Origin of the sequence: Clostridium sp. YIM B02500 (assembly GCF_022324665.1) — a bacterium.
GTDB classification, from domain to species: domain Bacteria; phylum Bacillota; class Clostridia; order Clostridiales; family Clostridiaceae; genus Clostridium; species Clostridium beijerinckii.
The window spans coordinates 1-57,671 of sequence record NZ_JAKGTE010000012.1 but is presented as its reverse complement, the minus strand read 5'-3'; the positions used below and the strand labels follow the sequence as shown (position 1 = coordinate 57,671).

Annotated in this window: 51 protein-coding genes, 1 pseudogene and 1 riboswitch; of the genes and pseudogenes, 50 read left to right on the top strand and 2 right to left on the bottom strand. The window is 28.9% G+C overall.

Going from position 1 to position 57,671, the window contains the following annotated elements; all coding sequences use genetic code 11:
* Positions 1-64: 64 nt before the first annotated feature.
* The 42 genes and pseudogenes from L1S46_RS11995 to L1S46_RS11790 all read left to right on the top strand — a co-directional run bounded on the left by L1S46_RS11995 (position 65) and on the right by L1S46_RS11790 (position 45,408).
* Positions 65-2,125 carry a glycosyltransferase family 2 protein gene (locus L1S46_RS11995; protein ID WP_238858852.1) on the top strand — a complete coding sequence of 687 codons (2,061 nt, stop codon included), beginning with the start codon at positions 65-67 and terminating at the stop codon, positions 2,123-2,125.
* Positions 2,126-2,141: 16 nt separating this feature from the next.
* Positions 2,142-5,405: a glycosyltransferase gene (locus L1S46_RS11990; protein WP_238900095.1), complete on the top strand. Its 3,264-nt coding sequence runs from the start codon at positions 2,142-2,144 to the stop codon at positions 5,403-5,405.
* 15 nt (positions 5,406-5,420) lie between these two features.
* Positions 5,421-6,383 (top strand): NAD-dependent epimerase/dehydratase family protein, encoded by a 963-nt coding sequence (locus L1S46_RS11985; protein WP_238858850.1) that lies wholly within the window; start codon positions 5,421-5,423, stop codon positions 6,381-6,383.
* Complete coding sequence (locus tag L1S46_RS11980; RefSeq protein ID WP_238900094.1) at positions 6,376-7,479, top strand: DegT/DnrJ/EryC1/StrS family aminotransferase; 1,104 nt, start codon at positions 6,376-6,378, stop codon at positions 7,477-7,479. Before L1S46_RS11985 ends, L1S46_RS11980 begins: the two co-directional genes overlap by 8 nt.
* Positions 7,480-7,565: 86 nt before the next feature.
* The gene (locus L1S46_RS11975; RefSeq protein WP_238900093.1) at positions 7,566-8,747 is read left to right on the top strand and encodes a class I SAM-dependent methyltransferase; all 1,182 of its coding nucleotides are present in this window, start codon (positions 7,566-7,568) and stop codon (positions 8,745-8,747) included.
* Between the two features lie 13 nt (positions 8,748-8,760).
* Positions 8,761-9,627, top strand: a complete 867-nt coding sequence (locus L1S46_RS11970) for an NAD(P)-dependent oxidoreductase (RefSeq protein WP_238858847.1) — start codon at positions 8,761-8,763, stop codon at positions 9,625-9,627.
* A complete protein-coding gene (locus L1S46_RS11965; RefSeq protein WP_238858846.1) occupies positions 9,624-10,301 on the top strand; it encodes a metallophosphoesterase family protein in 678 nt (225 codons plus the stop codon). Before L1S46_RS11970 ends, L1S46_RS11965 begins: the two co-directional genes overlap by 4 nt.
* Before the next feature lie 23 nt (positions 10,302-10,324).
* The gene (locus L1S46_RS11960; RefSeq protein WP_238858845.1) at positions 10,325-11,347 is read left to right on the top strand and encodes an ATP-grasp domain-containing protein; all 1,023 of its coding nucleotides are present in this window, start codon (positions 10,325-10,327) and stop codon (positions 11,345-11,347) included.
* Positions 11,348-11,375: 28 nt separating this feature from the next.
* Positions 11,376-12,125: a hypothetical protein gene (locus L1S46_RS11955; RefSeq protein ID WP_238858844.1), complete on the top strand. Its 750-nt coding sequence runs from the start codon at positions 11,376-11,378 to the stop codon at positions 12,123-12,125.
* A complete protein-coding gene (locus L1S46_RS11950) occupies positions 12,118-13,149 on the top strand; it encodes a formyltransferase family protein (protein WP_238900092.1) in 1,032 nt (343 codons plus the stop codon). The genes L1S46_RS11955 and L1S46_RS11950 overlap by 8 nt, the downstream gene beginning before the upstream one ends.
* A 774-nt stretch (positions 13,150-13,923) precedes the next feature.
* Positions 13,924-14,097 (top strand): annotated as a pseudogene (locus L1S46_RS11945) (NAD-dependent dehydratase); the annotation flags it as partial.
* Between the two features lie 90 nt (positions 14,098-14,187).
* Entirely contained in the window at positions 14,188-14,436 is a 249-nt protein-coding gene (locus L1S46_RS11940) for a hypothetical protein (protein ID WP_238900091.1), read from the top strand.
* A 167-nt stretch (positions 14,437-14,603) separates the two neighbouring features.
* Positions 14,604-14,783, top strand: coding sequence for a YjfB family protein (locus tag L1S46_RS11935; protein WP_236896267.1), 180 nt, complete (start codon positions 14,604-14,606; stop codon positions 14,781-14,783).
* Between the two features lie 30 nt (positions 14,784-14,813).
* Entirely contained in the window at positions 14,814-15,644 is an 831-nt protein-coding gene (locus L1S46_RS11930; protein ID WP_238900090.1) for a flagellin, read from the top strand.
* A gap of 277 nt (positions 15,645-15,921) precedes the next feature.
* A riboswitch (cyclic di-GMP riboswitch) is annotated at positions 15,922-16,011 on the top strand.
* A gap of 623 nt (positions 16,012-16,634) precedes the next feature.
* Entirely contained in the window at positions 16,635-17,039 is a 405-nt protein-coding gene (gene flgB / locus L1S46_RS11925) for a flagellar basal body rod protein FlgB (protein ID WP_236896271.1), read from the top strand.
* A gap of 82 nt (positions 17,040-17,121) precedes the next feature.
* Positions 17,122-17,529: a flagellar basal body rod protein FlgC gene (gene flgC, locus L1S46_RS11920; protein WP_238900089.1), complete on the top strand. Its 408-nt coding sequence runs from the start codon at positions 17,122-17,124 to the stop codon at positions 17,527-17,529.
* A gap of 11 nt (positions 17,530-17,540) precedes the next feature.
* Entirely contained in the window at positions 17,541-17,858 is a 318-nt protein-coding gene (fliE, locus tag L1S46_RS11915) for a flagellar hook-basal body complex protein FliE (protein ID WP_236896273.1), read from the top strand.
* 21 nt (positions 17,859-17,879) lie between these two features.
* Entirely contained in the window at positions 17,880-19,448 is a 1,569-nt protein-coding gene (gene fliF, locus L1S46_RS11910) for a flagellar basal-body MS-ring/collar protein FliF (protein ID WP_236896275.1), read from the top strand.
* 5 nt (positions 19,449-19,453) lie between these two features.
* On the top strand, positions 19,454-20,470 hold the full coding sequence (gene fliG, locus L1S46_RS11905; protein ID WP_238900088.1) for a flagellar motor switch protein FliG: 1,017 nt from the start codon (positions 19,454-19,456) through the stop codon (positions 20,468-20,470).
* Positions 20,454-21,239 carry a FliH/SctL family protein gene (locus L1S46_RS11900; RefSeq protein WP_236896278.1) on the top strand — a complete coding sequence of 262 codons (786 nt, stop codon included), beginning with the start codon at positions 20,454-20,456 and terminating at the stop codon, positions 21,237-21,239. Before fliG ends, L1S46_RS11900 begins: the two co-directional genes overlap by 17 nt.
* Positions 21,240-21,259: 20 nt before the next feature.
* Entirely contained in the window at positions 21,260-22,576 is a 1,317-nt protein-coding gene (gene fliI / locus L1S46_RS11895; RefSeq protein WP_236896281.1) for a flagellar protein export ATPase FliI, read from the top strand.
* Positions 22,577-22,589: 13 nt separating this feature from the next.
* A complete protein-coding gene (fliJ, locus tag L1S46_RS11890; RefSeq protein WP_236896283.1) occupies positions 22,590-23,027 on the top strand; it encodes a flagellar export protein FliJ in 438 nt (145 codons plus the stop codon).
* 93 nt (positions 23,028-23,120) lie between these two features.
* On the top strand, positions 23,121-24,464 hold the full coding sequence (locus tag L1S46_RS11885; protein WP_236896285.1) for a flagellar hook-length control protein FliK: 1,344 nt from the start codon (positions 23,121-23,123) through the stop codon (positions 24,462-24,464).
* A gap of 11 nt (positions 24,465-24,475) precedes the next feature.
* Positions 24,476-25,492, top strand: coding sequence for a flagellar hook capping FlgD N-terminal domain-containing protein (locus L1S46_RS11880; RefSeq protein WP_238900087.1), 1,017 nt, complete (start codon positions 24,476-24,478; stop codon positions 25,490-25,492).
* Positions 25,493-25,891 carry a flagellar biosynthesis protein gene (locus L1S46_RS11875; protein WP_236896292.1) on the top strand — a complete coding sequence of 133 codons (399 nt, stop codon included), beginning with the start codon at positions 25,493-25,495 and terminating at the stop codon, positions 25,889-25,891.
* Positions 25,892-26,022: 131 nt separating this feature from the next.
* Entirely contained in the window at positions 26,023-27,114 is a 1,092-nt protein-coding gene (locus tag L1S46_RS11870) for a flagellar hook-basal body complex protein (protein ID WP_236896293.1), read from the top strand.
* 246 nt (positions 27,115-27,360) lie between these two features.
* Positions 27,361-27,552 carry a flagellar FlbD family protein gene (locus L1S46_RS11865; protein ID WP_026888289.1) on the top strand — a complete coding sequence of 64 codons (192 nt, stop codon included), beginning with the start codon at positions 27,361-27,363 and terminating at the stop codon, positions 27,550-27,552.
* Between the two features lie 229 nt (positions 27,553-27,781).
* Positions 27,782-28,267 carry a flagellar basal body-associated FliL family protein gene (locus L1S46_RS11860; RefSeq protein WP_236896297.1) on the top strand — a complete coding sequence of 162 codons (486 nt, stop codon included), beginning with the start codon at positions 27,782-27,784 and terminating at the stop codon, positions 28,265-28,267.
* Positions 28,268-28,276: 9 nt separating this feature from the next.
* Positions 28,277-28,675 carry a flagellar biosynthetic protein FliO gene (locus tag L1S46_RS11855; protein ID WP_238858833.1) on the top strand — a complete coding sequence of 133 codons (399 nt, stop codon included), beginning with the start codon at positions 28,277-28,279 and terminating at the stop codon, positions 28,673-28,675.
* On the top strand, positions 28,665-29,444 hold the full coding sequence (fliP, locus tag L1S46_RS11850; RefSeq protein ID WP_236896301.1) for a flagellar type III secretion system pore protein FliP: 780 nt from the start codon (positions 28,665-28,667) through the stop codon (positions 29,442-29,444). Before L1S46_RS11855 ends, fliP begins: the two co-directional genes overlap by 11 nt.
* An 11-nt stretch (positions 29,445-29,455) precedes the next feature.
* Positions 29,456-29,725: a flagellar biosynthetic protein FliQ gene (locus L1S46_RS11845; protein ID WP_012060412.1), complete on the top strand. Its 270-nt coding sequence runs from the start codon at positions 29,456-29,458 to the stop codon at positions 29,723-29,725.
* Positions 29,726-29,738: 13 nt separating this feature from the next.
* Complete coding sequence (locus tag L1S46_RS11840; RefSeq protein WP_238900086.1) at positions 29,739-31,580, top strand: fused FliR family export protein/FlhB family type III secretion system protein; 1,842 nt, start codon at positions 29,739-29,741, stop codon at positions 31,578-31,580.
* 60 nt (positions 31,581-31,640) lie between these two features.
* On the top strand, positions 31,641-33,707 hold the full coding sequence (flhA, locus tag L1S46_RS11835; protein WP_238900085.1) for a flagellar biosynthesis protein FlhA: 2,067 nt from the start codon (positions 31,641-31,643) through the stop codon (positions 33,705-33,707).
* Positions 33,708-35,054 carry a flagellar biosynthesis protein FlhF gene (flhF, locus tag L1S46_RS11830; protein ID WP_238900084.1) on the top strand — a complete coding sequence of 449 codons (1,347 nt, stop codon included), beginning with the start codon at positions 33,708-33,710 and terminating at the stop codon, positions 35,052-35,054.
* Positions 35,048-35,908: a MinD/ParA family protein gene (locus L1S46_RS11825; RefSeq protein ID WP_236896309.1), complete on the top strand. Its 861-nt coding sequence runs from the start codon at positions 35,048-35,050 to the stop codon at positions 35,906-35,908. Before flhF ends, L1S46_RS11825 begins: the two co-directional genes overlap by 7 nt.
* A gap of 12 nt (positions 35,909-35,920) precedes the next feature.
* Positions 35,921-36,562, top strand: coding sequence for a PilZ domain-containing protein (locus tag L1S46_RS11820; protein WP_238900083.1), 642 nt, complete (start codon positions 35,921-35,923; stop codon positions 36,560-36,562).
* 120 nt (positions 36,563-36,682) lie between these two features.
* Positions 36,683-37,411, top strand: a complete 729-nt coding sequence (locus L1S46_RS11815) for a FliA/WhiG family RNA polymerase sigma factor (RefSeq protein ID WP_238900082.1) — start codon at positions 36,683-36,685, stop codon at positions 37,409-37,411.
* A gap of 365 nt (positions 37,412-37,776) precedes the next feature.
* Positions 37,777-38,397 (top strand): hypothetical protein, encoded by a 621-nt coding sequence (locus L1S46_RS11810; protein WP_017211348.1) that lies wholly within the window; start codon positions 37,777-37,779, stop codon positions 38,395-38,397.
* Positions 38,398-38,592: 195 nt separating this feature from the next.
* Positions 38,593-39,363 (top strand): flagellar basal-body rod protein FlgG, encoded by a 771-nt coding sequence (locus L1S46_RS11805; protein WP_017211350.1) that lies wholly within the window; start codon positions 38,593-38,595, stop codon positions 39,361-39,363.
* Positions 39,364-39,449: 86 nt separating this feature from the next.
* Entirely contained in the window at positions 39,450-40,217 is a 768-nt protein-coding gene (locus tag L1S46_RS11800) for a flagellar basal-body rod protein FlgG (RefSeq protein ID WP_041899418.1), read from the top strand.
* 328 nt (positions 40,218-40,545) lie between these two features.
* Complete coding sequence (locus L1S46_RS11795; protein WP_238900081.1) at positions 40,546-42,192, top strand: putative manganese-dependent inorganic diphosphatase; 1,647 nt, start codon at positions 40,546-40,548, stop codon at positions 42,190-42,192.
* Positions 42,193-42,822: 630 nt separating this feature from the next.
* Entirely contained in the window at positions 42,823-45,408 is a 2,586-nt protein-coding gene (locus L1S46_RS11790; RefSeq protein ID WP_017211353.1) for a calcium-translocating P-type ATPase, SERCA-type, read from the top strand.
* A 21-nt stretch (positions 45,409-45,429) separates the two neighbouring features.
* Here the strand turns inward: L1S46_RS11790 and L1S46_RS11785 are convergent, their stop codons facing one another.
* Entirely contained in the window at positions 45,430-45,861 is a 432-nt protein-coding gene (locus L1S46_RS11785) for a hypothetical protein (RefSeq protein ID WP_012060399.1), read from the bottom strand.
* A gap of 450 nt (positions 45,862-46,311) precedes the next feature.
* Here L1S46_RS11785 and L1S46_RS11780 point away from each other — a divergent pair, with 450 nt between their 5' ends.
* Both L1S46_RS11780 and L1S46_RS26345 read left to right on the top strand, forming a co-directional pair.
* Positions 46,312-47,358 carry a DNA polymerase IV gene (locus L1S46_RS11780; protein ID WP_238900080.1) on the top strand — a complete coding sequence of 349 codons (1,047 nt, stop codon included), beginning with the start codon at positions 46,312-46,314 and terminating at the stop codon, positions 47,356-47,358.
* Positions 47,359-47,681: 323 nt separating this feature from the next.
* Complete coding sequence (locus tag L1S46_RS26345; RefSeq protein ID WP_275298996.1) at positions 47,682-47,804, top strand: hypothetical protein; 123 nt, start codon at positions 47,682-47,684, stop codon at positions 47,802-47,804.
* 109 nt (positions 47,805-47,913) lie between these two features.
* On the opposite strand, the gene L1S46_RS11775 is transcribed toward L1S46_RS26345, so the two are convergent.
* Positions 47,914-48,687: an HAD family hydrolase gene (locus L1S46_RS11775; RefSeq protein WP_238900079.1), complete on the bottom strand. Its 774-nt coding sequence runs from the start codon at positions 48,685-48,687 to the stop codon at positions 47,914-47,916.
* Positions 48,688-48,880: 193 nt separating this feature from the next.
* Here L1S46_RS11775 and L1S46_RS11770 point away from each other — a divergent pair, with 193 nt between their 5' ends.
* The 6 genes from L1S46_RS11770 to L1S46_RS11745 all read left to right on the top strand — a co-directional run bounded on the left by L1S46_RS11770 (position 48,881) and on the right by L1S46_RS11745 (position 57,516).
* Positions 48,881-50,353, top strand: a complete 1,473-nt coding sequence (locus L1S46_RS11770) for a hypothetical protein (RefSeq protein ID WP_238900078.1) — start codon at positions 48,881-48,883, stop codon at positions 50,351-50,353.
* 517 nt (positions 50,354-50,870) lie between these two features.
* Complete coding sequence (locus tag L1S46_RS11765) at positions 50,871-51,725, top strand: diguanylate cyclase (RefSeq protein ID WP_238900077.1); 855 nt, start codon at positions 50,871-50,873, stop codon at positions 51,723-51,725.
* Positions 51,726-51,792: 67 nt separating this feature from the next.
* Positions 51,793-52,989: a DUF2334 domain-containing protein gene (locus tag L1S46_RS11760; RefSeq protein ID WP_238900076.1), complete on the top strand. Its 1,197-nt coding sequence runs from the start codon at positions 51,793-51,795 to the stop codon at positions 52,987-52,989.
* Positions 52,990-52,993: 4 nt separating this feature from the next.
* Entirely contained in the window at positions 52,994-54,247 is a 1,254-nt protein-coding gene (locus L1S46_RS11755; RefSeq protein ID WP_017211359.1) for a glycosyltransferase family 2 protein, read from the top strand.
* Positions 54,248-54,258: 11 nt separating this feature from the next.
* Positions 54,259-56,460, top strand: a complete 2,202-nt coding sequence (locus tag L1S46_RS11750) for a cellulose biosynthesis cyclic di-GMP-binding regulatory protein BcsB (RefSeq protein ID WP_238900075.1) — start codon at positions 54,259-54,261, stop codon at positions 56,458-56,460.
* Positions 56,461-56,781: 321 nt separating this feature from the next.
* Positions 56,782-57,516: a phosphatase gene (locus L1S46_RS11745; RefSeq protein ID WP_077309119.1), complete on the top strand. Its 735-nt coding sequence runs from the start codon at positions 56,782-56,784 to the stop codon at positions 57,514-57,516.
* The last annotated feature ends 155 nt before the right edge of the window (positions 57,517-57,671 follow it).

The window sequence follows — 57,671 nt, the reverse complement described above, 5'->3', positions numbered from 1 at the left end:
TATATTATTTTTGAATAAAAAACATATAATTTAGTTTGAAGTTTTAGATTAGGAGAGAATAAGTATGAAGTTGAGCATATGCATGATGGTTAAAAATGAAGAAAAGTTTCTAGATAAATGTTTAACACATTTAAAGGGATTTATGAAGAATATTGATTCGGAATTAATTATTGTAGATACTGGTTCAGAAGACCGTACTTTAGATATAGCCAAAAAATATACAGATAGAGTTTATTTTCATAAATGGAATAATAATTTTTCGGAGATGAGAAATATAACCATAAGTTATGCAACGGGAGAATGGATATTTATAATTGATGCTGATGAAATGCTTATAGAATATGATGATATTATTAAGTTTTTATATAATAAATATGCTGAAAAATATAATACTGTATTTATAAATATAAAAAATTTAACAGATTCGAATGATAATACATCGTATTCTATTCTTTCTTCCCCAAGAATATTTAGAAATAATGGCGAATTTAAATATGAAGGTGCTGTTCATAATATACCTAAATTAAAGAAACCTTGTGCATATCTCAATGGAGCGATAGAGCATTACGGATATATATTTGAGGATGTGAATTTTACTGAAAATAAATTTAAAAGAACGTCTGCAATTTTAAAGAATGAATTAGAAAAGAATCCAGATAATATATATTACTTATATCAATTATCTGTAAGTTACAGTATGCATGAAGATAAACAGGAAGCACTTAATTCTATACTTAAGGCTTTCCAATTTGTAGAAAAGAAAATAGCTAAAAATGATTTAAAGGAATACCTATATGTATATACTCAATTAGCGTTATGCTATTTAAAATTAGATGATTTGAGAAAAGTAGAATATGTATGTGCTAAGGCTATAGAGGCACAAATTTATCATATAGATATTTATTATTTATTAGGTAAAAGTAGATTGATATTAGGTAAAAGTAAGGAAGCGATTGAAGCATATGAACAGTACTTGGTAATTTTGAACAACTATGAAAACAAGGATAATATCAGTAATCAAGCCTATTATCATGGTAAAAGAGATTATGTATTTTTTGATTTGTTTGTATTGTATTGTAAAATAGAGAAGTTTGATAAGGCATTAGAATGTTATAGTAAAATTGAAAATATATTTATACTAACGAGTGAGGAATCAGTAGAAGAAAATATAAATTTATATATGAATAAAAATGATTATGATGGATTAAAAAGTTTTTATGAAAATATAGTAATGAAATATGAAATAAGAGGTACTTTTATTTTATATTTAGAAAAATATGAAAATAGCAATGAAATTAATATTTCTAAAATAAAAGGTATTTTAGAAGAAGAAGATTTATATACAGATTTGCTAAATTTTAGGCTGGCGATTAAGAATGATAGTAAGTCAATATATGAAGATATTGAAATTATAAAGCATATAGAAGAAGCAGATTTTAATGAATTATATTATTTTTATGGAGATATTTTATATTATTATATGTGCTATTCTTTTGAAACATTTATAAATTGTATAAAACACGTAAAAGAAAATAAAATAATTGAGTTCTTTAAATACTTAGATGAAAAATATTATGATTTTAATGAATTGCTTTTAAATATATTATATTTTGCCTTGGAAGAAGATTTAAACGTTATAAATATAAAAAGGGTCATTGCAAAATATTTAGTTGCAGTTACTGAACCTGAAGATAGAAAATACAAAGAAATATTTAATATATATATTAAATATGGAATTAGTTATATAGAAATCATCTATAAAGTTGAATTGCTAGAAAATGAAAAAATATATTTCTTAAAAGATGAAGAATTGACATTTTTTGCATACATGAGGAAAGCTAATTTGATAAAAACCTCCGATGAAGAGCAATATCTAAAATATTTAAAAAAGGCATTAAATATATATCCATATATGCATAGTGGAATTAAGGCTTTATTAGAGGAGCTTAAACAAGATGGAGTCAATAATGAAATGGAAGCATATAAAAAACAAGTTATTGAAACTATAAAAATTCTTGTACTAGAAAATAAACTTGATCAAGCTAAAGGAATTATAAATGAATATGAACAAATAATACCTGGTGATCGAGAAATTGAGAATATAAAAAAATCTATGTTTACTTAAAAGTGAGGATTATAATATGGAAATATCAATATGTATGATGGTAAAAGATGAAGAGAAAAACATTAGAAGATGCTTAAACAGTCTTAAGCCTATATTGAAGAATATAGATTCCGAATTGGTAATTGTAGATACTGGATCAAAGGATAAAACTGTTGAGATATCAAGGGAATATACGGATAAGATTTATTTTCATGAATGGGAAAATGACTTTTCGGGAATGAGAAATAAAACAATAAATTATGCTAATGGGAATTGGATTTTTATAATAGATGCAGATGAGGAGATAACAAATTGTAATAATATTATTCGATTTTTAAAGTCTTCTACGAATAGTAAGTTTCAAACAGGGCTTTTGAATGTGAAAAATATGCAAAATTTATCTGATGATTCTCAGTATGCGATGCTTAAATCCCCTAGATTATTTAGAAATGATGGAGAGTTTCATTACGAAGGAATTGTACATAATAATCCAATATTTAAGCAACCATCAATAGATTTAGAAACGACAATAGTTCATTATGGTTACATAGAAGAAAATGAAGATGTATTAAATAAAAAATTTATAAGAACAAGTAATTTGTTAAAAAGCGCATTGGATAAAGATCCTAAAAATATCTATTATTTATTTCAGCTTTCAGTAACATATACAAGTCATAATGACTACTTTAAAGGATATGAAATTATTAAGAATGCCTATGAATTATTGAAGGAATGCAAAAATAAAAGTAAATATAAATATGTTTATTATCAAATGGCATTATGTTCTTTGAAGTTAGAAGAAGATGAAATTGCAAAGAGTGTTTGTGAGGAAGGCTTAGATATAGATGGTGAATATATAGATCTAATATTTTATTTAGGAAAAGCTAAAGGATTATTAGGAGAATATGAAGGCTGTATACAAGCCTATCAGAAATATATAGATTTATGTGATAATTATAATAATATGAATATAAATTTTGATCTAAGTTTGGGAATGTATACCTTAGGTCAAAAAGATGAAGCCTTACAAGATATAGTTAAAATATACTTTAAGATTGGAAAATATAATGAAGTTTTAAATTATGCTTCTCTAATTGAAAAAGATAAATATATAGAAAATATTATAGAACTCGTAATTAAAGGGGCGATAAGTTCAAAAAATATAAATTATCTTAAGAATTTTTATGAAGAAAAGATTATGAGAGGTGATCTAAGAGTAAATAAATTCTTTCTAATTCTGGAAGAATATTGTGATAATGATATTCATAGACTTTTTTCTTCATATAATAATGACAATTCAAAATTATATTTGTTAAGGTATAAATATAATATAGAAGACAGTAGCTTAGAAGAATTTATTGATAATATATCATTCGAGGATGATTTTAATATTTTGGAAAACTATTTTGGAGATGTTCTTTATTATAAGTTTAAGCATTGTAGTAGTTTATGTAATCTATTAGAAAATGTATGGGATAAAAATATAGATAGACATTTAGAGTATATTTCAAAAAAATATGAGGATTTTAGTGACGTAGTTGTAAAATATATTAATAACATTAAAGATGATATGAATTACGGAAATTTTAGAATTAATAAAATTTTATGTAGATATGTATTGTTAATTAACAAGATTGAAGATTTTGAATATGAATGGATATTTAAATATTATTTGGATATAGGGACTAAATTAATTACTTACATTTACAATGAAGAGTTTATAAAAGAAGAGTATATAAATGCTTTAAAAAATGAAGAAGAAAAATTTTTTGTTTATATAAATATTGCTATGAAAAATTCAGAAGATGATAGAACTTACATAAATTATTTAAGAAAATCATTAGAAGTATATCCTTATATGAAGAAAGGAATTGAGATTTTATTAAGAGAGTTTAAAGAAGGAATAGAAAAAGTAAGCGGCAATAATGAATTTGAAAATTATAAATTAAAAGTTAAAGAAAATATAAACAAATTAATTAGTGGAGGAAATCTAGAAGAGGCAGAAGAAGCCATTAATGAATATAAAAAAATTGTAAAAAAAGACACTGAAATATGCTCTATGAAAGCAATTATATACATTATGAATGGTAGATTAGATAATGCCGAAAGAGTACTTAAGGAAGGATTATTAATCGATTCTCAAAGTAAGGATCTACTTTATAATTTAAGCTATATAATGAGCAAGAAAAACAATAATACTAAAGCTGTAGAATTATATAGTAGAGCAAAGTTATTTAACGGAGATAGTAGTATAAAAGTAGATGATATAATTTCTGATTTTAATCCTATTAATCAAAGTAAGTTGAAAGTTATACATGGGACTATGGAAATTGCTAATCAGGCTTATACTATGACAGAAGGGTTGAAAAAATTAGGAATTGAATCTAAAACATTGAATTATTACCCAAATTATCTAGGGTATAAATCTGATTATATTCTAGATGTTAATTCGTTTAAAGATATTAATGAAGCGAATATTGAAACTAAAATAATAGCCTCAAAGATGATAGCAGAAAATGATGTTTTCCATTTTTACTTTGGTACAAGTTTGACATTAGATTATAGTGATCTTCCACTTCTTAAGGAATTAGGGAAGAAAGTAATAATGCAGTATGTAGGTTCTGATGTGAGGATGTACTCTAAAGCAATAAAATTAAATAAATATGTTAATGTAAAGAAGAATGAAGATCAAATAAAAAGAAAATTAGAATTGATATCTAGATATGTTCCAGATTGTTTAGTAGATTATGAACTTGCTGAGTATGTTAAGGATTATCATACTAATATTCATTATATAAGGGCTACTATAAATTTAAATGAGTATAAACTTATTCAAGAAACACATAACCTCAAATTAAAAATTGTTCATGCACCAACCTCGCCAGAGTTTAAAGGTACAAAGTATATTTTAAAAGCAATTGAAGAACTAAAAGAAAAATATGATTTTGATTTTGAACTTGTTCAAGGAACTTCACATGAACAAGCTACTAAAATATATGAAAAAGCAGATTTAATTATAGATCAAATATTAGCAGGCTCATATGGATTATTTGCAGTTGAATCTATGGCGATGGGCAAACCGGTAATATGCTGGATAAGCGACTTTATGAGAGAAGAGTACCCAAAAGAATTGCCTATAATATCTGCCAATCCAGATACAATAAAAGAAAAAATAGAGTATGCTATTAATAATAAAGATATGCTAAAAGAAATTGGTATTAAAGGTAGAATGTATGCAGAAAAATATCATGATATAAACAAAATAAGTAGAAATATGATTAAAATATATGAGAGAATATAATTTTGGAGGCACAGTATGATACAAGATAAAAGAATTTTATTAACAGGTGGAGCAGGTTTTATAGGTACAAAATTATGCTCACTATTAAGTTATAATAATGAAATATTAATATATGATAGCTTAAATAGAAATTCAATTAAAAACACTGATTTATTAGATAAAAGCAATGTGAAATTGGTTCAAGGAGATATTTTGGATTTTAACCATGTGAAATCAGTAGTAGATGAATTTAAGCCTAATATTGTAATTCATTTAGCAGCAGTGGCGGGCATAGACACAGTTATAAAAAGTCCAGTAAATACTATGAAAGTTAATATGATTGGTACATATAATATTCTAGAAGCGGTAAAGGAAAATAATATTGAAAGATTTATAGATTTTTCAACATCAGAAGTATTTGGTTCTTACGCATATAAAGTTGATGAACAGCATACAACCAATCTAGCACCAGTAGGTGAAGCAAGATGGACTTATTCAGTATCAAAACTCGCAGGGGAGCATTTAGCACATAGTTATTACAATGAATACAAAATTCCAATTGTAACAGTAAGACCTTTTAATGTATATGGTCCTGGGCAAGTTGGAGAAGGTGCTATACATCAATTTGTTGTTAGGGCAATAAGAGATGAAGAAATGCAAATCCATGGTGATGGTGATCAGATACGTTCTTGGTGTTATATAGATGATTTTGTAGATGGGATAATGCTATGTATTGAAAAAAAAGAGGCTATAGGTCAATCATTTAATATTGGAAATCCAAGAGGTACAGTTACTATTTCAATGTTAGCTCAATTAATTAAACGAATAGCTAATTCAAAATCGAAAATAGTATATGTACCAAAGAATTATGTAGATGTTGAGCTTCGAATTCCAAACATAGATAAAGCTAAAGAAATTTTAAACTATGAACCTAAATACGATTTAGCAGAAGGGCTTGAAAAAACAATTGAGTGGTATAGAGGTGTTACAAATGATTAAGCTTGCAGTACCAGATATAGGACAGGAAGAATTAGAAGAAGTAAAAAAAGTATTTGATTCAAAATATTTGGTACAAGGGGATAAGGTAGAAGAATTTGAAAACTTGGTTAAAGAATATTTGAATGTAAAACATGCTATTGCTGTTAGTAGTGGTACAGCAGCATTACATTTAGCATTGCTTGCTTTAGATGTAAAATCAGGAGATGAAGTTATAGTACCTGATTTTACATTTCCGGCTACATCTAATGTAGTAGAAGTTGTAGGAGCTACTACTAAATTTGTAGATATTAACTTAGATAGTTTATGTATTAATACAGACAAAGTAGAGAATTTGATTACCGAAAAAACAAAAGTTATAATGCCAGTTCAAGAATTTGGGCAGTCATGTGATATGAATAAAATATTGGAATTAGCTAAAAAATATAATCTTAAAGTTATAGAAGATGCAGCATGTGCTCTAGGTGCCGAATACCAAGGTAGAAAAGTTGGAACAATTGGAGATATAGGATGCTTCAGTTTGCATCCAAGAAAAGCAATAACCACTGGTGAAGGTGGAATTATAGTAACAAATAATGATGAAATGGCAGAAAAAATAAAGATACTTAGAAATCATGGGTTGAGTTATATAAATGGGGAACCTCAATTTGTAATGGCTGGTTTAAATTATAGAATGACAAATATTCAAGGTGCTATTGGTGTTGCACAAATGAAAAAATTGAAAAATATAATTCAAAAAAGAATAGAAATAGCTTGCAAATATAATGAGTTATTAAGAAATATTAATGGCATAACATTGCCAGTTGGAAAAAGTTATGGAAAGCATGTATGGCAAACATACCATATATTGTTGGATGAAAAAATTGATAGAAATGAACTAATTCGGGAACTAAAGCAAAAGGGAATAGAAACTAATTTTGGTGCTTATGCGGTCCATTTACAACCATATTATAAAGAGAAGTATAAATGCACTAATGATGATTATACAAGTTCAATATTTGCTTACAAACAAGGCTTGGCATTACCGTTATATAATAAATTAATAAATAAGGAACTTGATTTTATAGTGGAAGTTTTAAAATCAAAATTAAATATATGAAACAAATTTTTTAGTTAATTATAAAGCAAGGTTGTTAAGATTTAGCTTTATTTATTATATAAATTATTCAATAGGAGATGAAATTAATGAGTGATAAAAAATCAATGTATCCATGGCAAGTTGATGAGTTACCTTTCTTTTATAAAAATTTACCTAAGCCGACCAATGGGGATGGATTTCCTGATTTTTTACCTTTTTTAATAGATATAGAAGAAAAAACAGGAGTCGTTAAGCAAGTATATAATGAAAGGATTAGTGAAATTCTTCAAAAAGCATATATAAAAGGGTCTTCGATTAGTGGGCTGATGGATGATTATGGAATTGGAGAGAAATATGCTAAAGATTTTTTGAAATTTATTATTAAGAATATCGGAACAGATAATTTAAATGGAGTAAGAATATTAGAAATTGGGTGTGGAACGGGCTATTTACTAAGTTTATTAAAAGGGTTAGGAGCAGATGTTGTTGGAATTGAGCCTGGTACAGAAGGAACTGAGATTTCAAATAAATATGGTATATCAATTCTAAAAGATTTCTATCCTTCAAAAAAACTTACTGAAAAATTCGATTTAATTATTAGTTATGGTGTTTTAGAACATATTAATAGTACTTCAGATTTTTTACAATCGGTAAATAATCAATTAAATGAGGGTGGAAAAATCTTTTTGGCAGTTCCAGATTGTGAGCCATATATTGAGCGTGGAGATATTTCTATGCTTTTGCATGAACATTATAATTATTTTATAAAGGATACATTGTATAATGTAATATATAATTCAATTCAATTTAAAGCTTATATTGAAAAATCCCAATTTGGAGGTTTTCTTTATGGAGTTGCTACTAATAATGAAAATACGCAAGATGATATGTATCCGAATTTTGGAAAAATACAATCATTGAATTATGGTTATAAGGATAAAGTGGAAAAAAATATAGTAAGTTTTTTAAATTTATTTGAAGATGATTATTTAAAAAATAAATCGATAGGAATATATGTTCCGGGACGAATAATAAATTTATTTTCTATTATCCAAAATAAAATTAATTTGAAGAATATAAGATTTTTTGATGATAACATATCTTTATATAATAAATACTTTCCTGGCATTAATATAAAAATTGAATCCTTTGATGACTTGAAAGTAAATTCTCCAGATGTGATTTTTATAATGTCAAATTCATTTAATAATAAGATAAAAGAAAAATTAAAAAAATATTTAGGTAAGGATTTAACTATTTTAGATTATAATGATATTTTTAGAATATAAGTGAGGCTGTGTTATGGAAATTTTAATTACTGGTAGTAATGGATTTATCGGGAAAAACTTATATGATTATTATAAATATGATAAAACTAATAACTATATTTTCGGAACAACATCCCAATTAAATGGATTTGTTAAGTTTAATAATTATTATAACAACATGGAAGAAATATTAGTTAACGCAAAAATTGATTGTATAATACATTTAGCAGCAGTAATCCCAAGCTCATTTGAAAGTGCAGATTTTAATGATGTTTTTTTATCTAATGCCAATATTATGAATAATATGTATGAGTTTTCTATCAAAAACGGGATTAAGAAATTTATATATATTTCAGGTTTTGGATCTATGGAGGATTATAGAAATTACAAGATTAAGGATTATTATACGTTATCCAAAATACATGGTGAACATGTTTGTGCTATGATGGAAAACAAGGGGATAGAAACTGCATCATTAAGAATATCAGCACCATATGGTAAAGGTTCTAATAAAAAAAGCGTTATAAATACATTTATTAATAATTCATTAAATGGCTTAGATATTAACATATACGGAACTGGGAAAAGGGAACAAAATTTTATTTATGTAGATGATATAATACATGCAATTGAACTCTTTGTAACCACTAATAATAAAATAAATGGAGTATATAGTATTATTGCTGATAAGAATACATCGATGCTAAATTTAGCTGAAATTATAAAAAGTATATGTAATTCAAAATCTAAAATAAAGATAGGAAAGTATGATGATATACAGGAAAGTTTTAAACCTAGCTATGATTATGATAGAGCGTATAGAGAGGTTGGGTTTAAACCTAAATATAATATTTATGATGGATTAAAGAAATATATAGAATTGTATGTGGATGGCATATGAAAATAGCAGTTATTTCAGATATTCATTCTAATTTTGATGCGCTGGAAAAGGTTATTTGCGAGGTAAATAAGTACAATTGCAATATCAAGATATGTTTGGGTGATATGGTAGGTTACTACAATAAACCCAATGAAGTAATTGAAATTCTAAGATATAATGATTTTAAATGTGTAAAAGGTAATCATGATAAATTTATATTAGGTGAAATAAACTATAAAAAAGAGAATGAAGAAATTTATGGTATAAAAAGACATAGAGAAACTTTAAGCTATGAAAATCTATTATTTTTAAAGAATTGTCCTGAGTTTATTGAATTGAAATATGAAAATTATTATTATTGCTTTTGTCACTCATTAAAAAATGACTGCCAAGTTTATTTGAAAGATGAAAATGATATTATAAATAATTTTGATAATATAAAAAAGTATAAGTACTATTTCTATGGTCATACACATAGGAAGAAAAGTATGATAATTGAAAATAGTGTGATAATAAATCCTGGCTCAGTTGGACAGCAGAGAGATGAAGAGTGGAAACCATCATTTTGTATTTTAGATTTGAAGGAGAATAAGCATAAAATAGTGAGCATTGAATATGATATAAATAATTATATTGGTAATTTAGATAAAGATGGATATGACAAAAGATTAATAAATATTTTAAAAAAATACTAATAAATTTAAGGTGGTGAATTTTATTGGATAGGGTAAATGTATTAATAACAGGTATTGGTAGCGCAGGAGTTGGAGAACAGATACTAAAAGCTTTGAAAATATCTGATTTGAATTTATTTATTGTTGGTACTGATATAAGTAACATATGTTTTAATAAAAATAAAGTTGATAAATTTTTAATTGTTCCACCTGTTAGTAGTAACAATTATGGTGAAAGTATAAGAAACTTAATTGATAATTACAATATAAAAGCAATTTTTCCAGGTTCTGAGCCTGAACTAAAATATTTTAGTAATAACAGTTCTAAATTTCAAGATGTCTACATTTCAGCAAATGATAAAGAACTTATAGATTTGTGTTTGAATAAATTTAATACATACGAAAAACTTGCTGAATTAGGTATTCCTTTAGCTAAATATAATAAAATAGATACTATTTATGATTGTAGTGATATTGATTATTTTCCAGTTGCATTAAAACCGAATACTAATTCAGGAGGATCGTCGCATATTTATGTTGCTTTTGATAGGGAAGAATTAGAGATGTTTGCAGGATATATGTTAAAGCATGGAATTGATGTCATAGCACAAGAATATATTGAATATGACAATAATGAATATACTATAGGGGTTTCTTCAGATAGAGATGGAAATATATTAGGTTCTATCATATTAAAAAGATTAATAAATAATGCTCTCTCAACAAATAAAAAATTTAAATTTAATAATAAAAATGTAATAATATCATCGGGAATTTCTCAAGGAGAATTTATTAATGATGAAAATATAAAAAAGCAAGCGGAAAACATTGCAAAAAAAATAGGTTCGAAAGGTCCAATAAATATACAAGGAAGATTTTGTAATAATAAATTATTATTATTAGAAATAAATCCCAGGTTATCTGGTACTACTTATTTAAGGACAATGGTTGGATACAATGAACCGGCTAATATGATAAAGCAAAATATTTTGCAGCAAGATTTTAGTTATAGTTATTCTACAAAAATGGTACTCAGAAGTATTGTTGAAAATATTAATGATAATTAAAATGATTTTGTAGATAAGGAGATTAATTATGGAGTTTTTTTCGTATGATAATTATAGGCAGATATTAGATTTGCTAAAACAGAGTGGAAATATTTATAAATTCAATGAATTTATGGGTAAAACAGGAATATTATTGAGGCATGATGTGGATTTTGATATCTATAGGGCATATGAATTATCTAAAATGGAAAAAGAAAAGGATGTAAAGTCTACATATTTCATTTTAACAAATTGTGATTATTATAATATAGCTTCAATGAAAAATAGAGTGATTCTAAAAGAAATGAGTAATAATGGGTTTGAAATTGGTATACATTTTGATCCTACAATTTACGGTGATATTAACTTGTGTGAAATGAGCAGGAAAGTAGATTTTGAATGTAGTATGATAGAAGATATTACAGGAGAAAAAGTAAAATCAATTAGTTTACATAACCCTTCTATACATAATCAATATCCGATATTTAATGGATATATAAATACTTATTCGAAGGAGTATTTTAATACAGAATATTATTTTTCTGATTCGTGCATGAATTTTAGGGGGAAGAATATAATGGAATTGGCTTCAAAAGCAGACCAGCATATGATTCAGGTATTATTTCACCCTATTCATTTTTCTGAAAGTGGACAAAAATATACGGATATATTTAAGAATATAATAGTAAGCAAAATAAATGAATTTGACACCTTTATGAGGGGTAATAGAACATATAAAAATGATATCGGGAGTAATAATTTATATGATTTTATTAGGAGTGGGGACTTAAATGAGTGATAAATTAAAAATATATGTATTAAATACTATTTCTGCTGGTGCTGAATCTTTAAATATAATAAAAAAAGAAATAAAAATAGATGGTATAATAGGGCTCAACAAAAATCATGAAGATATAAATGTAATATCTGGTTTTTATGATATGAAAAAATATTGTGAGAAAAACAATATGAATTTTATTGGAATAGATACATATAAAATAAATAAAGATTGTGACATAAAAAAAATAAAAGAATTACAAATTGATATTCTTTTGGTTTTAGGATGGCAGAGATTAATACCAGATTGGCTTATTAATCATGTTAGAATTGCGTGTATCGGAGGGCATGGGAGTCCATGGGGAATAGAAAAAGGAAGAGGAAGGTCTCCAATAAATTGGTCATTGATTTTAGATAAGAAGAATTTTATTATAGATATATTTAAAGTTAATGCTGGGATTGATTCTGGAGAGGTAATTGATGAAAGTTCATTTATGATAAATGAATTTGATGATGTTAATTCTATTTATTATAAGGTAAGTTGGAGTGTCGCGCAAATGATTATTAAAAATATTAAGAATGGAAATATTCTTGATAAAATTTATAAAAAGCAAAATAATTATGGGGTTAGATATTTACCCCAAAGAACTCCAGAAGATGGTGAAATTGATTGGAATAGAACCAATATTGAAGTTTATAATTTTATAAGAGCTTTAACTAAACCTTATCCAGGAGCATTTTCTTATTTGCATAATACAAAAGTATTTATTTGGAGAGCTATACCTTTCGAAGATATGATTGGCTTTGAAAAATATCAACCAGGAGAAGTGGTAAAATATTATAGTACTAATAATGAATTTCTTATTAAATGTAAGATAGGCGCTTTGTTAGTTAAAGAATATTCAGGAGAAATGATAATTAATGATGAATTAGAAAATCATAAATTTAGCAATGCAAATTTTAATGAGCAAATGCAAAAAATAATTAGTAGACACTATATTGATTATAAGAATAATAAATGTAATGATGAATTATTGCATTTCTAAATTATTCAAATCATGAGAATTATATTTTAGTGTAGATACTAAAAGGTGAAATGTTTATGCGAAATTTATTTAAAATGAGGCAAGTATTATATTATAATAAAGTTAAGGGCTAAAACTTTATATAAATCTGTGGTATTTTGGATATTCGGTAATTTAATAGTAGCTGTTTAAGTTCTGATGCTATATATATATATAACTTTACTTGCGCACTAAATTGAGCAATTTTACCAAAAGGCTTAAGATCGAGGTTTATTAGATATTAAGGAATAAACTTTAGATATGTTATACTCAATCTTTTTGATACATATGTCAAAATTACTGCATAAGTTTATTATATAATTTAATTATTGAAAAATATTATATTGTTTATAAAGTATTAATGTATTCTATATCAAAAATATTTGGAATAATAAATCAAGTTAATACTTTACTATTTCATTCATGAATAGCAAAAAAGAATGGCGAGAATATAAAATTAAAGTAGTAATAAGAATAGTAATATAATTATTAGATGATTATATTCAAGTTATGCTTTAGTACAATATAATTGTAATTTTAAATGAAGATGATTCGTATAGTTTAACATATATTGTAATAATAAGATTAAATATATTGTGAATAACAGCCTTAGATGTAAATATAGTAAGAGAAACATTACAAGTAGTATCTGAAATTATAATGGATATAATATCTTTACCTAGATTTATTAGGTTAGGTATTGCCTGGGATAAGTAGTGAGAAATAGTCATTTGAGAACAGGAAGAGGCGTAAAGTAATAGAGTAAACGTAAATCATGTTGAGCATATTCATCCTCAAAGTGAAATAATGAAATTAAAATGTAATTATAATAAGGCTAAAAAGCTTATTAAGTGGGAACCACAATATAGTTTAGAAGAAGGTATAAAAGAGACTGAGGAATGGATAAAAAATAGTTTGAGTTGTAACTAAGAAAGAATTAGTAATATAGATTCATTGTTGCATTGAAAATTTTAGAATATTTTCAATGTACTTTTTTATAAGAAAAGGAATCAAAACAATATGGATGAACGAGAAGAGCTAATACACCAATTAGAAGCCGAACTTCAATGGGTAAAATATAGAATGCGAATGTTAGATATCATCGAGGAAAAATTATTGCAGATGAGAAGGATGGCAGAAACAGCTAAAGAATTAAAGCTTAGTGCAGAAGAAATTAATTCTTTAAACATTGAGATTCATAATTTGGAAGAACAGGTCAAAGCGCTCGATAGTGAAAGCAGAAAAACAAAAGATGATGAAATATTATAATAAGTATCAGTGGTTATGTAAAAATAACTATTGATGCTTATTTTAGTTTATATGTTAGATTTGATTAGATAAAATAGCACTAAAGTAAATTCATGCTTAAGGTATTTTGTATTTGCACGATAATAAATTAGAATATTAAAGTATAAATTAAGAAAGGATTGGATTATATGGATATAGGTGCAATGTCAATGGTAATGAATCAAGCATCTCTTCAAAGTGCAGTTTCTGTATCAGTAATGAAAATGGCTATGAATAGTGAGAAAGTAGCAGCTGTTCAAGTAACAGACATGATGAGCAATATGGCTGTAGACACAAGTAAAGGAACTAATATAGATGTAAGAGCATAACTCGTACTAAAAGAGAGGAGGTTTTATATAGTGAGATTAAATCACAATATGTTTTCGCTAAACATATATAAATCTTATAAAAATTCGCTTGTAGATAATTCTAAAGCATTGAATAACATTAGTACTGGTCAAGTTTTAAATTCTGCAAAGGATAATCCTAATAAAATAGGTAAGAACGAGACTTTGAAGATACAATTATTAACTAATGATGCGGCAAGTAAGAATATTCAAGATACTAACTCTATGATACAAACCTTTGATGGTTCGCTTCAAGAAATGAATAATAGTTTAGCTAGAATGAAAGAATTAGCGGTTAGTGCTGGATCTGGGAGCTTAACTGATGAAGATAGACAAATTATTCAAAATGAAATTGATAGTGTTAAGTCGGATATAAAAGATTTAGCAAATAATACACAGTTTAATGGAATTAAATTATCTGATTCCACTTTAACAGGTGAAAATACTTCTATGTTAAAAGCTGTTATTGGAAATATGGATGATGAAAATATGGATATACCAATTTATAATGTTAGCCCAGAAAATTTGGGGGTTAGTGGAGTTGACGTAATAAATAAATTGGATGAATCTAATGAAGCTATTGATAAAGCAACGCAAATGGTTAGTAGGATAAGAAGCAGATATGGTGCTTTGCAAAACAGATTAGATGGAACTGGTGATTACTTATCAAGTAAAGCATGCACTATTGAAAAGGTTCAAAGTAATATTGGAGATGCTGATATTGCTGGAGAAATGATGAATTATTCAAAAAGTGGAATATTAATTCAATCTTCTATTGCATTGATGGCGCAAAGCAACAATTTCCCTAAAGATGCATTAAATATTTTAGCTAATGTTAAATAATCTATTAATAATAGAATACTTACAAAATGAACTGTAGTAGATTTTGAATGTTGAAATTTACTACAGTTCATTTTGTAAAATTAAAATAAATGATTTGAGTAATTTTAATGGATAATTTTGTGAAATTCTAGATTTATATTTATACAAAATTCCATTATCTAAAATTATCTAACAAATTATAATGAAATTTATAATTTATTAGATGATTTTATCGAAAATTAAAAAATAATTGTGGTTAAATAAACAAAAATACATTATAATTTAAAAGGACAAATTATATTGATACTAGCACACTTATTGAAAAATAAGGCCGCAAAGCCATGAGTCTAAGGAAAATTTTATTTTCTATGATTGTCAGGTTGCCAAAATATAAAGTGAAACTTAGTTCTTAGCTTCATAAAAAGAATTTTATGTTGAAGACTATTTGAACTTATCTAATGTCGTGTTACTTTTATCTCGAATATTAATAAAAAAGTAATGTAAAATAAGATCTTTCATTTTTGCTTGATTTGTTTTACTATTTGTTATTATGCGAGTATTACAAGACTAGACATAAGATAATTATAATAAATTTTATATTTATTTTGCTTTAAATATTTTTGGTGCCTATAATTTATAGACACCTTTTATTTTGTGGATATTATGGTAGGCCACAGTAGAGATAAATGCAGTAGAAAGTCTAAAAATGGCATTTAATTTATTTTAAAAGATTTAATATGTGGGACAATATTACAATAAAACCAAAAAAAATCGGAATTAGTAAATAAATTGGAAAACATTTTTCAAAAAATTATAGATAAAATTGCATAGTTATTCTATAATTAAATTATTAATTAGCTAAAATAAAATGTAATATTTTACTTAGATGAAAATTGTGAGGAAAAAAGCATTTTATTTTACATATTCCTAATAATGTGTAAAATAAAATGTTTGGACTGAAAGTTTTAGATATTTATGCAAGTAGAAGACGAAATGTAAGGATGTGAATTTATGGCAATACAATCTATTAGTTCAGATGCTACTTATGAATTGATTAAACAAGGAATTAAGGCATCAAATGTTAGAGCTAAAACAATTGCTAATAATATGGCAAATGTCAATACGAAGGATTATAAGAGATTTAATGTAGTATTCGAGGAAAATTTAAAGAACCAAGGAGATTTCTCAAAATTAGACTTAAAACGTACTAATCCACGCCATTTTTCTAGTAGCAATTCAAGTAATGATGATAATATATCAATTGAACAGGATAAGAGTACTAGTATGAGAAGTGATGGTAATAATGTTGATTTAGATATTGAGAAGGTAAATCAAGCAGCAAATACTCTTAAATATAATGCGTTAATAACTGACATAAATAATAAATTTAATAATTTAAAAACTGTTATTAAATAGTGATAAATAATACATAATTAGGAATCATATTTAGACAAGCTAGGAAATTTGGAATTATTGATTAGATAAAGGAGGATTATAAATGAATGCATTTACTTCTATGCAAATAAGTGCAACAGGTATTTCAGCAGAAAGATTAAGAATGGATACTATAACTTCTAATATGGCTAATGCAAGTACAACAAGAAGTGCAAATGGCAAAGGTCCATATGTAAGAAAAGTAGCTGTATTTCAAGAGGCTCTTGATGCGAATAAGGATATGGCAGGAGTTAAAGCAGTTAAAATTGAAAATGATCCATCACCTTTAAGAAAGGTATATGATCCAACGCATCCAGATGCAGATAGCAATGGATACGTTACAATGCCAAATGTGAATGTATTAAATGAAATGGCAGACATGATGGTAGCAACGAGATCCTATGAGGCAAATGTTGATACTTTTAATGCTTTAAAGAGCATGTTTTCAAAAGCTTTAGAAATTGGTAAGTAGGGGGATGAAAAATGAGAATAGAAGATAAGTTTGCACAAAATGAAATTATATTTAATAATAAATTTAAAGATATCAATAGTGATAAGAGCAATAATGAAAGCAATAACTCAGTTAGTTTTGGAGATGTCTTAAAAAAGGCAGTAGATGATACTAACGGTAAGATGACACAAGCTGATGAAACTGCAACAAAGTTTATTAAAGGTGATGATGTTGATATTGATGAAGTTATGGTTAAGAATCAGGAGGCTAGTTTGAGTCTTCAGTTTTTAGCACAAACTAGAGACAAGTTATTGGAAGGATATAACCAATTATCGAGGTTGCAATTGTAGTAAGGTGAGGAGAGCTTAATAATGAAAAAACTTTTAGAAAAAGTTAAGGGGCTTTTGGAAAAGTTTAAATCCAAGAATAAGAAGATAAAAGCTGCTATAATAGTAGCAATCGTGGCAGTTATTATTGCAATTATAAGTGGGATTTTTTACTCATCTTCTAACAAGTATCAAGTACTATTTTCTGATCTTGATGCAGCTGATGCTCAAACTGTCGTTAATAGTTTAAATGAAAAAAAAGTTGATACTAAAATAGATAGTAACACAAATACGATTTGGGTTCCTAAGGATCAAGTGGATAAATTAAGGTTGGAGCTAGCACCAACTTTGACATCTGGAAGTAAAGGCTATGAATTAATGGATAGCGGCAGTTCCTTTGGAATGACAGATGAAGAATTTAAAATAAAAAAAGTTAGAATGCAGCAAGGTGAGTTGGAAAAGACAATAAAAAGTTTTCCACAAGTAGAAGAAGCGAGAGTACATATAACTGAGGCTAAGGATTCTGTCTTTGTAAAGGACAAAGAACCCGGAAAAGCAGCGGTTTATCTAAAATTAAAGAAAGGGACGACTATTAGTGAAGATCAGGTTAAGTCAATAGTAGCGCTAGTATCTGGTGCAACTGAAAACATACCTAGAGAAAACATAGATGTTATAGACGATAACATGAATTTACTTACTAAGGATATAAATTCTGATCAAGGTAATTCAGTAAGCTCTGAAACAATATCAAAGCAACAAGATGCAGAAAAAGCTTATGAAGATAGAATGCAAAAGGCAATTGTTAGCTTATTGGAGCCAATCGTTGGTAAGGGCAAAGTTAAGGCTACTGTTAATGTAAATTTAGATTTCGATTCAAAACAAAAGACACAAACAGTAGTAGATCCGAATAAAGTAATTGTAAGCCAAGAAAATTCTAAGGAATCAAATAACTCGGGATCAACAACTACAAGTCAAAGTCCTGTTGATAATAATATGAGTAATACAACTACAGCTACAAATAATAACCCTTCGGCTTCAAGTAAGGAAGATCAGAAGACAAATTATGAAGTAGGTAAAAGTGAATCTAAAGTTATTAGCGCACCAGGAGAAGTTAAAAGACTTACAGCATCAGTTGTGATTGATGGAAATTTAGATGCTGCGACGCAACAGACACTTGAAAATACAGTTGGAAATGCAATTGGATTAGATACACTTAGAGGAGATAAAGTTTCAGTGCTTGGAATGGCATTTGACACAACAGCTCAGGATCAAGCTAAGGCAGAAATTGATGCTATGAATGCAGAGACAGCTACAGCTAGCAAGAATAAGATGATGATTGTTGCAGGAATTTTGGGAGCATTGCTTTTAGGTATTATTATTTACTTCGTCGCAAAGAGAAGAAAGAAGAAGAAAGAAGAAAATGAACAATTATTAAATACTTTAATTGATGATACTATATTACCTAAAGAACCAGATGATGTCTTTGAACCAATAGAATTTGAGGCTAAGACTCAAAAATCTCACTTAGAGGAAGAAATAAAGAAATATGCTACAGAAAAACCAGAACAAGTAGTAGAAATAATCAAGTCATGGTTGACTGAAAATGAGAGGTGATGGCTATGTCAAAAGAACCAAGTCAATTGACAGGGGTGCATAAAGCAGCAATATTATTTATAACTCTTGGACCTGAAGCCTCATCTGGGATATTGAAAAAGCTACCAGAGGCGGATATACAGAAAATAACTTATGAAATTGCTAATATTACGTCTGTTACTCCAGAACAAAGGGAAGAAATATTAAATGAATTTTATCAGATGAACAAAGCCCGAGATTATATAATTGAAGGCGGAATGGATTATGCTAAAACATTATTATCAAAAGCTTTAGGAACTCAAAGAGCTAGTGAAATATTAGATAAGGTATCCGAGGCTACAGCTCAATATAGACCTTTTTCAATTGCAAGAAAGGCAGATTCTCATCAATTGTTAAATGTAATTATATCAGAGCAGCCTCAAACTATAGCTTTAATTTTATGTTACTTGCAGCCAGATAAAGCGGCACAAGTTATGGCTGAGCTGCCAGAAGAAACACAAAGCGAGGTTGCTTATAGAATAGCAACTATGAGCAATACTTCACCAATGGTAATTAAGGAAATCGAATCTGTACTTGAGAGCAAGTTATCTTCAGTAGTAAGAACTGAAATGACGACTTTAGGTGGTGTAGAAACTCTAGTTAGTATATTAAATGCAGTTGATAGAACAACAGAAAAGAATATTACAGAAGGCTTAGAAAGAGAAGATGCAGAACTTGCAGATAAAGTTAAGAGCTCAATGTTTGTGTTTGAAGATATTATTTCTCTTGATGATGTATCTATCCAAAGAATTCTTCGAGAAGTGGAAGTTTCTGACCTTGCACTTGCCCTTAAGGGATGTTCTGATGAAGTTGCAAATTCTATATATAGGAATCAATCTAAGAGAGCTGCTGCTTCATTAAAAGAAGATATGGAATTCTTAGGACCAGTAAGGCTTATGGATGTTGAAAAAGCGCAACAAAAGATTGTTTCTGTTATTAGAAGGCTAGATGATGCTAATGAAATCATCATTGCAAGAGGTGGAGAAGATGCAATCATCGTATAGATTAATAAAAAAGGACTTCGCAAAGTCAGGAACAAGTAAAGTTATTTCAACAGAGTATATTAGTAAAAAGGCAGCATATGAAGAAATAGAAGAGGAAAAAGAGGAAGAAGAAATTGTAGTAAAGGCTCCACAGATTGATCCTGAAGAACTTCTAAAAAGGTATGAAGATATTGGACAAAGGATAATACAGGATGCTAAAAACGAAAAGCAAATTATTGTTTTGAGAGCACAAATGGATGCCAATGCTTCAGAGAAAAAAGCATATGAAAAAGGATATGCTCAAGGATTAGAAAATGGATACGATGATGGTTACAAGAAAGCTTATGATGAAACAATTGAAAGTGCAAGAGAAGAGGCAGCAGATATTGTTAATAAAGCGGAATCGATGCTAAAATCTGCTCACGAGAACTATGAAAGATATTTAGAGAATAAGAAAAATGAAATAGTAAAATTAGCACTAGAAATTGCGGAAAATATTACAAAGAAAATACTAAGTACTGATGAAGCAATGAATAATATTATCGAAGAAGCTTTTAAAATCTCAAAAGGAGAAGAAAATGTTATTTTAAAGGTGAATTCAACCCATGTCGAAGAATTAAAATCGCAGGTGGAAAGATGGAAGGTATCATACAATATAAAAAATGAAATCTTTGTGCTTGCAGATGATTTTATGGAACCGGGAAATGCAGTTTTAGAAAAAAACAGCGGTATAGTAAAAGTAGGCGTGGATATAGGAATGGAACAAATACGAAAAGCAATATTTGGATAAATGTAAAGGAGTAGTTCTAAATGCTGAATTTAGACTTGGATTTTGATAAACTTATTAAAAAAGCAAGTGATACTTCAACAATATACAGCGAAGGCGTTGTTAAGAAAGTAATAGGACTTACTATTGAAGTACAAGGTATTAAGGCCTTTGTTGGTGAACTTTGCATAATATATAATGAGAAAAATGTTCCTGTAAATTGCGAAGTTGTTGGCTTTAGAGATGAGTTTGTAATTCTAATGCCACTTGATGAGCTTATAGGAATTTCTCCTGGATGTAGAGTTGTACCACAACGTAAGCCTTTAAGTGTAAAATGTTCTGATAAATTACTTGGCCATATAATAGATGGACTTGGGAATCCTTTAGATTGCGATAGTATATCTATGGATGGAGAAGAGTATCCACTAGAAAATGATGCACCAGACCCGTTAAAGAGAAAAAGAATAAAGGAAATAATGCCTACTGGAGTAAGAGCAATAGATGGTTTCTTAACTTGTGGAGATGGGCAGAGAATAGGTATCTTTGCAGGTAGTGGAGTTGGAAAAAGTACTACACTAGGAATGATAGCAAGAGAAGCAAAAGCTGATGTTAATGTTATTTCACTAATAGGTGAAAGAGGTAGAGAGGTTCTGGAATTTATAGAAAAGGATCTAGGGCCAGAAGGTATGAAAAAATCTGTTGTGGTGTGTGCTACATCAGATAAACCGGCACTAATAAGACTAAAAGGAGCATTAACGGCTACTGCTATTGCTGAATATTTCAGAGATAAGGGTAAAAAAGTAATTCTTATGATGGATTCAGTTACAAGATTTGCAATGGCACAAAGAGAAGTTGGACTTGCTATAGGGGAGCCCCCAGCTACTAAAGGATATACGCCTTCAGTATTTGCTAAATTACCTAAACTAATGGAGAGATCTGGAACATCTATAGACGGTTCAATAACTGCCTTTTATACAGTGCTTGTTGATGGAGATGATTTTAATGAGCCTATAGCAGATGCTGTTAGGGGAATATTAGATGGTCATATAGTTTTATCAAGAGCTTTAGCTCATAAAAATCATTATCCAGCTATTGATATTTTAAATAGTGTCAGCAGACTTATGAACACAATAGCACCTAAAGAACATAAAGAAGCTGCATCTATGGCAAGAGATCTTTTGGCAACTTATAAGGACTCTGAGGATTTAATAAATATAGGAGCCTATGTTAAAGGAAGCAATAAAAAGATTGATATGGCAATTAACTATAACGAATCATTAAATGATTTTCTATGTCAGGGAATTGATGAAAAAACATCTTTTGAAGGTACACAAAATTCTTTAATATCAATGTTTAAATAATGGGGGTGGTATTTTGGCTGAGAGATTTAAGTTTGGCTTAGAAAAGCTCCTTGAAATGAGAATGGAAAAAGAAGAAGAAAGCAAAAGATTATTTACTGAAAGTCAGAGAGAGAAAAAGAAGATTGAAGAAAAGTTAGAAGAACTTAAGGCAAGTTACCAAAAATATAACGGTATATCCCCCAGTGAGGATGTTATATATCAGAAATTAAAAAGATACTACATACAAGGCGTTCAAAGTGGAATAAAATCTACAGAGAAGGATTTAGCGGTCAAAAATCAAGAGATTGAAAATAGAAGAAAAGATTTAACAGTTAAGCAGATGGAAAGAAAAACTGTTCAGACCTTAAAGGAAAAGAAGTATTCTGAATATGTAAAAGAGCAGGATAGAATAGAGCAAATCAATATTGATGAGTTAGCTCTTTATGCGTATGTGAGAAATCAGAAAAATTAAGAATATTAATCTATGATTTAGAGATAGATATGGAGTTAATCTTAATTAAATTTCAATTTATAGAATTGGACTACTTGAAAGGAGGTGAAAATAATGGTTACAGCTACAAAAGGTTCAAATGATTCATCAAACAGTTTAGATAGCATGTTAAAGTCATTTACTTCTAATACAAATGCAAGTAAATCTTCCTTTGAAACTAGCAAGGCATCAGCTAATGCATATACTTCTAAGAAAGATGATTTTAAAAATGTATTAAAATCCAAAAGTGATTCCAAAGTTCAAGACAATACTCAAAGTACATCAAATGTAGATGAAAAACAAAATTCAACTGGAGTTGAAGATATTGATAAGGATACAAAAGAATTAAATGAAAAGCTTGAGGAATTAGAAAAGGAAAGTAAGACAGCATCTAAGGATAAACTGAAGGACATATTATCAGAATTATTAAGCCTACTAGCTAAATTGGGAATAAAACAAGATAGCATAAGTGCAAATGGAGCAATTAATTCTAAAGTTGGAGTTGATGGAACTAACAGTACATTATCTAATAGTGGTTTAAATAGTATTATGGAAAAGATAGTTGAATTACTAAAAAATGATTCTGTAAAAAGTAAGTTAGATCCTAATTCTTTAAACTTAATGGAAAAGCTTTTAGGAAATCTAAATAATAATATTAAAGAAAAAGGTACAGAATCGGCTAAAAATAATTTAAAAGGAATAATGTCTGAAATATCTGATTTGCTAGAAAATAAGCAGAATACGGGTAATAAAGTTTTAACACTTGAAGATATGTTAAGTAAAAGTTATTCTCAAGACAATAGCGAAAATGATAATTCTTCAGCGTCAAAAAATAATACTCCGACAGCTTCAAAAGAAGAAAAGTTTTTAAATTCTTTAGTTGATGATAATAAGGATGATTCCTTAAATAAAATTAACTTATTTGCATCTAGAACTTCAGTGATACAAAATCAAGGTGTAAATGATACTAGAGGACTTACGATTAATAAAGCTACTTTTGTTGATGATTTAATAAAAGATGTTAAGTTTATGGACACTAATTCACTTAAGGAATTAACTGTAAAAGTCAATCCTGGAAATTTAGGTGAGATAACTATAAAGCTGGTTCAAGAGGATGGAGTAATAAAAGCGAATTTAAAAGCTAATTCAAAAGAAACAAGTGCTTTAATTTCACAAAACTTATCAGATATTAAAAAGCAGCTTGGAGAGCAAAACTTAAAAATAGCGGATGTAAATATTGAACTTTATCAAGATGATACTACATTTTTTAGCGAACAAAGTTTTGGTGGACAGCTTTCAGAGGAGCAAAGAAGAAACAATACTAGAAATAGTAATGCAGCAAATAATTTGGCGGCCAGTGAAGAGGATTTAGTGGAGAATATTGAAGCTAATGATAGTAATATAGAATTTTTTGCATAGGAGGTAGAAGCATGAGTACTAAATTAAGTCCATTAAATGATTCAACAGTAAATGTTCCGAGCTCAGGGACAACTGATAATGGAACCAAGATTTTAAAGAAAACTGATAATACTATGGATAAAAATTCATTTTTGAAAATATTAGCTGCTCAATTAAGCAATTTAGATCCAACGCAAAATCAAGATTCAAGTGCATATGTCAGTCAAATGGCTCAATTCGCATCAATGGAAGAAATGCAAAATTTAAATACTACTATGTCAGACTCAGCATACCAACAAATGATTGGTAGAACAGTAATAACTAATGAAAAAGATGATAGTGGTAATTATGTGGAAGGTTATGTAGCTCAGGTGTTAAAAGAATCTGGTGGAACATATTTAGGGCTGTTAGTTAATGGAAAAGGAGAAAAAGTTGCAGTTGAAAATATAATTGGAACTGTACAAGCAAATGATTCAAATACTAACGCAAATAGTAGAACTGCTCTTAATTCTGATTTCCTAGCGGCTTCAGCTTTAGCAAGTAAACAAGAAAAAGTTGTGATTGCAACTTTAGATGATAATAAGAAGACTGTTTTAATAAAGGGGAAAATTACTGGCGCTTACATTGACACTGTTAGTGGTGCTACTGTAAAGATAAAAGTTGATGTTTTGGATGATAACGGTAAGCCAACAGGAGAAACTAAGACTTACGATTATGGCGATATAGTAAGAGCTGGAGATCTGGCAGACGATGATATGAAAGTAAATTTAAATAATAATACTGCTAATGGAAGTACAAGCGAAACAGGTACAAACAGTTCAAGTAACAGTAATTCTAGTGTGGGTGGAACAAATTCTGATTCTAGTTCTACAGGTACTAATACAAATAGTGAAACAGCAAATAGCGCTACAAACACTAATACTAATACAGGAACAGCAGGTGATACTACGAGTGCATCTTCAAATGGAACAATAAATACAATTTCAAGTGCAACTAGTGATTCGACAGCTGCAGAAAATGCAATTCTAGCTAAAATAGCAGGTGTATAAATGAGTTATAGAATTATTAATGGACAAGCTTGTTCTGTAGGGAATATTGGACAACTTGCGGGTTCTCAAAAGGCTGTAGGTAATAATCCTAATAGCAAACAGAAGGAAGCAAGATTTCAGGATGTACTGGATGGTGTTAAAAGTAAAGATCAGAGTTTTACTGTATCAAAACATGCTGCTTCAAGATTAAATGAGATTAATTTTACTAAAGAAGATATGGAACAAATACAAAAGGGTTTTAAAATAGCTCAGGATAAAAATTCTAAAAATACAGTTATGTTATATAAAGATATTGCATTAATTGCTAGTGTTGAAAACAAGACTCTAATAACAGCTGTAGAAAAGGATAGAGCAAAAGATAATATATTTACTAACGTAGATAGCGTAGTAATTTTATAGGCTGGACCTTTAAGCAATGCACAATGCACAATGCACAATCATTGTGACGTGTGAATTGGTTACGGAAGCCTGAACTTGTGGATCGACAGAAGCAAGTTATATAAATTGAAAAAAGATTGGGAGGTATGTTTATGTTAAGATGTATGTATTCTGGGATAAGCGGAATGAAGGTTAACCAAACTAAATTGGATGTTATAGGTAATAATATAGCAAACGTAGGAACAACGGCATTTAAGTCTTCAAGTGCAAGATTTAAGGATATGCTTTATCAAAATTCGTCAGAGGCAACAGCACCGACTTCAGTACTTGGAGGTACAAATGCTAAGCAGATAGGTTTAGGTGCACAAGTTTCAAGTATCAACAAAGTTATGGGACAAGGCAATGCATTATCAACAGGTAGAAGCCTTGATGTATGTATTGATGGTGATGGATACCTAGTAGTATCTAAAGGCGATTTGAATTCTGGAATTGGTGCTGATCAAGCTACAGGTGCACCAAATGCAGCAGCATCTGATGCCACTGGACAGATTTCAGAAACTTTGTTTACAAGGGATGGAAATCTTACACTGGATTATCAAGGAAATTTATTAACATCTGACGGACATAGGGTAATGGGATATTATTTAACTAGTTCTAAAAATGATGGAGGAACTAGTGGTGCTAAAAGTTTAGCTTATGATTCAACAAATAATGTTATAGGTGCTAACTATGTAAATGCAGATTCTAAAGATTTAAAAGTGTCTGATAATACAATGAGACCTTTAGTAATACCAGATAGTGTTACTATTTCAGGGACACCAGGTGCAGCAGATGCAGTAACACAGCCTGTTAAGAAATTTGAAATCGGAAAAGATGGTATTATTACTGCTGTATTAGGAGATGGTAAGAGAGCTGCAATTGGTCAAATTGCTATGGCAAGTTTTAAAAATCCAGAAGGATTGACTGATCTTGGTGGTAATATGTGCATAAATTCTTCTAACTCAGGGCCTATAGTTTATAAAACTGGAAAGATAGATACTAGTACATCATCTTCAACAACTACTGCAACAGGGAATCAAGGTGGTTTCGGATCATTAATTCAAGGAGCTCTTGAAGGTTCAAATGTAGATTTAACAGAACAATTTACAGATATGATCACAGCAACTAGAAGTTTCCAAGCTGCATCAAAGATGGTAACTACAGGAGATGAAATTCTACAAACAATTACTGGTTTAATGAGATAACCTAGATAATAAAAGATAGTTAATATTATATTAAAGCAGGTTGGGTGAAAGCTCAACTTGCAATAAAATATTAATAGAATATTCTACTTAATTAGTAATATGGTTTATAGTGCACAATTCACAATGCACAATTGGTAAGTTATTGTATTATCAAAAACCTATATACTTTAAATAATATAGTGAATATAATAATAATTAAGTGTGTATTGTGAACTGTACAGTTTATTATTAAAGGGGGAGAATTTTATGATAGATGTAACTGGGATGAACCATGAGCACTTCATATTAAATGCAGATCATATAGAAAAAATAGAAGAAGTGCCTGAAACAATAATTACATTAACCAATGGAAGAAAATATATAGTACTTGAAAGCATAGAAGAAGTTAGACAGGCCGTTATAAAATATAAAAACAAAATATTTACTTATAAAATATAATTATAAAATTTTATTAAAATAAAGTGAAACTTAGCTTCAGATGGAGATTTCTAGGTGCCCCTTGAGGGTAAATTTCCCACTGAAGGTTAGTTAAACTTATCTAGGGTCGTGCCACTGTTATATCCCACTTTAATAGAAGATGGGAGTGTTACAGTGGCTAGACATCAGATAAAGCTAATAATAAAAAGGTTAATACTTTAATCGTTGCAAGTGGTAAGGAGTGGTAATAGTGGCTTTAGGAAAAGGTAAGGAAAAAGAAAAAGGTGAAAAGTCAGGTAAAAGCAGTAAAGGTCTTATGATAGTTTTATTTATTTTAGGATTATTAGTATTAGGATCAGCAGCTTTTGGGGGAGTGTATTTATTCATGAAAACTAAAAATACAGTAGATGCCCAGGAAGTTGTTGTAGAAAATGAGTATATGGATTTAGCTGAATTCACAGTAAATTTAGGTGATGAAGGCGGTAAAAGATTTTTTAAGGGAGAACTTGCTTTAGGTTATGATAAGACTAAAACTAAACTAAAGGAAGAATTAACAGCTAATCAAGTAGTTGTAAGAGATGATATTATATTTTTCTTTAAGAGCCAAAAGGCTGATTATTTAAATAATGTAGCGAATAGGGATGCTATAAAAAGACAATTAATTGATTCTATTAATAAGGATTTAACAAAAGGCAAGATTACTGATGTTAGATTTAAAAGTATGATAATTCAGTAGGTAAGAGATATGAATTTTGGATTTTTAGGAATGATTGTACAGCTTATTTTGGCCTTGGGAGTTACTTTAGGATTAATATTTTTAAGTTTTAAGTTAGCAAATTCAAAATTTAATGTTATTAATAATAATAAATATATTAAGGTTATTGAAAGAGTACAAGTAACAAAAGATAATTCTATATTAATAGTTAAAATCGGAGAAAAAGGATATATAATGACTAGTACTGCAGGGCATATGGAAAAATTATCAGAGTTATCAAAAGAAGAAATTGATAATATTGAAGAAGATAAGAAGAAAGCATCGCAGGAAATGGCAGAATATTATACTAATTTAGTATTAAAATCGAAAAAGAACTTTTCTAAGATTACAAAGAATATAAAATCAAAGGAAGAGAAGCATGAAAAATAATAAAAAGAGAATTGCATTTACCTTCATGATGGCTCTTGGGATTATGATATTTTGCACTATAAGTGCATCTGCAGCTCCAAGTAGTACAAGCGTGCCGCAATTAAATGTATCTTTTGGAGACGGAAATAGCACACCGCAGGATTATGTATCGAGTATTAAAATATTGATATTTTTTACGATATTATCATTATTGCCATCAATAGTGATAATGATGACATCTTTTACAAGAATAGTGGTGGTGTTTTCATTTCTTAAGAGTGCAATGGGAGTGCAACAAGCTGTTCCAAATCAAATATTGACAGGGCTTGCTATATTTTTGACTTTATTTATTATGCAACCTGTTTATAATGAGGTAAATACTAAAGCAATACAACCATATTTGGAGAATAAAATAACTCAGGATCAAGCGTTTGAAGAGGCATCTAAACCTCTAAAATCATTTATGCTCAAACAAACGAGGGAAAAGGATTTAGAGTTATTTGTTGAAATAGGTGGAGTAGATAAAGAAAATTTAACAAAAGAGAATGTTTCATTTACAACATTAATCCCAGCATTTGCGATAAGTGAATTAAAGACAGCCTTTCAAATAGGATTTTTAATATATTTACCGTTCTTAGTTATAGATATGGTAGTATCCAGTGTTTTAATGTCTATGGGTATGTTCATGCTACCTCCTACAATGGTATCATTACCTTTTAAATTGATATTATTTGTAATGGTAGATGGCTGGTATTTACTGGTGAAATCTTTGATACAGAGTTTTATGTGAGGTGAAATAAGATGACGCAGACAATGCTTAATGCTGTAGTTAAGGATACAATAATAACAGCGGCGAAAGTATCAGCCCCTATATTAATAGTAGTTCTAGTATTGGGGTTAGCAATAAGTATTATACAAGCTACAACTCAAATACAAGAGCAGACATTAACTTTTGTTCCTAAATTAATAGCAGCAGCAATTGTTGGAATATTTTTGGGGAGTTGGATGCTTGAAACAATTATGTCTTTCACAAATAGGATTTTTGATTTGATTTCAAAAGTTATTACATAGGGGGTAGGACTGTATGGTGGATGTATCCTACTTTCTTGCATTATTTCTAATTTTTTTGAGAATAACCTCATATTTTATATCTGTTCAAATATTTTTCCCAGCTGGAACACCACAAATTATGCAAGGAGTATTTTCACTTATATTATCATTTGGAATTGTAGCAGGGATAGATCATTCTACATTGAGTGCTTTAAATAGTGGCTACATGCTGGTGTTTTATGCTATAAGTGAGATAATGTCTGGTTTAATATTAGGATATATAACTAATTTGATTTTCCAAGTGGTAAAGCTTGCTGGAGAATGGATGGATATTCATGCAGGTTTCTCAATGGTATCAGTGCTAGATCCAACAACTCAGACTACATCGACTTTACTTGGAAATTTATCATATTTTGTTTCGTTAGCTTTCTTTTTTATAGTTGATGGACATCATGTTGTTATAAATATGCTGGTGGAAAGCACAAAGATAGTGCCTATTGGTAAAACTATAGTCTATCAAGAAACCTTAATGGGGGTTATGAAGACTATTTTTGACTATTTTGCTTTAGGTGTGAAAATAGCAATACCAATAGTTTTGATAATTGTTATAACTGACGTGTGTTTGGGATTGATTTCTAGAACAGTGCCAACAATTCCAATTATGATTTTTGGGATGCCTATAAAAAATTTATTAGGACTTATTACATATATTATATTGCTTCCATTAATGTTGAAGTTAATTGGAACAGCTATATACAATCTACCAAGTATTTTCCGGGAAATAGTTAATTTGATACCTGTGGTACCTTTAGTTCTAATTTTTGCTGGTGATGATAAAACTGAAGAAGCAACACCTAAGAAAAAGTCAGAATCTAGAAATAAAGGACAAATAGCAAGAAGTAAGGATGTATCTGTAGCAATTACAATGGTTATTTGTACGTTATTAATATCATCTTTATGGGGGATGTTAACAAGTGGATTTAAAGATGTTCTGATCTATTTTTTGAATTTTCCCATGATAAAAGATTTTGATAATGCAACTATTTCTAATTTAGCAATTACTACTGTTATAAAGATAGGAAGTTATTTATTGCCCTTTGCATTACCTATAATGGTTGGAGGAATTATTGCAAGTTTGCTGCAAACAGGTTTTATAATAACTGCTGAACCTTTAAAACCATCATTTGGAAAGTTAAATCCTTTAAATGGTTTGAAGAACATGATATCAAAAAGAAGCATGGTAGACTTATCTAAAAATTTAATTATAATAACTATAATATCAATTATTTGTTATAAATACATATCAGGAAATTATCAGAGTATACTGGGAATTTCAAATTTATATCTACCTTCCCTAAGCGAGGAAGTTAAAAATTTAGTTGTGGGAATATTTAAGCAGATATGCATTGTATTGGTAATTATTGCAGCTATTGATTACTTTTTACAAGTTAGAATGCATAATAAAGAGATGAGAATGACTAAGCAGGAAATTAAAGATGAATACAAACAATCTGAAGGAGATCCTAAGCTAAAAGGGAAAATTAAGCAAAGGCAAAGGGAATTAGGAATGAAAAGAATGATGCAATCTGTTGCAGATGCTACAGTTGTAATAACAAATCCTACTCACTTAGCTATTGCTATAAAATATGAAGAAGGAAAAGATATGGAGGCACCTAAGATTGTAGCAAAGGGTGCTGATTATGTAGCATTTAAAATAAAAAGTATTGCGAAAGAAAATGAAGTCCCGGTTATTGAAAATAAGCCTCTTGCAAGGCTTATGTATGATAGGGTAGAAATAGATGATGATATACCACAAGATTTATATCAAGCTGTTGCAGAAATTTTAGTAGTAGTAATGAAACTTAAGAAGAAATAAAATTTAAATGCACAATAAAAACTGTGAATTGTGCATTGACAAAAAAGGGAGGTTTGATCTTTGGAGTTTGGCAATAGAAAATTAAAGGTAAAAGATAATCTAGATGTATTAATTGCATTTGGTGTTATAGCGATAGTTCTTATGATAATAATACCTTTACCTAAACAGGTAATAGATTTACTTTTAGCTTTAAATATAACAATTTCAATAATCATAATTTTAATTACAATGTTCACAACTAATGTATTGCAGCTTTCAGTCTTCCCTACATTATTGCTGGTTACAACATTATTTAGATTGGCACTTAACATCTCATCAACAAGGCTAATACTTACAGAAGCAGATGCAGGAACTATTATAACAGCATTTGGAAACTTTGTTATACGTGGTAATTATGTAGTTGGTATTATAATATTTTTGATTATAGTAGTAATTCAATTTATGGTTATTACTAATGGTGCAGGAAGAGTTGCAGAAGTATCTGCAAGATTTACACTTGATGCAATGCCAGGTAAGCAAATGAGTATTGATGCTGATTTAAACTCTGGAATAATAGATGAAGCTATGGCAAAAAAGAAAAGAAAAGACCTTCAATCAGAAGCTGATTTTTATGGGGCTATGGATGGTGCGTCTAAGTTCGTTAAAGGTGATGCAATAGCTGGTATTGTAATTACTATTATAAATATAATAGGTGGAATTATCATTGGAGTACTTCAGAAAAATATGACGGCTGCGACTGCCGCTCAAACATATACCATTTTATCTGTTGGAGACGGTCTTGTGAGCCAGGTTCCAGCGCTACTAGTATCTACGGCTTCAGGTATTTTGGTAACACGTTCAGGAAGTGAAGAGAATTTAGGAAATACATTATCTGCTCAATTGACAGCTTTTCCAGTAGCTACAGGAATTGCCAGCGCTATAATGTTGTTTTTAGGTATTATACCTAGCATGCCTAAAATTCCATTTTTTACAGCATCTTTAGCAATGGGAGTATTAACCTACTTACTTTATAAAGATGTGGCTGCTAAAGAGATACAGGAATTTGTATCAGAAGAAGAAGAAATTATTCAAGCAGAACGTAAAGAGCCGGAAAATGTTATGAATTTGATTTCTGTAGAGCCAATGGAGGTTGAAATTGGATATGGACTTATACCTCTTGCAGATGAGGCATCAGGTGGAGATTTACTTCAAAGAATTGCATCTGTTAGAAGACAATGTGCTATAGAAATGGGTATTGTTGTTCAACCTATAAGAATCAGAGATAATCTTCAATTAAAGACAAATGAGTACATAGTAAAAATTAGAGGAACCATGGTTGTTTCTTCAGAATTAATGCCAAGTATGCTTCTTTGCATGGATCCAACAGGAGAAAATTCAGATATGCCAGGTATAAAGACAATTGAGCCAACTTTTGGTCTTCCAGCAGTATGGATAAATAAAGATCAAAGGGAAGAAGCTGAAATTAAGGGATTAACCGTAGTTGATCCAACAACAGTAATGGTAACTCACTTAACTGAAACGATAAAGAGTCATTCATATGAATTGCTTGGAAGACAAGAGGTTAAACTTATTGTTGATAATGCGAACGAAAAATATAGTGCGGTTGTTGAAGAACTTATTCCAGATCTACTAAGTATCGGAGAACTTCAAAAAGTACTACAAAATTTACTTAGAGAAAAAGTTCCGATTAAGGATATTGTTACGATAATGGAATCTTTAGCAGATAACGCTAAAAATACTAGAGATTTAGAGGTCCTAACAGAATATGTTAGATTCTCATTAGCTAGAACTATTTGTAATCAAGTGGTTGATGAAAATAGAACAATTACAGTAGTAACTTTGGATCCAGGTATAGAAGAGATAATAGCAAATAATACTCAGAAATCAGTGCAAGGATCATTCCCAACAGTAGATCCAGATACAACTACAAAAATACTTACAGGAATTAAGAATACTGTAGAATCAGTTTATTTTTACAACAATCAGCCTCTTATACTTGTTTCACCAAATATAAGACCTGTATTTAGAAAGCTAATTGAAATGGTATTTCCTCACATTATGGTAATTTCTTTAAATGAAGTACCTAATGATGTTCAAATTAATAGTGAAGGAGTCGTAAGAATATAGATGATTATAAAAAAGTATCTCGTAGCAAATATGAACGAAGGTTTGACTCGGATTAGATATGAACTAGGAAAAGATGCTATTATAATAAGTCAGAGAAAGGTTAGAAAACCAGGATTTAAAGGCTTATTTTCTAAGAAAGTAATAGAGGTTACAGCAGCTATTGAAAATTCACAAAGTGATGATAATAGTAGTTCTAATAAGTACAGTAGTAAGTACAATAAAATGGATGAAGAGTTTCAGAATTCATTAGAAAGTATTAAAAAGTTAATGCAGGATGAAGTATCAGTTTCAAAAGATTTGAGAGAAATTCCTAAGGCTGATACCATAAGAGATAGGATATTAGAACATAATGCTAATCTTGAAAAGGAAGCGTCTAGTAATAATAGATACGAAGAAAATATTAATAAACAAGAAATTAAAAGTAGTTCTACAAAAATGGAAAATAGCAGTAAAGAACAAAAGGGCATGGATTATATAGATAAGGCTATAAATAATGAGGCGAATATAGAATCAATACATAAAGAAGTTAATGAATTAAAGAGTCTGTTAAGCAAGGTTATAAAAAATACTTCTAACGAAGATGTATCAGTAAACTTTATAAAAGAAAGATTAAAAAGTTTGGACATTGATGAAGAATTGCAAGATGGAGTTATAGAGTCAGTAGAGAATATAAATTCTGGCGAGACTTTAAATGAAGTAGAAGTTTTAAGAGAAGTTTTTGAGAGAGATATCTTAGTATCTACTAAGAGCTTGAATGGGCGCGTTGTATTAGTAGGGCCAACTGGTGTAGGTAAAACAACTACAATAGCAAAGCTTGCTGGAAGACTTGCACTTATCGAAAAAAAGAAGGTAGGATTAATTACAGTAGATACATATAGAATTGGAGCTATTGAGCAACTTAAAACATATGCAGAAATAATGAATATACCATTTAAAGTTGTAATTACAATGAAGGAAATGGAAGATGCGATTGAAGCAATGAGTAACTGTGACGTTGTTCTTATAGATACTACAGGAAGAAGCAGCAAAAATGCTATGCAAATTTCAGAGCTTAGAGCATTCGTGCAAAAAGCAAATCCTGACCATGTAAATATGGTAATAAGTGCAACTACTAAAAATAGTGATATAAAATCGATACTTACAGGTTATTCAGGACTTGAGTATGATAATATCATTATTACTAAACTTGATGAAACTACTGTGTATGGTTCTTTATATAATATTGCTAAAATTGCTAATAAACCAGTTAGTTTTGTAACTATAGGGCAAAATGTTCCAGATGATATAATGGTGCCTACAAAGGAAGAAATTGCTAATTTTATCCTAGGGGAGGAGATTCTATGCTAGATCAGGCTGAATCATTACGAAAATTGATTAACAATGAAGAACAAGAAATAAATAAAACAACTACAAAAATTATAACAGTAACGTCTGGAAAAGGTGGAGTTGGAAAAAGTAATTTTGTTGTGAACTTAGCAATATTACTTCAAAACAAAGGAAAGAAAGTTTTGATTTTTGATGCTGATTTAGGCATGGGAAATGATGATGTATTGATGGGATTATATCCCAAGTATAATATATTTGATATTATATTTACTGGTTTGGAAATAAAGGATATAATTATAACAGGAACCAATGGAGTTGATTTAATTCCAGCAGGATCAGCTTTAAGCAAAGCTCAAGAATTAGAAGAAGATCAAAAGAAATTATTTATAGAAAAACTTGAAATGTTAGATGAGTATGATTATATATTAATGGACACAGGAGCTGGAGTTAATAAAGATGTCTTATCTTTTATAGCAGCTTCGGAAGAGTTGATTATTGTAACTACTCCTGAGCCTACGTCGTTAACAGATGGATATAGTTTAATTAAAGCGACAGATCACTATAATCTTAAGACTAAGGCAAAAATAATTGTAAATAAAGCCTTTACTAAAGAGGAAGGTGAAGAAACTTATAATAAATTTAATAGGGCAGTCACTAAATTTTTAAAGATAGATGTTGAATATTTGGGATGCATATTAGAAGATAAAAAATTAGTACAAAGTGTTAGGCAGCAAAAACCTTTTGTTATATTATATCCTAATTGTGATGCATCTAAAGATATAGAAAAAATAGCTTCGAAACTTTTAGGACAAGAAGTGGATACATCAGATGGAGCAAGAGGAATGTTTAAGAGATTATTTAATATATTTTCATAGGAGGATTTTAAGGTGCTTAATTTTAACTTGAAAGTTAATGATAGAGTGGAAGTAATAATTGGAGAAAAAGCATATAAAGCTCTAATAATGGATGTAGAGGATGACTTTTTAAAAATGAATGTTCCCGTTTGTGACGGTGATTATTTAATGCTTCATTCAGGGGAAAAGATCGAATTGAATACTTACTTAAGTGAAAATGGATGCTTTAATTTTTCATGCGAAGTGATTTCAAGAGGTAAAGAAGGAAGCATAATATATTATAAAATCTCAACACCATTTAATATTGTAAAAATACAAAGAAGGAATTTTTTCAGAGTTGGGTTATTAAATCCAGTTCAATATAAAAAAATTACTGGAATCGATGAGGAAGATATTCCTAAGATACCTTATAAAGATGGATTAATGGTTGATTTGAGTGCTGGTGGATTAAAATTTAAAATAAATGAAGAAATTACTAAAGAAGATTTGATATTGGTTAGCTTAAAATTAAGCAAAATTGAAGTCGAAATTAAGTGTGATATTGTAAGAATTGAAAACACTCCAGATAAAGAAAAATTGTGTGGATTAAGATTTATTGATATTACTCCAGCTCAAAGTGAAAAAATGATTCAAGAGCTTTTCGAAATAATGAGAAGGCAAAGAGCTAATATGTAAATTTAGTGAATTAAATTTTGGATTTTTAAGGCCAGTTTTGTTCTAATGGCTTAAAAGTAAAAATTGAAAGAGTTTGCGAATATAAATTGAGAAATGAGTTTATGGGGAGGTAATAAGGATATGCACGCATTAAAAGACGTTGATGGAAAAGAGCAGATCATACAAGAATATATCCCGTTAGTAAAGTATATTGCCTCGAGGGTTATGTTTGGAAAGAACAAATACATGGAATATGAGGACTTAGTTAGTTACGGTATGGTTGGGCTTATGGATGCGTTAAATAAGTTTGACAATACGAAAGGAATGAAATTTTCATCATATGCGTCTATAAGAATAAAAGGTGCTATGATAGATGAGCTGAGGAAAAATAGACCTATATCTAAAGGGGCAATGGACAAACTAAATAGATACAATAAAGCGATAGACACATTGCAGTTAGAACTATTAAGGGAACCTACTAATGATGAGATTGCAAAAAATCTTGGGATATCTATAAGTGAAGTAGGAGAAATTGAAAATTACATAAATTATATTTCAATGGTATCACTGGAAAATGTAATTTTTTCAGATGATGAGGATGTAAACCTTATTGGAATTATAGAAGATAAAAATAGTCCAAGTCCTGATGCTTACTTACAAGATAAGGAGCAACTAGAGATTTTAACAAAGGCAATTGATCTTCTTAAAGAAAAAGATAGAATAGTATTAAATCTTTATTATTATGAGGGATTAACTTTAAAAGAGATAGGAACAGTATTAAGCGTTTCCGAATCTAGAGTTTGCCAATTACATAGTAGAGCTATTAGTAGCTTGAGAGAGTGCATGAGAAAATTGCATTATATTGATTAATATATAATTCACAGTGCACAATTTACAATTCAAATTGCATAATTAAGATTGGACAGAGATATATGTGTTGATTAGGTTAAAAGAGATTGTGAGTTGTAGATAATCGTTAAAAATTTAAGCACTGGAATATAAAAAGTTGGAATTACATTTTGCTATGGCTTAAAAAATTAAATATATTTTCGAAGTGTGAAAATATAACATGAAGTGTGGCATAATAAATTGTGGACTGAAAACTGCAAATGAATAAATGTGTATTGTGCATTCAATAAATAACTATGCATTGTGAACTGAGCAGTGTGAATTTAACAAATAATTGTGCATTGTGAAATGTGAATTGAGCATTGTGCATTGAACAGAGGTGTTTTATGCCATTAATATTACTGATAATAGGATTCAGTTTAATAGTTTATAATTATCGTGTTATCAAGAGAGAAAATAATATAAATAAAGAAAATGATGCATTAAATATATCATTTCAAAGTGTGTTACAAGATAGTAAAGAGGAATTAAATGATTATAAAATGGAAATAGGACTTTTAAGAAGAGATATTGCAGAAAGTCTAACTGAATTACAGGAAGAAATTATTAAAATAAAAAGTGATTTAAAAGAGCTTAAGAATGGTGAAGAAGGATACGAAAATAAAGAAGATCTAGAAATTGAAGATTTTCTAGATAAATATGATATAGATGACAGTATAAATTATGGCGAAGATAGAGAAGATCATAAAAAATCTAAAAGGCTGTACATTGTGGATGATAGTATAATGGATCTAGATGAAGAATATACTGAATCTTTAACAGATACTGATATAGACGAAGAAATTGGAGTGATATCTGAAATTAATTTTTCAGAAAGTGCGGATAGTAACAAGACTCAGAGCATAAAAAGACTTTTAAATGCAGGGTTAACAGAAGATGAAATATGTCGCGAATTATCTGTGAGTAAGGGGGAAGTATTATTAGTAAAAGGCTTATTCAAAAAATAAAAAATAAATTTATATTTCTCATGGATAGGAAGATCTTATTGGGTATAGGGATAGGATTGGTTTTAGGAGTTATATTTATGTTTGGATATAAATATACTGCTAGTCTTTCGGATAGCCAGATAGAGGAAAAGGCTAGAGCTTTAGGTATGATTTATGAAAGCGAACGTAAATCTATTTTGAAAGGGGACAATTAAAGTGATAAGAGGATTCTATACTTCTGTTTCAGGATTAATAGCGCTTCAAAATGATCAGGAAGTAGTAACTAATAATATAGCTAATGTTAATAATACAGGATATAAAAAACGTGAGCTTACAAAAAGTAGCTTTGAAGATGTGATGATATCTAACAGACAAAAGCTTGTAGGAGATAAATACGTTAAAAATGACATTGGAAATTTAAATATGGGTGTAAAAGTTAATGATGTTGAAACAGTTTTTACACAAGGAGCATTTAAATCAACAGATAGCATGACAGATTTTGCTATAGATGGTAGAGGATTTTTTGTAGCTCAAAATGGAAATAAAGAAGTTTATACAAGAGACGGAAATTTCAAGATCAATAATCAAGGATATCTAATAACAAACGATGGATCACAAGTATTAGGAATAAATAACTCTACAGGTGCAAGAGAACCAATATATGTTGGCGATTCAAAGTTTTCAATAGACGCTGATAACAATATTAATATCGATGGAGTTGGAGCAGCAGATAAGTTATTAACAGCAGACTTTCAAAATTATAATAATTTAGAACCAATTGGTGATAATTATAGCACTATGGATAACCCTATTTATAATGCAAAAGTAAATGTAAGACAGAACTTTCTTGAAAGCTCAAATGTTGATCCATCAACAGAGCTAGTAAAACTTATGGAAATAAAAAGACAATTTGAAACAAACCAAAAGTTTGTAAAAATGCAGGATGAAACAGTACAAAAGGCGGCAAGTGAATTAGGTCGAGTATAATAGGATAAGGCAAATTAGAGAAAATAAAATGTTCAAAGTGGTTAAGAGAAATTTATTGATTTTGCCTAATGTAAAGGAGGAAAATTATGTTTAATATTTTTGCTACAGCAAAGAGTGGAATGAATGCGTATCAAGAGAAGCTAGATTATCTTTCTAATGACCTAGTTAATATTTCAACAACAGGTTATAAGAGTACAGATATAAATTTTAAAGACTTGTTAACTGAATCACTTGATAGAAGAGGAACACCACTTGTGGAAAAAAAGGCGATTACTGGAACTGGAGTTAAATTAGGGGTAAATTATGCTAATAACAAACAAGGAAATCTCTTAACAACAGGTCAAAAAACAGATCTTGCTATAGATGGAAAAGGATATTTTGCACTTTCAAAGGAAGATGGAAGCATAGTATATACTAGAGATGGTAATTTTAAAATAGATTCGAATGGAGCTTTAGTAGACTCAAATGGAACTAAAGTTTATGTTCAATATGAGAATGGATTTTCAGAGGGAAATCCAGCGCTAGATAGGGAGAAGATGTCTATAGATAAAGATGGAGGAATATCTATGGAAGTTGATGGACAAGCAACTAAAATAGGTACAATTCCTGTCTTTACAGCTATAGGTGATAAGAGCTTTATACCTATAGGAAATAGTTATTTTGTTCCAAGTTCAGATGCACAAGTTGCACTAAGTAGTAACTATAATATAGAACAAGGTATGTTAGAAGGTTCAAATGTAGATGCAGGAGAAACATTTTCAGATATAGTACTTACACAAAGAGCTTTTCAACTTAGTTCAAAGGCTGTAACTACAGCGGATGATCTTTGGAGTATGATAAATAATATGAGATAATTAAAATAAGAATAATATGAGTTTTAGATAAATTAGATATATGTTTGCTGAAGAGGAAGAGTATAATTTCCAATATATTCAACAATTATATCTAATTTTTTTAGTTTGCAGAAAGTTATTCGCAGAGTATTTTTTTGTAAATAATATTGTAAATACAATTAACGCTTTACAATAATTAACTTTATAAGTAAAATAAATATGTGTGAATTAAGTAATATACTTGTTCTAATATGTCAATTTATATAAGGCACAATCAAAAAAATAACAAATTCATTATTTTTATGTGCCTAATGTACTAAAGTAAAACAAAAATTTAGGAGGAATTATTTTGGAAAATGTAGTTTACGTAACTGGACATAAAAATCCTGATTCAGACTCTATTTGTGCTGCATATGGTTACGCAGAGTTTAAAAATAAGACTGGTAATATTCCAGCTATACCTGTGAGATTAGGAAATGTAAATGCAGAAACACAATTTATATTAGATTATTTTGGTGTTAAGGCTCCAAGACTTTTAGAAACAGTTAGATTAAAAGTAGAAGATTTAGATATTGATACAATTGGGCCAATAACTTCTAATATTTCTTTAAAAGCAGCATGGAATATAATGAGAGACAATCATTTAAAATCACTACCTGTAGTTGGAAATGATAGTAGATTAGTGGGAATTCTTTCAATTTCAAACTTAACTTCATCATTTATGGATATATGGGATAATAATATATTAGGAAAAAGTAATACATCAATTGAGAATATATTAGATACGCTTTCTGCTACTAGTGTATATATAAATGAGAACTGTAAGACATTCCAAGGGAAAATTGCTGTTACAGCAATGCAGCCAGACAGTTTAAAAGAAATTGTAGATAAAGGTGATATTGCTATTGTAGGAGATAGACCAGATGTACAAGAAGCTTTAATTGATATCAATACATCATTAATAATAATTACAGGAGCACATAAACTTGCTGAAAATTTACTTTCTAAAGCTAAAGAAAAAGGAGTTACTATAATAAGTACGCCTCATGATTCTTTCACAGCTTCAAGATTATTAATTCAAAGTATACCTGTAAGTCATGTTATGGCTACTAAAGATTTAATATCATTTTCTAAAGATGATTTAGTTGATGATATCAAAGATATTATGGCTGAAACTAGATATCATAGCTATCCTGTAACTGATGAAGATGGAAGAGTAATAGGAACAGTCTCAAGATATCACCTTATTTCAAAGCATAAGAAAAAAGTTATTCAAGTAGACCATAATGAAAGAGGCCAATCAGTTGATGGATTAGAAGATGCTGAAGTACTTGAAATTATAGATCACCATAGAGTTGCTGATATACAAACAAGTAACCCTATATTCTTTAGAAATGAACCACTAGGAAGTTCTTCAACTATAGTTGGAAAAAGCTTTTTTGAACGTAATATAACACCGCCTAAAGAGGTGGCTGGATTATTGTGTGGTGCAATAATTTCAGATACATTATTATTCAAGAGCCCAACTTGTACAGAACAAGATAAAGATATATGTCATAAGTTAGCTAAGATAGCTGGCATTTCAAGTTTAGAAGAATTTGCAAAAGAAATGTTTAAAGCTGGAACTTCTTTAAAAGGAAAGACTGTATCTCAAATATTTAATCAGGACTTTAAGCCTTTTAATATGGGAGAATCAAGAGTTGGAGTAGCTCAAGTAAACACAATGGACATCGATGGATTTATGCCACTAAAAGATGAAATGTTAAGTTACATGAAGAGTGAAGCAGATAGCAAAGGTTATGCTGTAGTAATGTTACTATTAACAGATATATTAAAAGAAGGTTCACAAGTGCTAGTTGCAGGTGAAAGACATGATTATGTTGAAAAGACATTTAATATTCAATTAGTAGATTCAATGGCATTTTTACCAGGAGTTCTATCAAGAAAGAAACAAGTAATACCACCACTTACAAATGTAGTTAACTCAATGAAATAAATAACTAAAAAGAAAAAATCCTTTAGGGGATTTTTTCTTTTTTTAAAACAATAAAGGTATTGTGCACTAGATACCTAAAATAAGAATAAAATTACATATGTAAATACTGAAATGAAGGTCATGCATTTGTTCCAGGTTGCTGGAGTATTTATCTGTGAATTTCCAATAGCAGAAGTTGCACAATTCTTGCATGTTCCCGAGGCAAGCTCGTGACAAGCAAAAACGTAACAACTTCTACTAAGGAAATATCTACAGCTAAATACTCAATGCAACACTTCCACAAAAGCAAGACCTTCATTTCTGGTTAATAATTAAAAATATATTTTTTTACTTTAGGTTGGGCATCTAGATGTGAAATAACTGGGAATTAATATAGTGGATTGAGGTTCTGATATTTATTTGTATATTTAGCATGTTCCATAATATTTTTATTTAATGTGAAAAGAATTAGTAAGAACCACAGTACTTTTATTTTTTTTAGGTGAAAAGAATTTATAAGTGCTAAAGCACTTTTTTTTAAAAGGTGATAAGAATTTATAAGTGCTGCGCACTTTTATTTTTAAATGTGCATAACTTTTGTAATGGAAAATATATATATTATATAAAGTTCTATATTTAGGAGGAAAAGTTGTGGTACAGGAAAAAGAGTTGACATCTGGTCTTAGCACTAAGGAAGCGGAAAAGAGGATTAAGAACTTTGGACTTAATGAATTGAAGCACCATAATAAAGCATCAGCATTCAAAATATTTCTATCTCAATTTAATGACTTCATTGTTTGGGTGTTAATTGCATCTACTATAATTTCCGGGATAATTGGAGATAAGGCAGATGCCATTACAATACTTATAATAATAGTTATTAATGCAATACTAGGGTTTGTCCAAGAATTTAAAACAGAGAAATCTTTAGAAGCGCTGAAAGAATTAGCGGCACCTACATGTAAAGTCTTGAGGGATTCAAGTATACAGATTATAAATTCTATCTACTTAACAATAGGGGATATTGTTATTTTGGAGGCTGGAGATAGGATACCTGCTGACGGATTCTTTATAGAAAGTTCATCAGTAGTCGTTGATGAATCACTATTAACAGGTGAGTCAGTTGGTGTAAACAAAGAAGCCAATCCATATAAAGCTGATGGTAAAAAGACAAAGAAGAATAACGAAGGATTTATGGGAACTACTGTAGTAAAAGGAAAAGGGTTATTTAAAGTTGATTGCATAGGAATGAATACTGAAATGGGGAAGATTGCAGACTTAATTCAAAATATTGAAGAAGAAAAATCCCCTTTAAATAAAAGATTAGACTCTCTAGGGAAAGTACTAGTTGTAATTTGCCTTGTGATATGTGCAATTGTTACTGCAATGGGAATAATTAGAGGAAATGATATAACAGAGATGTTCTTACTTGGCGTTAGCTTGGCGGTTGCTGCAATTCCAGAAGGTCTAGCTGCTATTGTTACTGTTTCACTAGCTCTAGGTGTGTCTAGAATGCTTAAGAAAAATGCGCTCGTAAGAAAACTTCCAGCTGTAGAGACACTAGGATGTACATCTGTAATATGTTCTGATAAGACAGGAACATTAACTCAAAATAAGATGACTGTAAAAGAAGTATATTTAAATGGCAGAATTCATGAACTTGAAAAAGAGAAGCTAAGTAATTATACAAAGTTCATGAAAGCTCTTGTATATTGTAATGACTGTAATTATGATTTTACGAAGAAAAAAATGAGTGAAGCACTTCATGGTGATCCAACAGAAACTGCACTAATAAATATGTTCTTTAATGATGTTAATGATTTAGAAGATTTTATAAATGATGCAAATAGGATATATGATATACCATTTGATTCAAATAGAAAGATGATGTCGGTTATAATCAAGGAAGGCGCTAAGGAGGGAGCAAATGAAACATGTTACGTTAAGGGAGCTCCTGAAAGAGTAATAGATAGATGTGAATTTATACTAGAGAATAACAAAATAAAACCATTCACATATCAAAAGAAAAAGCAAGTTAGTGATTTTATTACAGCAATGTCATCTAGAGCACTTAGATGTATAGCAGCAGCATATAAGGAAGATAATCTAACAAAAAGTGATAAGTTAGAGCAGAATTTAATTTTTATAGGTATAGCAGGAAGTATTGATCCACCAAGAGAAGAAGCTAGAGATGCAGTTTTAAAATGCAAACTTGCAGGAATAAAACCTATAATGATAACAGGAGATCATCAAAATACTGCACTTGCAATAGCAAAATCTTTGAACATATGTAATACAGCAGATCAGGTAATGACAGGTGATGAAATCGAGGCTATAAGTGATTTAGAATTAGAGGGAAGAATAAAAAAAGTAAGAGTTTTTGCGCGGGTTTCACCTAACCATAAGTTAAGAATTGTAAGGGCTTTTAAGAAAAAAGGAAATATCGTTGCAATGACAGGCGATGGTGTAAATGATGCACCTGCTATTAAGGAATCAGATATAGGAGTTGCAATGGGAATTTCGGGTACAGATGTAACGAAGGAAGCATCATCTATGATTCTTATGGATGATAATTTCTCAACTATAGTTGCAGCTGTCGAAGAAGGAAGAATAATATATGATAACATAAGAAAATTTATAAGATACTTACTATCTTGTAACCTTGGAGAAGTATTAACAATGTTTTTGGCTACTTTGTTCTATCTACCTAATCCATTAAGCCCAATACAAATTTTACTTGTAAATCTAGCTACAGATGGACTTCCAGCAATAGCTCTTGGAGTTGATCCGCCAGAGCAAGATATAATGAGACAATCTCCAAGAGAGAAAAAGGAAAGTATATTTGCAAGAGGATTAGTTGAAAAAATAGTAATAAGAGGAACATTAATAGGATTGTGTACTTTACTATCATTTATGGTAGGAAGATATTACAAGATGAATTTAGAAACATGCCGAACTTTAGCATTATGTACATTAGTTTTATCTCAATTAATACACGTATTTGAATGTAGATCAGAAAGATACTCCATATTCCAAATTAAATTATTTACAAATCCTTATTTAGTTGGAGCTGTTTTAATATCTATATCACTAATGTGCTCAGTTTTATATGTACCATTTTTACAAAATGTATTTCATACAGTAGCATTATCTCTTAATCAATGGCTTATAGTTCTATTCTTTTCAGGGATAATAGCATTTATTAACAGTGTATATTTATTAATAAAAACAAAATAAAAAAAGGGCTTAGCCCTTTTTTTATCTTCTCATCATATTGTTTGCTTGTTGACGTGATTTTTTTATTTGGCTATGATCTATTGGCACTAAGTCTTTCTTAGTTGTAAGATTTAATAGGTTAAATATTTGAACTTCCTGAGAATTTTCCTTCTTACTATCCTTATCACCTGTAACACCCATAACAATAACTTTGTTACCTTGCTTTACAGCAATGAATTCAGGTTTTTTAAACCATCTATTCTTTTTATACCAACACTTAACAACTTTTTTTCCAACTTCAGGTTTTATAACCATTTCAACCATTAATCTATTGAAGATAACATAACTTTTTTCAATAAGCTTTACAGATAAAACAGTTCCAGATATGCTTGTAATTCTGTCACCATACTTTTCCATATAAGCATTTTGGAAATAGTTACTGAATTTACTACCTATTTTTTCTTTAAGACCCATAATAATTACTCCTTTACATAAAAATATCGCTAATAACGCTATTATACTTAAAATACTTTATTATTATACCATATGTCAAATAAAATTAGCTAACTTTTTAATATGTATAGCAATTAATATAAATGTAAGATTTATACCATATATTATTGTTTCATTAACTAATGATTTGTATGTTAAAATACTTATAGATTATTTTGTATAATAATGTACAGATTTTTTTATAAGCTATATAAAAAAACGGTGCAAATTGTTTATATATAAACAATTATAAGCTAGATTTATACGATGAAATTCAACTACAAAGCAGAAACATTTTTCATAGTCCTGCGAAATAACAATGTTTCTACTTTCGGTGAATTATCGCGTAATTTTAGATTTAATGTTTTTTATCTATGCATGACCAATTAAATATTAAGAATCAGTTAATCATAAAGAGGTGATTTTATAAAAATGGATAATGTAATATTGCACGTAGATATGGATGCTTTTTTTGCATCTGTTGAGCAAAGGGATAATCCAGATCTTAAAGGTAAGTCCGTTATAGTAGGCGGGATAAGTGAAAGGGGAGTAGTATCAACTTGTTCTTATGAAGCAAGAAAATACGGCGTTCATTCAGCTATGCCGATGTTCATGGCCAGAGAGAAATGTCCAAATGGAATATTTGTATCTGGAAGATATGGAAAGTATGCTAAAGTATCTCAGGAGATATTTGAAATATTTAATGAAGTTACTCCACTAGTCGAACCTGTATCCATTGATGAAGGTTTCTTAGATTTGTCTCAAGGAAAAATAAAAGATGGAATTGAAGCAGCAAGGTATATTAAAAATAGAGTATTTAAGGAAGTTGGTTTAACTTTATCTATTGGTATATCTTATAATAAATTCTTAGCAAAGCTTGCTTCTGAATGGAATAAACCAAATGGAATCAAAGAAATAAGAAAAGAAATGATTCCTGATATATTATTTCCTCTTCCTATATCTAAGGTTCATGGTTTAGGTAAAGTATCAGTAGCAAAGCTAAATAATATGGGGATATATTATATTGAAGAATTATATAAGATGCCTAAAGAATTTTATATAGAGTATCTAGGCAAGAATGGTATTGAGATATACGATAGAATAAGAGGAATTGATAATAGAAAAGTCGAGTTAATTCGCGAAAGAAAATCTATAGGAAAAGAAAGGACCTTAAAATTCGATACTAAGAATAAAGAAGAATTGAGAGAATACATTAAAGAATTTTCTTTTGAAATTGAAGAGATTTTAAATAGAAAAAATGTCAGTGGAAAAACTGTAACACTTAAATTTAAAACTAAGGATTTTGAAAATCATACAAGAAGTAAAACATTAAATTATTATATTGGTACTCAGCTTGAAATATATAAAGTTGCAGAAGAGCTATTAGATAGTGAGCAATTGAAAGAAGAAGTAAGGCTGATTGGAGTCAGCATATCTTCATTCAAAGAAACAGAAGTACAGCAAATGAGTTTGCTATAATGTATTGTGCAGAACTTAAAGTGAAGCGATAAACAGCCGAAATAGAATACATATATGTTCCGCAGGACTAGAAAAACTTCGCTAGGTATGTCTAAATGGGACGATGTGCCCATTTATGCGTGCTCCAAATTTATTTGGACAAGCAAAATGGAACAACGTCTCATTAAGACATACCAACAGCTCATTTTTCAATGCCTGACTTCACATATATGTATTCTATTTCTTTGTTTTGCTATCACTTTAAGTGATTCACCTATACACCGAACATAAAGAAAAACATATATTTTTAATTATGGCATATATCAGAAAGGAAGGTCTTGCTTTTGTGGAGGTGTTACATAGAGAATTTAGCTGTAGACATTTCTTCAGTAGAAGTTGTTCCAGTTTTGCTTGTCCTGTGCTTTGCCACAGGAGCATGCAGAAATGGGTACGACTTCTACTATTAGAAATTCACAGCTAAATTCTCAGTAATCCGAACAAATGCATGATCTTCCTTTCGGTATTTATATATATAACTTTAGGTATCTAGTGATTCAAAATACCTTATGATTGTGCTTAAAGAGCATATTCAAGAATTGCTCTTAAAACTCCATGTTCTACATTACTTGCAGCTATGTACTTACCATATTGCTTCATGTCTTCTGGAGCATTTTCCATGACAAAGCTATACTCAGCTTCAGCGAGCATTTCTATATCATTGTAATAATCTCCGAATACCATAGTTTCTTCTTTTGATATATTATCAGTATCCATAAGACTCTTTAAAGCAACACCTTTGTTAACGCCTTTGTTTGAAATATCAGTCCAAATTGCAGCTGTTGAAACTATATTAAGATCATTGGTTAATTCACTGTCAGTTATATTATTAGTGCCTTCCAAATTACAAATACTAATTTTAATTATATCATCATAAATTTTACTTAAATCATCTACAATTTCTAATGTTGTATAATATTTCTTTATTTCAGTCAAATATTCTTCAGAATAATTTTCAATATATGCACAATTTGGAGAGCATACTACTAATGCATTTGCTTTAACTTTTTTAGCTTCACTGATTACATTTTGAACCATATCTTTAGCTAAAACACTTTTATAAATTATCTCATTATTATCAACAACTAAAGCTCCATTTTCACAAATAAAAGATAAATATCTTCCTACAGGGCCAAAGTTAGTTTGTAGCGTATAATAAGGTCTTCCGCTAGCAGCAACAAGTTTTATGTTTTTTGCTCTTAAACGGTCCAAGATATCAGTAAATCCATCTGGTAAGTGACCATTCTCGTCTAGTAAAGTTCCATCCATATCTGTTACAACTAATTTAATCATAAAATCTCCTTCCAATGCTTCGAATTTAAAATATATACATATAGAATGATAACATATATTTAAGAACTAATAAAGGTGATGATTCTACCATGGAAGATATGTACATATAGATTACATTTTAAAGAATAATTTATAACTTGTTTCACATCCTATAAGTAGAGGAAAATCAAATTATTATTTATGAAGGAGAAAGATGAAAAATATTTTGAATAAGAAAAATAGTATTTTTAAAAATATCAATTATCCATTAGCAGCTTTTTTCCTAGTAATAATAATAGGTATATTTACTTTATTTATTAAACCTATTATTGGTATGGCTGATAATGGGGATTTCTATAGAGTTATAAGTTCAAATGGTGTATATGAATTAAATCCAAATGATAGTGATTTATATAATGGATATTTTTATAGGTATTATGGAATTTATAAATACAATAATGATATAGAAAAAAATTTTATATCAACTCAGGGAATTTTCATTAAGATAGCAGTTTACATAAGTCAGATGTTTAATAAGAATTTCATTTTAGACATAAGATTCATGTCATGGATGTTTTTATTTGTAGAGGCAATTGGAATTTATTTAATTGTAAAGGTATTAATAAATCAAGTTACTGAAGAAAAATGTAAATTAATAATAACTTTAGTAACCATTTTTATATTTTGTGACACAGCATATTTAGCTTATTATAATTCCTTTTATGGGGAAGCTATTAATATAAGTTTCTTTCTGCTCAGCATAGGAATTTTATTAAATATGGCAGAATTCAATAAGTTTAGCAAGCTAAATGTATTGCTGTTTGGAATTTCTTCTTTTATATTTTTAGGTTCAAAACAGCAGCTTTCGCCAGTTGGTATTTTAATTGCAGCATTATGTCTTAGAATAGGATTTAAAAATAAGGAAAAATTATTTAAAGGGATATCCATGATTTTAGCTATTGGATTTGTAATAAGTTCAATATTGTTTTATAAGCAGATAAGTGGAGATTTTCAATATATTAATGGATATCATGCAATGAATAGAGGGATTTTATTATATGAAGAAGACCCTGATGAAGTTATGAAATTTTTTAACTTAAATGAGCAGTATTCCTTATTAAAAGATACAACTTTCTATGATGATGTGACTCTAGTTAATTTATATGATAAACAGCTTATAGAGGATTATTATAAAAAATTTACTACAAAAAAAATAATCTCATATTATATTGCACATCCAAGGGCATTTTTCAAAATGTTAAAAATAGCTTTTGATAATGGATATTCCATAAGACCTAATGCAATGGGAAATTACGAGAAATCTGAAAACAAAGGCTTTGGGGCTAAATCATATTTTTTTGCATTATATAGCACAGTAAAAGAAAAAATATTTACTGGAAATATTGTGCTATCAATTATTGTGATAATAGGGTATGGTTATTCTTCAATTATTAGATATATAAAGGCGAGAAAAATTAACTGTCATACTATGATTTTTAAAGAAGAGGTATATTTTTATATATTTTTAGTTGGAGTATCTCAAATTATAATATCTGTTGTGGGTGCAGGAGATGCAGACTTAGCTAAACATGTCTTTATGTATAATATGAGTTTTGATTTAATTTTAATATATTTTATAACTATAAAATTACAAAATCGCCAAGCTAAAATAAACCCCAAAAAATAATATATAGATATATATGCTACAATTTACAATGCATATTTCACAATTCACTATTACGGCTAAAGTTATTATAATATTTTTGGAACATATATGTTTAAGTTATTAAGCTCATATCTTTACTAGAAATCATAAATATATTTGTAACCACAAGGGTCATAATATGGAGAAAACATTTGAAAATTAGCGTTTGATTTATACTTTGAAATATATTCTATACTAGAAAGTAGAAACATTTTTGCGCAGCAGGCATTTAAAGATGAGATGTTAAAAGTGCTTTATTGTAGGTTGTTCCACTTGTGCTTGTCACACTGAAAGTGGGAGCAAGCACGAGTGGCGACAACCTGCAATTTAGCACTTTCAGCGAAATTTTTATAGTCCTGTGAAGCAACAATGTTTTTACTTTCGGTTGGCTATATGTATAAGTCTAGTTCATACTTGGGTTATCTATATATGAAAGAAACAATAAGTAAAATTTGATTTTGTATTCACTTTCAAGTGTTTTGAACTGGAGGAATGATATGTGGAACCAGTTAATGTAAGAAAAAAGGTTGATATCCTAATAACTATGCTTATAGCGTATTTCTTTGTTTTATGTTTAAGCTATAAAGTTTTTGAATTAGATAATTCTTTTGAAAATTATATTATGCTCGAAGTTGTAATGATAATAGCTCTTGTAAGTTATTATACTAATGTTACATTGGCTTTAGTTGTTACTCTTACAGCTGATTTTATTTATATGAGTTACAAATTATATTTAAATTTCTGGGGAAATGTAAATATTGATTTTTACTCATATTACTGGATTTTTCTAATTCCAAGTACAGCTATTTTAATGTCTTTAGTTTCAAGAAATATTTTTGCGCTTCAAACAGAAAATGAAAGTTTGATAAATGAAAATTCAGAATTAGTCATGATAGATGAGGAAACAAATATTAAAAATCAAAGAGCTCTTTTAATGGAGCTGCCAATATATATGAAGTTGAGCACAAGACATAAAATTCCTGTTACCTTACTTATTGTAAAGATTAAGTTTGCAGAAAAACTTAGAAGTATATTAGGAAAAGAAGGGTATAAGCTTTTGCTGATTCAGGCAAGTCAAGTTCTTGAAAAAAGCTTAAGAGAGGAAGATATTAAATATATAATAGATGATAAGACTTTTGGGTTTTTGACAATTACTGATATGAGTGGAGCTAAAGTTGTAAAGGAGAGATTTAGAGAAAATATTAATAAATATGATTTTACTAAAGGATCTCATTATAAAAAAGTAAAGCTAGATATTCAAATTGGTAGTTATACCTTTGATAATTCTATAAAAGATCCGTTGGAGCTCATTAGACTGGCAGAGAAGGAATTGGAATATGATATACATGAATAAATGCTTTATTTATAAAGTCATAACAATTTTGATTTGCTTTATAGGCGCTGAGTATTTTATTACCCCCATGAAATGTTATGGAGAAAACAACAAAGTACTTATTTTGTATGATAAAAGTAAGGAATATGGAAGTGAAAAAAAATTATTGAGTTCTTTAGTTAAAAGTCAGTTGTCAAAAGAAAAGGAAATTAACATATCTAAAATAAATATAGATAATTCAAAAGATGTGGAGCAATATAATGAAATATTTATTTTAAATATTGGAGAAGAAAATCATAGTATAGAGGAATTAAAAGAGGAATTAAAATCATATGACAGAAAGATTAACTGGATAAAAAAATCTTCTGAACTTTTAGATAAAAAGGGTTTTAAATTAAAAACTGAAACTTATTTATATCTTGATAATGTAACTCCTTTTAATGATTTAAATAATTTAATAGGCGAAATTGATTATCTAAAAGATAAGGGGATTAAATTTTTTATAGAAGCGGCACCGGTATTTGTAAATGAAAACTTGAAAGCCATGGGCAGATTTTCAGAAGCTTTAAGATATGCACAGGCTAATGGAGGAAAAGTAATACTTAAGTTTCCTATAATTAATTCTAAAGGAGTAAATGGCACAGATACAGGGGGGAAAATAATTGGAGATAAACTTAAAGAGGCCTTTAAGAATTATACTAATTATTGGATTTATCCAGTTGGAATAAATGCTGATGAAGAATTTATCTATAGAGAAGATTTGAAAAATATTTTAGAAAGCACTAATACTTTATTTCTAAATTACAATGAAGATATTAACATTGATATAGATAATTATGAAATCAAAGCTTATACCAATTTTATTCAAAAAGTTGATTTAAACGACTATATTAATAATGAAAAAATAAGCGGTAAAAATGCAATAAAAATAGAAAGTAACTGCAATTTAGAAGAATTTAAAAATAATATTGATAAAGTTTTAAGTAAAGAAATTAATCTTATTCCAAGTAATAAAATGAGCACTTATATAAAGTTTGAAAGTGAAATTAAGAATGATAATGGAAGAGTTTTCTTTAACAATCAAGAGGTAACTCAGGATAGATTTATTAATGCAGAAGAATATGAAAATGCTGTTAACAAAACAATTAATAAAGAAAATCTAATTAAAGAGGATTTAACTCTTACTAATAGAAGACTGGAAATATTCAGTGGAGCAGCTTTAATAATATTTATAGGAATACTTATAATAAGCAGAAATATAGAAAGAAAAAGGTTTTTTAAATAATGGTATGAATATTTTAGATTATTTAGTTATATATTCACTCATAGTAATATGGATAACAATTTTTATGAATGTGATATTAGTAATAGCCGGATATATGTATTATTCAAAAGTAAACAAGGAATATATGTATGAAGAGCTTGAAAGCTATCCATTTGTATCAATATTAGTTCCAGCTCATAATGAAGCTGTAGTAATAAAAAAGACAGTAATTTCTCTATTAGAATTGGATTATCCAAATGATAAATATGAAATTATAGTAATAAATGATAATTCAAGTGATAATTCTAAAGATGTACTTGAAAATGTCAAAAAAACTTATTATGGCAGAAATCTTATAGTGATTAATACTGACAATATAATAGGGGGAAAAGGAAAATCAAATGCTTTAAACATAGGTCTTCAAAGAAGCAAGGGAGAAATTCTAGCGGTTTATGATGCAGATAATACTCCTGATAAAAATGCTCTTAAGTATTTGGTACAGACTTTGATAAAAGATAAGAAATTGGGAGCAGTTATTGGAAAGTTTAGATGCAGAAATAAGGATGTAAATTTACTTACAAACTTTGTTAATATAGAAACTCTTACATATCAATGGATGGCGCAGGCAGGAAGATGGTATATGCTTAAACTTTGCACTATTCCAGGAACTAATTTTGTAGTTAGAAGAGAAGTGATGGAAGAAATGGGAGGTTGGGATACGAAGGCTATAACAGAAGACACAGAAGTCAGCTTTAGAATTTATAGAATGGGATATAAAATAAAATTTATGCCTCTTGCAGTAACTTATGAACAAGAACCTCAAACTATTAAAGTATGGTTTAAGCAGAGAAACAGATGGGCAAAAGGAAATATATATGTAGTAATAAAAAATCTGAAATATTTATTTGGACTAGAAGCAGGAGTAACAAAATTTGATATTCTATATTATACTTTGGTTTATTTCTTTTTTTTATCTGCAAGCGTAATATCAGACTGTTTATTTTTGCTTGGAGGAGCAAATTTAATTGAACTTCATATTGGAGGGTATGAGATTATTTTATGGTTTATGGCATTATTAGTATTTGTCTTATCAGTAATGGTAGCAATTTCAACGGAAAAAGGAGAATTGAATGTAAAAAATGTATTGATTATATTTTTAAGCTATTTTACTTATTGCAAAATGTGGGCTATAGTTTCGGTGGCTGGTTTTTACAATTATATAAGGGATGTTGTATTGAAAAAGGAAGCAAAGTGGTATAAGACAGAAAGATTTTCTTAAGGAGGAGCAGCATGAAAGGATATATTTCAAATAAAGTAATGAGGAACAATGAAAAGCACATCTTTGGAGTATTATTTTTTTTCGTGTGTTTTATTTTTTCTACAGCGATTTTGATATTTAATACAGGTGCTGAAGTATTTGCTGCATCTGAAGGAAATAATATAGAAACAACTGAAAGTATAAAAACTTATAGTTTAAGTAATGACATATCCTTTAATGGAACTTTTTCAAGTCATAGTATATATTTCAATGTAGATAAATGGTGGGAAAATACTAAAGCTGAAGTTCAAGTGAATTTTTCTATAAATCAATTAATTGATAATAGTAAAAATTCCTATATAAAATTATCCGTTAATGGAACGCCTTTTTATTCTCAAAAAGTTTATTACAGAGCAGATTCAGAGGTTCAGCAGTTAACAGTATCTATACCAAAGGAGCTAATAAAAACTGGATCTAGTGAATTAAAAATAGAAGCTTACTTAAGATCATCTGAGGACTCATGTGTAGATGATGTTAATTCAGCTAATTGGTTTGTAATAAAAGATGGTACTAACATAAAAACAACCTTTAACAATATTATTTCCAATAATAAAATATCTGATTTTCCATATCCATTTTTAAAAAATCATGATAATGATAGTGATTTAGAGGATTTATTAATTATAATTCCAGATGATTACACTGATTCAGAGCTTAGTGCTGCATACATCTTAAATTCATATTTACAAAAACTAAATGATAAATATGAAAATAAAATAAGTATAACTAAGTATGGAGATTTTCAAAAAGGAGAAAATACCAATAATATATTTATTGGAAAATTTAATAGTTTTCCTAATGAGTATACAGAAGAAAATGATCAAAGTGATGAATGTCTTATAAAAATATCAAATTCATTGTATTCAAAAAATACAAATATTAAAAACATGATGATCTTGTGTAATGATGATGACAACTTAATAAGAGGAGTTAAAGCACTGGGAAACCAAGAGTTAATATCTCAGTTAAGTGGTGATACTTATAAAGTAAATAAAGATTTAAAGGTAGATACAGTTCCAGATACTAAAAGTGGAAAAATCACTTTTGATAGTATGGGAATTGGAGAAATACAGTTAAAAGGTGTTTTTAGAAGAGAAGCTGGAATAAGCTATAGTATTCCTAAAAATAAGGTTTTTTCTGAAAGCGATAAGCTTAAAATTTTCATGAGATATTCAGACAATCTTAACTTTGATAAATCTTTAGTTACAGTGTATGTTAATAATACACCTATAGGAAGTAAAAAACTTGATAAGAGTAAGGCTTTAAATGATGAATTGGAGCTTAGTTTACCAAGTGATATAAGTTATACAAACTATTTAGACATAAAGATTGGTTTTGATTTAATTTTAAAAGATACATATTGTGAAAAAAGAGAAGAGGATATGCCTTGGGCCCTTGTTACAAGAGATTCGTATTTATATATTGGTGATAACGATACGGAAGGATATTATTTTTCAAGTTACAGTGCACCATTTGTAAAAGATGAAATGTTTAATGATACTGCAATGATTGTTCCAGATAGTCTAAGTTCTAAAGAAATGAATTCATTAGGAAAAGTCATTGGCTTTTTAGGAAAAGATGTTGCCTACAACAATGGAGATTTTAAAGTTATCAGTAATTCAAATGTGACAGCTGATGATAAAAAGAAAAATATAATAGTCTATGGAACACCAAAAACTAATAAATTGATTTCAGAGATAAATGATAAATTATGGTTTAAGTATGATGAAAGCTATTCAAAATTTTTATCAAATGAAAAGCTTCAATTAACAGAACCTTTTAGCTATAAGATTGCAAACTTCCAATTTGATATATCAAAATATAACAACCAAAAGGCAATGCTTGTATTAACCTCGCCAGATAATAAAGTATTAGAGGACTCACTAAATTATTTAAGTGTAACGGAGATGTTTCAAAAACTTAATGGAGACTGCGCAATAATAGATGAAGAGGGTAATATTAAAACATATAAAATGAAAAAAGAAACTACAAAGCCAGTTTATGAAAAGGTAGAGGAATTAGGCGGCAATGCCAAGATAATGCTTATAATAATAGGTTTGTTTATAATATTTGCAGTAATTGCTATAGTTCTATATTTATATAAAAACAAAAGCAAAGACAAGAGCGATAAAGGTAAAATAGGAAGTAGAAGAAGACGATACAATAAAAAATAATAAATTATATATTAAGTCAAGTTTTTATTATATAAGTAGAGTGGAGCAGTAGATCCTACTATATGAGACCAATATAATTATTTTTAAGTAAATGTTTTCGGGGACTTGATCGTATTTGAATAAAAATTTAAATATGATAACATAGTAATTGAGAAAAATAATAATTAAATACTTTATAAACTATATTTGTTGTAATGTACAATTCACATTTCACAATGCACAATTACAGCTAAAGTTCTTGCAATATTTTTAGGATTACGATGAAGAATTATTTTTGCAACATATATAGTTTTACCAAAAATAGATAAATGGGGTGATATAATGAAATATGCATTAGATGTGCATACTCATACTATAGCAAGCGGCCATGCTTACTCAACCTTAATGGAAAATGCAAAAGCTGCTTCGGAGAAAGGAATAAAGGTGCTTGGTACTACAGAGCACGGAATTACTATGCCACATTCTCCGCATATATGGTATTTCAATAATTATAAGGTGCTGCCAAGAGAACTTTTTGGAGTTACAATGCTTTATGGAACTGAGGCTAACATAATTGATTATGATGGAAGCTTAGACATGGATGATTTAACATTAGAGAAATTGGACATTGTAATTGGAAGTATACATGATGAAGTTTACAAAGTTGGAAATATTGCAGAAAATACACAAGCTTTTATAAACGTAATAAAGAGTGGAAAAGTTGATATAATTGGTCATCTTGGAAATCCAGGAGTTCCAGTTGACTTTGAAGAAGTAATAAAGTGTGCTAAGGAAAATGATGTTTTAATAGAAATTAACAATAGCTCATTTACAACATCTAGAATTGGAAGTTTAGGTAATTGTACAAAAATAGCATCGTTATGCAAGGAACATGAGACTAAGCTAATAATAAATAGTGATGCGCACTTTTGTACTCGTATTGGGGAATTTACAGAAGCTATTAATATGCTAGAATCAATAGAATTCCCGGAAGAACTTATAATAAATAATGATCCAAAGGAATTATTATTGAGATTAAAGAAAAAAGGTAGAATAAAAGATTTAGAAGTAGAATAATTGCAATAGAAATTAAGAGAGTGTAAAATAGTCTGTGTAAACTTCATTAGAATGATATAATAAATTATCAAATGAAGGGAGTACAGGCTATGTCTTTATCTAGAGATGAATTAGTAAAATTAATTTTGAGTAACTCTGATATAAAAACGACTGAA

Excerpts from the sequence above, each read along its gene's own strand:
- L1S46_RS11870 (WP_236896293.1), top strand. The coding sequence starts at position 26,023 with ATGTTAAGATGTATGTATTCTGGGATAAGCGGAATGAAGGTTAACCAA.
- L1S46_RS11745 (WP_077309119.1), top strand. The coding sequence starts at position 56,782 with ATGAAATATGCATTAGATGTGCATACTCATACTATAGCAAGCGGCCAT.
- L1S46_RS11965 (WP_238858846.1), top strand. The coding sequence starts at position 9,624 with ATGAAAATAGCAGTTATTTCAGATATTCATTCTAATTTTGATGCGCTG.
- fliP (WP_236896301.1), top strand. The coding sequence starts at position 28,665 with ATGAAAAATAATAAAAAGAGAATTGCATTTACCTTCATGATGGCTCTT.
- L1S46_RS11880 (WP_238900087.1), top strand. The coding sequence starts at position 24,476 with ATGAGTACTAAATTAAGTCCATTAAATGATTCAACAGTAAATGTTCCG.
- L1S46_RS11975 (WP_238900093.1), top strand. The coding sequence starts at position 7,566 with ATGAGTGATAAAAAATCAATGTATCCATGGCAAGTTGATGAGTTACCT.
- L1S46_RS11955 (WP_238858844.1), top strand. The coding sequence starts at position 11,376 with ATGGAGTTTTTTTCGTATGATAATTATAGGCAGATATTAGATTTGCTA.
- flgB (WP_236896271.1), top strand. The coding sequence starts at position 16,635 with ATGGCAATACAATCTATTAGTTCAGATGCTACTTATGAATTGATTAAA.
- L1S46_RS11780 (WP_238900080.1), top strand. The coding sequence starts at position 46,312 with ATGGATAATGTAATATTGCACGTAGATATGGATGCTTTTTTTGCATCT.
- L1S46_RS11825 (WP_236896309.1), top strand. The coding sequence starts at position 35,048 with ATGCTAGATCAGGCTGAATCATTACGAAAATTGATTAACAATGAAGAA.
- L1S46_RS11800 (WP_041899418.1), top strand. The coding sequence starts at position 39,450 with ATGTTTAATATTTTTGCTACAGCAAAGAGTGGAATGAATGCGTATCAA.
- fliI (WP_236896281.1), top strand. The coding sequence starts at position 21,260 with ATGCTGAATTTAGACTTGGATTTTGATAAACTTATTAAAAAAGCAAGT.
- fliG (WP_238900088.1), top strand. The coding sequence starts at position 19,454 with ATGTCAAAAGAACCAAGTCAATTGACAGGGGTGCATAAAGCAGCAATA.
- L1S46_RS11770 (WP_238900078.1), top strand. The coding sequence starts at position 48,881 with ATGAAAAATATTTTGAATAAGAAAAATAGTATTTTTAAAAATATCAAT.
- L1S46_RS11750 (WP_238900075.1), top strand. The coding sequence starts at position 54,259 with ATGAAAGGATATATTTCAAATAAAGTAATGAGGAACAATGAAAAGCAC.
- L1S46_RS11845 (WP_012060412.1), top strand. The coding sequence starts at position 29,456 with ATGACGCAGACAATGCTTAATGCTGTAGTTAAGGATACAATAATAACA.
- L1S46_RS11900 (WP_236896278.1), top strand. The coding sequence starts at position 20,454 with ATGCAATCATCGTATAGATTAATAAAAAAGGACTTCGCAAAGTCAGGA.
- L1S46_RS11940 (WP_238900091.1), top strand. The coding sequence starts at position 14,188 with ATGGATGAACGAGAAGAGCTAATACACCAATTAGAAGCCGAACTTCAA.
- L1S46_RS11815 (WP_238900082.1), top strand. The coding sequence starts at position 36,683 with ATGCACGCATTAAAAGACGTTGATGGAAAAGAGCAGATCATACAAGAA.
- L1S46_RS11810 (WP_017211348.1), top strand. The coding sequence starts at position 37,777 with ATGCCATTAATATTACTGATAATAGGATTCAGTTTAATAGTTTATAAT.
- L1S46_RS11985 (WP_238858850.1), top strand. The coding sequence starts at position 5,421 with ATGATACAAGATAAAAGAATTTTATTAACAGGTGGAGCAGGTTTTATA.
- flhF (WP_238900084.1), top strand. The coding sequence starts at position 33,708 with ATGATTATAAAAAAGTATCTCGTAGCAAATATGAACGAAGGTTTGACT.
- L1S46_RS11950 (WP_238900092.1), top strand. The coding sequence starts at position 12,118 with ATGAGTGATAAATTAAAAATATATGTATTAAATACTATTTCTGCTGGT.
- L1S46_RS11875 (WP_236896292.1), top strand. The coding sequence starts at position 25,493 with ATGAGTTATAGAATTATTAATGGACAAGCTTGTTCTGTAGGGAATATT.
- L1S46_RS11855 (WP_238858833.1), top strand. The coding sequence starts at position 28,277 with ATGAATTTTGGATTTTTAGGAATGATTGTACAGCTTATTTTGGCCTTG.
- L1S46_RS11980 (WP_238900094.1), top strand. The coding sequence starts at position 6,376 with ATGATTAAGCTTGCAGTACCAGATATAGGACAGGAAGAATTAGAAGAA.
- L1S46_RS11775 (WP_238900079.1), bottom strand. The coding sequence starts at position 48,687 with ATGATTAAATTAGTTGTAACAGATATGGATGGAACTTTACTAGACGAG.
- fliF (WP_236896275.1), top strand. The coding sequence starts at position 17,880 with ATGAAAAAACTTTTAGAAAAAGTTAAGGGGCTTTTGGAAAAGTTTAAA.
- flgC (WP_238900089.1), top strand. The coding sequence starts at position 17,122 with ATGAATGCATTTACTTCTATGCAAATAAGTGCAACAGGTATTTCAGCA.
- L1S46_RS11995 (WP_238858852.1), top strand. The coding sequence starts at position 65 with ATGAAGTTGAGCATATGCATGATGGTTAAAAATGAAGAAAAGTTTCTA.
- L1S46_RS11865 (WP_026888289.1), top strand. The coding sequence starts at position 27,361 with ATGATAGATGTAACTGGGATGAACCATGAGCACTTCATATTAAATGCA.
- L1S46_RS11840 (WP_238900086.1), top strand. The coding sequence starts at position 29,739 with ATGGTGGATGTATCCTACTTTCTTGCATTATTTCTAATTTTTTTGAGA.
- L1S46_RS11760 (WP_238900076.1), top strand. The coding sequence starts at position 51,793 with ATGAAATGTTATGGAGAAAACAACAAAGTACTTATTTTGTATGATAAA.
- L1S46_RS11970 (WP_238858847.1), top strand. The coding sequence starts at position 8,761 with ATGGAAATTTTAATTACTGGTAGTAATGGATTTATCGGGAAAAACTTA.
- fliE (WP_236896273.1), top strand. The coding sequence starts at position 17,541 with ATGAGAATAGAAGATAAGTTTGCACAAAATGAAATTATATTTAATAAT.
- L1S46_RS11935 (WP_236896267.1), top strand. The coding sequence starts at position 14,604 with ATGGATATAGGTGCAATGTCAATGGTAATGAATCAAGCATCTCTTCAA.
- L1S46_RS11885 (WP_236896285.1), top strand. The coding sequence starts at position 23,121 with ATGGTTACAGCTACAAAAGGTTCAAATGATTCATCAAACAGTTTAGAT.
- L1S46_RS11755 (WP_017211359.1), top strand. The coding sequence starts at position 52,994 with ATGAATATTTTAGATTATTTAGTTATATATTCACTCATAGTAATATGG.
- L1S46_RS11990 (WP_238900095.1), top strand. The coding sequence starts at position 2,142 with ATGGAAATATCAATATGTATGATGGTAAAAGATGAAGAGAAAAACATT.
- L1S46_RS11785 (WP_012060399.1), bottom strand. The coding sequence starts at position 45,861 with ATGGGTCTTAAAGAAAAAATAGGTAGTAAATTCAGTAACTATTTCCAA.